At 62.0% G+C, this 55180-nt stretch carries 56 protein-coding genes and 1 other RNA gene (2 of these 57 running past the window's edge); 16 read left to right on the top strand and 41 right to left on the bottom strand.

Annotated features, from left to right (window positions below; translation table 11 throughout):
• The 11 genes from murG to rnpB all read right to left on the bottom strand — a co-directional run.
• Window positions 1–482, bottom strand: the start of a protein-coding gene (gene murG / locus CSQ93_RS21395) for an undecaprenyldiphospho-muramoylpentapeptide beta-N-acetylglucosaminyltransferase (RefSeq protein WP_099379772.1). Its footprint begins 613 nt before the window's first position; the window shows 482 of its 1095 coding nt (coding positions 1–482); the start codon lies at window positions 480–482; the stop codon falls past the left edge of the window.
• Entirely contained in the window at window positions 479–1690 is a 1212-nt protein-coding gene (ftsW, locus tag CSQ93_RS21390) for a putative lipid II flippase FtsW (protein WP_035824835.1), read from the bottom strand. Before ftsW ends, murG begins: the two co-directional genes overlap by 4 nt.
• Window positions 1690–3246: a UDP-N-acetylmuramoyl-L-alanine--D-glutamate ligase gene (gene murD / locus CSQ93_RS21385; protein WP_099379771.1), complete on the bottom strand. Its 1557-nt coding sequence runs from the start codon at window positions 3244–3246 to the stop codon at window positions 1690–1692. The genes ftsW and murD overlap by 1 nt, the downstream gene beginning before the upstream one ends.
• Window positions 3246–4421: a phospho-N-acetylmuramoyl-pentapeptide-transferase gene (gene mraY / locus CSQ93_RS21380; RefSeq protein WP_099379770.1), complete on the bottom strand. Its 1176-nt coding sequence runs from the start codon at window positions 4419–4421 to the stop codon at window positions 3246–3248. Before mraY ends, murD begins: the two co-directional genes overlap by 1 nt.
• 2 nt (window positions 4422–4423) lie before the next feature.
• Window positions 4424–5854: a UDP-N-acetylmuramoyl-tripeptide--D-alanyl-D-alanine ligase gene (locus CSQ93_RS21375; RefSeq protein WP_099379808.1), complete on the bottom strand. Its 1431-nt coding sequence runs from the start codon at window positions 5852–5854 to the stop codon at window positions 4424–4426.
• An 11-nt stretch (window positions 5855–5865) separates the two neighbouring features.
• Window positions 5866–7374 carry a UDP-N-acetylmuramoyl-L-alanyl-D-glutamate--2,6-diaminopimelate ligase gene (locus tag CSQ93_RS21370; protein WP_099379769.1) on the bottom strand — a complete coding sequence of 503 codons (1509 nt, stop codon included), beginning with the start codon at window positions 7372–7374 and terminating at the stop codon, window positions 5866–5868.
• Window positions 7375–7382: 8 nt separating this feature from the next.
• On the bottom strand, window positions 7383–9161 hold the full coding sequence (locus CSQ93_RS21365; RefSeq protein WP_034748891.1) for a peptidoglycan D,D-transpeptidase FtsI family protein: 1779 nt from the start codon (window positions 9159–9161) through the stop codon (window positions 7383–7385).
• Window positions 9161–9430 (bottom strand): cell division protein FtsL, encoded by a 270-nt coding sequence (ftsL, locus tag CSQ93_RS21360; protein ID WP_034748894.1) that lies wholly within the window; start codon window positions 9428–9430, stop codon window positions 9161–9163. The genes CSQ93_RS21365 and ftsL overlap by 1 nt, the downstream gene beginning before the upstream one ends.
• Entirely contained in the window at window positions 9427–10398 is a 972-nt protein-coding gene (rsmH, locus tag CSQ93_RS21355; RefSeq protein WP_099379768.1) for a 16S rRNA (cytosine(1402)-N(4))-methyltransferase RsmH, read from the bottom strand. Before rsmH ends, ftsL begins: the two co-directional genes overlap by 4 nt.
• A gap of 9 nt (window positions 10399–10407) precedes the next feature.
• Entirely contained in the window at window positions 10408–10836 is a 429-nt protein-coding gene (gene mraZ, locus CSQ93_RS21350; protein ID WP_034748899.1) for a division/cell wall cluster transcriptional repressor MraZ, read from the bottom strand.
• A gap of 662 nt (window positions 10837–11498) precedes the next feature.
• An RNA gene (gene rnpB, locus CSQ93_RS21345) (RNase P RNA component class A) lies at window positions 11499–11853 on the bottom strand.
• Window positions 11854–12051: 198 nt separating this feature from the next.
• Between rnpB and CSQ93_RS21340 the strand changes: the two genes are divergently transcribed.
• Window positions 12052–13755 (top strand): thiamine pyrophosphate-binding protein, encoded by a 1704-nt coding sequence (locus CSQ93_RS21340; protein WP_099379767.1) that lies wholly within the window; start codon window positions 12052–12054, stop codon window positions 13753–13755.
• A 73-nt stretch (window positions 13756–13828) separates the two neighbouring features.
• Here the strand turns inward: CSQ93_RS21340 and CSQ93_RS21335 are convergent, their stop codons facing one another.
• From CSQ93_RS21335 to CSQ93_RS21290, 10 genes are all read right to left on the bottom strand, one after another.
• Window positions 13829–14371 (bottom strand): hypothetical protein, encoded by a 543-nt coding sequence (locus CSQ93_RS21335; protein ID WP_099379766.1) that lies wholly within the window; start codon window positions 14369–14371, stop codon window positions 13829–13831.
• Window positions 14372–14522: 151 nt separating this feature from the next.
• The gene (locus CSQ93_RS21330) at window positions 14523–15608 is read right to left on the bottom strand and encodes a porin (RefSeq protein ID WP_099379765.1); all 1086 of its coding nucleotides are present in this window, start codon (window positions 15606–15608) and stop codon (window positions 14523–14525) included.
• Window positions 15609–16583: 975 nt separating this feature from the next.
• Window positions 16584–17021 carry a nuclear transport factor 2 family protein gene (locus CSQ93_RS21325; protein ID WP_099379764.1) on the bottom strand — a complete coding sequence of 146 codons (438 nt, stop codon included), beginning with the start codon at window positions 17019–17021 and terminating at the stop codon, window positions 16584–16586.
• Window positions 17018–17785, bottom strand: a complete 768-nt coding sequence (locus tag CSQ93_RS21320) for an SDR family NAD(P)-dependent oxidoreductase (RefSeq protein ID WP_099379763.1) — start codon at window positions 17783–17785, stop codon at window positions 17018–17020. The genes CSQ93_RS21325 and CSQ93_RS21320 overlap by 4 nt, the downstream gene beginning before the upstream one ends.
• Window positions 17782–18342, bottom strand: coding sequence for a DUF3833 domain-containing protein (locus tag CSQ93_RS21315; protein WP_233516283.1), 561 nt, complete (start codon window positions 18340–18342; stop codon window positions 17782–17784). The genes CSQ93_RS21320 and CSQ93_RS21315 overlap by 4 nt, the downstream gene beginning before the upstream one ends.
• On the bottom strand, window positions 18330–19610 hold the full coding sequence (locus CSQ93_RS21310; protein ID WP_099379762.1) for an MFS transporter: 1281 nt from the start codon (window positions 19608–19610) through the stop codon (window positions 18330–18332). The genes CSQ93_RS21315 and CSQ93_RS21310 overlap by 13 nt, the downstream gene beginning before the upstream one ends.
• Window positions 19607–20155, bottom strand: coding sequence for a chalcone isomerase family protein (locus CSQ93_RS21305; RefSeq protein ID WP_099379761.1), 549 nt, complete (start codon window positions 20153–20155; stop codon window positions 19607–19609). Before CSQ93_RS21305 ends, CSQ93_RS21310 begins: the two co-directional genes overlap by 4 nt.
• A gap of 2 nt (window positions 20156–20157) precedes the next feature.
• On the bottom strand, window positions 20158–21399 hold the full coding sequence (locus tag CSQ93_RS21300) for a class I SAM-dependent methyltransferase (protein WP_442778343.1): 1242 nt from the start codon (window positions 21397–21399) through the stop codon (window positions 20158–20160).
• Window positions 21396–22193: a DUF1365 domain-containing protein gene (locus CSQ93_RS21295; protein ID WP_099379760.1), complete on the bottom strand. Its 798-nt coding sequence runs from the start codon at window positions 22191–22193 to the stop codon at window positions 21396–21398. Before CSQ93_RS21295 ends, CSQ93_RS21300 begins: the two co-directional genes overlap by 4 nt.
• Entirely contained in the window at window positions 22183–23493 is a 1311-nt protein-coding gene (locus CSQ93_RS21290) for an NAD(P)/FAD-dependent oxidoreductase (protein ID WP_099379759.1), read from the bottom strand. Before CSQ93_RS21290 ends, CSQ93_RS21295 begins: the two co-directional genes overlap by 11 nt.
• A gap of 204 nt (window positions 23494–23697) precedes the next feature.
• Here CSQ93_RS21290 and CSQ93_RS21285 point away from each other — a divergent pair, with 204 nt between their 5' ends.
• The 5 genes from CSQ93_RS21285 to rpoH all read left to right on the top strand — a co-directional run bounded on the left by CSQ93_RS21285 (window position 23698) and on the right by rpoH (window position 28823).
• Window positions 23698–24639: a MerR family transcriptional regulator gene (locus CSQ93_RS21285; RefSeq protein WP_099379758.1), complete on the top strand. Its 942-nt coding sequence runs from the start codon at window positions 23698–23700 to the stop codon at window positions 24637–24639.
• Between the two features lie 164 nt (window positions 24640–24803).
• Window positions 24804–25862, top strand: a complete 1059-nt coding sequence (gene ftsY, locus CSQ93_RS21280; RefSeq protein ID WP_099379757.1) for a signal recognition particle-docking protein FtsY — start codon at window positions 24804–24806, stop codon at window positions 25860–25862.
• Between the two features lie 8 nt (window positions 25863–25870).
• Entirely contained in the window at window positions 25871–26608 is a 738-nt protein-coding gene (locus CSQ93_RS21275) for a cell division ATP-binding protein FtsE (RefSeq protein WP_099379756.1), read from the top strand.
• Window positions 26605–27525 carry a permease-like cell division protein FtsX gene (gene ftsX / locus CSQ93_RS21270; RefSeq protein ID WP_099379755.1) on the top strand — a complete coding sequence of 307 codons (921 nt, stop codon included), beginning with the start codon at window positions 26605–26607 and terminating at the stop codon, window positions 27523–27525. Before CSQ93_RS21275 ends, ftsX begins: the two co-directional genes overlap by 4 nt.
• Window positions 27526–27929: 404 nt before the next feature.
• Window positions 27930–28823 carry an RNA polymerase sigma factor RpoH gene (rpoH, locus tag CSQ93_RS21265; RefSeq protein WP_035824784.1) on the top strand — a complete coding sequence of 298 codons (894 nt, stop codon included), beginning with the start codon at window positions 27930–27932 and terminating at the stop codon, window positions 28821–28823.
• 89 nt (window positions 28824–28912) lie between these two features.
• Here rpoH and CSQ93_RS21260 read toward each other — a convergent pair whose 3' ends face one another.
• Entirely contained in the window at window positions 28913–29179 is a 267-nt protein-coding gene (locus CSQ93_RS21260; protein WP_071079406.1) for a hypothetical protein, read from the bottom strand.
• 179 nt (window positions 29180–29358) lie between these two features.
• On the opposite strand from CSQ93_RS21260, the gene CSQ93_RS21255 reads away from it, so the two are divergent.
• The gene (locus CSQ93_RS21255) at window positions 29359–29811 is read left to right on the top strand and encodes a hypothetical protein (RefSeq protein WP_099379754.1); all 453 of its coding nucleotides are present in this window, start codon (window positions 29359–29361) and stop codon (window positions 29809–29811) included.
• Here CSQ93_RS21255 and CSQ93_RS21250 read toward each other — a convergent pair.
• Window positions 29808–30155: an antibiotic biosynthesis monooxygenase family protein gene (locus tag CSQ93_RS21250; protein ID WP_099379753.1), complete on the bottom strand. Its 348-nt coding sequence runs from the start codon at window positions 30153–30155 to the stop codon at window positions 29808–29810. The two genes, CSQ93_RS21255 and CSQ93_RS21250, sit on opposite strands and share 4 nt — an antisense overlap.
• A complete protein-coding gene (locus tag CSQ93_RS21245) occupies window positions 30152–31267 on the bottom strand; it encodes a cytochrome P450 (protein ID WP_099379752.1) in 1116 nt (371 codons plus the stop codon). Before CSQ93_RS21245 ends, CSQ93_RS21250 begins: the two co-directional genes overlap by 4 nt.
• A gap of 76 nt (window positions 31268–31343) precedes the next feature.
• Between CSQ93_RS21245 and CSQ93_RS21240 the strand changes: the two genes are divergently transcribed.
• From CSQ93_RS21240 to CSQ93_RS21220, 5 genes are all read left to right on the top strand, one after another.
• The gene (locus CSQ93_RS21240; RefSeq protein WP_099379751.1) at window positions 31344–32048 is read left to right on the top strand and encodes an ArsR/SmtB family transcription factor; all 705 of its coding nucleotides are present in this window, start codon (window positions 31344–31346) and stop codon (window positions 32046–32048) included.
• Between the two features lie 134 nt (window positions 32049–32182).
• Window positions 32183–33037, top strand: coding sequence for a DUF3667 domain-containing protein (locus tag CSQ93_RS21235; RefSeq protein ID WP_233516287.1), 855 nt, complete (start codon window positions 32183–32185; stop codon window positions 33035–33037).
• An 89-nt stretch (window positions 33038–33126) separates the two neighbouring features.
• Window positions 33127–33852 carry an ABC transporter ATP-binding protein gene (locus CSQ93_RS21230; protein ID WP_099379749.1) on the top strand — a complete coding sequence of 242 codons (726 nt, stop codon included), beginning with the start codon at window positions 33127–33129 and terminating at the stop codon, window positions 33850–33852.
• Complete coding sequence (locus CSQ93_RS21225; RefSeq protein ID WP_099379748.1) at window positions 33849–36170, top strand: type II CAAX endopeptidase family protein; 2322 nt, start codon at window positions 33849–33851, stop codon at window positions 36168–36170. Before CSQ93_RS21230 ends, CSQ93_RS21225 begins: the two co-directional genes overlap by 4 nt.
• 72 nt (window positions 36171–36242) lie before the next feature.
• A complete protein-coding gene (locus CSQ93_RS21220; protein ID WP_099379747.1) occupies window positions 36243–37895 on the top strand; it encodes a patatin-like phospholipase family protein in 1653 nt (550 codons plus the stop codon).
• A gap of 70 nt (window positions 37896–37965) precedes the next feature.
• Here CSQ93_RS21220 and CSQ93_RS21215 read toward each other — a convergent pair whose 3' ends face one another.
• From CSQ93_RS21215 to CSQ93_RS21195, 5 genes are all read right to left on the bottom strand, one after another.
• Complete coding sequence (locus CSQ93_RS21215) at window positions 37966–38184, bottom strand: hypothetical protein (RefSeq protein WP_034784905.1); 219 nt, start codon at window positions 38182–38184, stop codon at window positions 37966–37968.
• Window positions 38185–38263: 79 nt separating this feature from the next.
• Window positions 38264–38845, bottom strand: coding sequence for a TerD family protein (locus CSQ93_RS21210; RefSeq protein ID WP_099379746.1), 582 nt, complete (start codon window positions 38843–38845; stop codon window positions 38264–38266).
• A gap of 33 nt (window positions 38846–38878) precedes the next feature.
• On the bottom strand, window positions 38879–39574 hold the full coding sequence (locus CSQ93_RS21205; protein WP_099379745.1) for a TIGR00266 family protein: 696 nt from the start codon (window positions 39572–39574) through the stop codon (window positions 38879–38881).
• Window positions 39575–39646: 72 nt separating this feature from the next.
• The gene (locus CSQ93_RS21200) at window positions 39647–40222 is read right to left on the bottom strand and encodes a TerD family protein (RefSeq protein WP_034784897.1); all 576 of its coding nucleotides are present in this window, start codon (window positions 40220–40222) and stop codon (window positions 39647–39649) included.
• 130 nt (window positions 40223–40352) lie between these two features.
• Window positions 40353–41432 carry a DUF475 domain-containing protein gene (locus CSQ93_RS21195; protein WP_099379744.1) on the bottom strand — a complete coding sequence of 360 codons (1080 nt, stop codon included), beginning with the start codon at window positions 41430–41432 and terminating at the stop codon, window positions 40353–40355.
• Window positions 41433–41549: 117 nt separating this feature from the next.
• Between CSQ93_RS21195 and nhaR the strand changes: the two genes are divergently transcribed.
• From nhaR to CSQ93_RS21180, 3 genes are all read left to right on the top strand, one after another.
• Window positions 41550–42464, top strand: coding sequence for a transcriptional activator NhaR (gene nhaR, locus CSQ93_RS21190; protein WP_099379743.1), 915 nt, complete (start codon window positions 41550–41552; stop codon window positions 42462–42464).
• A gap of 123 nt (window positions 42465–42587) precedes the next feature.
• Window positions 42588–43922 (top strand): MFS transporter, encoded by a 1335-nt coding sequence (locus CSQ93_RS21185; RefSeq protein WP_099379742.1) that lies wholly within the window; start codon window positions 42588–42590, stop codon window positions 43920–43922.
• Between the two features lie 131 nt (window positions 43923–44053).
• Window positions 44054–45394 carry a hemolysin family protein gene (locus tag CSQ93_RS21180; protein ID WP_099379741.1) on the top strand — a complete coding sequence of 447 codons (1341 nt, stop codon included), beginning with the start codon at window positions 44054–44056 and terminating at the stop codon, window positions 45392–45394.
• Here CSQ93_RS21180 and CSQ93_RS21175 read toward each other — a convergent pair.
• The 6 genes from CSQ93_RS21175 to CSQ93_RS21150 are packed head-to-tail and all read right to left on the bottom strand — an operon-like array spanning window position 45391 to window position 50572.
• Window positions 45391–46470, bottom strand: coding sequence for an AI-2E family transporter (locus CSQ93_RS21175; RefSeq protein ID WP_099379740.1), 1080 nt, complete (start codon window positions 46468–46470; stop codon window positions 45391–45393). The two genes, CSQ93_RS21180 and CSQ93_RS21175, sit on opposite strands and share 4 nt — an antisense overlap.
• A 43-nt stretch (window positions 46471–46513) precedes the next feature.
• Window positions 46514–47107, bottom strand: a complete 594-nt coding sequence (locus CSQ93_RS21170; protein WP_099379739.1) for an SCO family protein — start codon at window positions 47105–47107, stop codon at window positions 46514–46516.
• A complete protein-coding gene (gene cyoE / locus CSQ93_RS21165; RefSeq protein WP_099379738.1) occupies window positions 47104–48003 on the bottom strand; it encodes a heme o synthase in 900 nt (299 codons plus the stop codon). The genes CSQ93_RS21170 and cyoE overlap by 4 nt, the downstream gene beginning before the upstream one ends.
• Window positions 48004–49179, bottom strand: a complete 1176-nt coding sequence (locus CSQ93_RS21160) for a COX15/CtaA family protein (protein WP_099379805.1) — start codon at window positions 49177–49179, stop codon at window positions 48004–48006.
• Between the two features lie 18 nt (window positions 49180–49197).
• Window positions 49198–49827, bottom strand: coding sequence for an SCO family protein (locus CSQ93_RS21155; protein WP_099379737.1), 630 nt, complete (start codon window positions 49825–49827; stop codon window positions 49198–49200).
• Window positions 49808–50572: an SURF1 family protein gene (locus tag CSQ93_RS21150; RefSeq protein WP_099379736.1), complete on the bottom strand. Its 765-nt coding sequence runs from the start codon at window positions 50570–50572 to the stop codon at window positions 49808–49810. Before CSQ93_RS21150 ends, CSQ93_RS21155 begins: the two co-directional genes overlap by 20 nt.
• Window positions 50573–50608: 36 nt before the next feature.
• Between CSQ93_RS21150 and CSQ93_RS21145 the strand changes: the two genes are divergently transcribed.
• Complete coding sequence (locus CSQ93_RS21145) at window positions 50609–50809, top strand: twin transmembrane helix small protein (protein WP_034748996.1); 201 nt, start codon at window positions 50609–50611, stop codon at window positions 50807–50809.
• A 123-nt stretch (window positions 50810–50932) separates the two neighbouring features.
• On the opposite strand, the gene CSQ93_RS21140 is transcribed toward CSQ93_RS21145, so the two are convergent.
• The 6 genes in view from CSQ93_RS21140 to coxB are tightly spaced (at most 53 nt apart) and all read right to left on the bottom strand, a layout consistent with a single transcriptional unit that may run on beyond the window.
• Window positions 50933–51793, bottom strand: coding sequence for a cytochrome c oxidase subunit 3 (locus tag CSQ93_RS21140; protein ID WP_099379804.1), 861 nt, complete (start codon window positions 51791–51793; stop codon window positions 50933–50935).
• 40 nt (window positions 51794–51833) lie between these two features.
• Window positions 51834–52040, bottom strand: coding sequence for a DUF2970 domain-containing protein (locus CSQ93_RS21135; protein ID WP_034749002.1), 207 nt, complete (start codon window positions 52038–52040; stop codon window positions 51834–51836).
• A 9-nt stretch (window positions 52041–52049) separates the two neighbouring features.
• The gene (locus CSQ93_RS21130) at window positions 52050–52622 is read right to left on the bottom strand and encodes a cytochrome c oxidase assembly protein (protein WP_081344910.1); all 573 of its coding nucleotides are present in this window, start codon (window positions 52620–52622) and stop codon (window positions 52050–52052) included.
• Between the two features lies 1 nt (window position 52623).
• Complete coding sequence (locus tag CSQ93_RS29535) at window positions 52624–52740, bottom strand: cytochrome oxidase small assembly protein (RefSeq protein WP_216350353.1); 117 nt, start codon at window positions 52738–52740, stop codon at window positions 52624–52626.
• 53 nt (window positions 52741–52793) lie between these two features.
• A complete protein-coding gene (gene ctaD / locus CSQ93_RS21125) occupies window positions 52794–54392 on the bottom strand; it encodes a cytochrome c oxidase subunit I (protein WP_034749009.1) in 1599 nt (532 codons plus the stop codon).
• Window positions 54393–54405: 13 nt separating this feature from the next.
• Window positions 54406–55180, bottom strand: the 3' portion of a protein-coding gene (gene coxB, locus CSQ93_RS21120; RefSeq protein ID WP_099379735.1) for a cytochrome c oxidase subunit II. It continues 434 nt past the right edge of the window; the window shows 775 of its 1209 coding nt (coding positions 435–1209); the start codon falls outside the window, past its right edge — the gene reads right to left on this strand; it ends in the stop codon at window positions 54406–54408.

Raw genomic sequence — 55180 nt, 5'->3', positions numbered from 1 at the left:
GCGGCGCTGCCGAAATCGGCGGGAAAGCCGAAGCACACCTGCTGCGCCAGCGGCACCAGGGTCTTGTTCGACAACAGCAGCGCAGCGTCGGCATTGACCAGCACCAGCGGCACGCCCTTCAGGCGCGCCATCAGGCCGCCCGGCACGGTGACGTAGCCGCCCATGCCCATCACCACATCCGGCTTGCGGCTGGCGATGAAACGGCGGATGGCAAAAAAGCTGGCCAGCATCTTGAAGCCGCCCTTCACCGTGTGCGCCAGGCCTTTGCCGCGCATGCCGGAAAACGCAATGGCGTCCATGGGAATGCCGCTCTTCGGCACCAGGTCCTGCTCCATGCCATGGGTCGTGCCTAGCCAGCTCACTTCCCAGCCGCGCGCGCGCATCGTCTGCGCAATCGCCAGGCCCGGGAAAATATGGCCGCCGGTGCCGGCCGCCATGATCATCAGTCTTTTCGTCGTTTTCAAGTTCGTCACGTTGTTCATAGCCGGCCTCCCCGCATCAGGATCCGGTTTTCGTAGTCGATGCGCAGCAAAATCGCCAGGCCGATACAGTTAATCAGTACGCCCGTGCCGCCATAACTCATCAAGGGCAAGGTCAGGCCCTTGGTCGGCAGCAGGCCCAGGTTCACGCCCATGTTGATGAAGGTCTGCACGCCGATCCAGATGGCGATGCCCTTCGCCGTCAGTCCCGCGAAGGTCTGGTCGATGGCGATCGCCTGGCGGCCGATGTCGAACGCCCGCTTGATAATCCAGTAAAACATGCCGATCACGACCAGCACGCCCACCAAGCCCAGTTCCTCGCCGATCACGGCCAGCAAGAAGTCCGTATGCGCTTCGGGCAGGTAATGCAGCTTTTCCACGCTGCCACCCAGGCCCACGCCAAACAGTTCGCCGCGCCCGAAGGCGATCAGCGAGTGCGTCAGCTGGTAAGCCTTGTTCAGCGCATTGTCTTCCTGCCACGGATCGAGATACGCAAAAAACCGCTCGCGGCGGAATTTCGACAGGGCGATGATGGTGACGAAAATCGCCGTCAGCATGGCGCCGATGCCGCCGAACCAGATGGCATTGACGCCGCCCAGAAACAGGATGCCCATGGCGATGCAGACGATCACGCCGAAAGCACCGAGATCGGGCTCCATCAGCAGCAGCAGGCCGACGAAGCTGACGGCCAGCGCCATCGGCATGAAGCCCTTGGTCAGCTTGTGCATGTATTCCTGCTTGCGCACCGTGTAATCGGCCGCGTACAGCACCATCACCACTTTCATCAGCTCGGAAGGCTGCGGCCGCAGGCCCGGCAGGTTCAGCCAGCGGCGCCCGCCATTGACCGACACGCCCAGGCCCGGTATCAGCACCATCACCAGCAGCACCAGGGTGCCGATGAACAGCCACGGCGCCATCTTTTGCCAGGTGGCGACGGGGATGCGGAATACCAGCGCGCCGACAATGATCGAAATACCGATGAACAGCGCCTGGCGCACGACAAAATAATTGTTCGTGTAGGCGGCGAACTTGCGCGCATCGGACAGCGAAATCGACGCCGAATACACCATCACCATGCCCAGCAACATCAGCAGCAGGACGACCCACACCAGCGGCTTGTCGTAGTCCATCATCTTCGACTGCCGCGCGCGGCTATCCAGCGGCTTGGCAGCCGAGCCGGAACCAAAGCTGAAGGGCAGTTGAAAGGCCATCAGATATCCTGTCCGTTTTCCAGGGCGATGTCGCGCACGGCGTCGACAAATACCTGCGCGCGGTGCGCATAGTTCTTGAACATGTCCAGGCTGGCGCACGCGGGCGACAGGAGCACGGCGTCGCCGGCCAGCGCCAGGCTGCTGGCGCGCTTGACGGCTTCCGGCAAGGTGGCGCAGTCGACGATGTCCACGCCGGATGGTTCAAGCGCCGCACGCAAGGCTGGCGCATCGCGGCCGATCAGCACCACCGCGCGCACGTAGCGCGACACGGGTTCAGCCAGCGGAGAGAAATCCTGCCCCTTGCCGTCGCCGCCGGCGATCAGCACCAGACGCTGTTCCGCGCCGCCAAACGCCTTGCCCAGGCCAAACAGGGCTGCCACTGTCGCACCCACGTTCGTGCCCTTGCTGTCGTCGTAATACTCGACTTCATTGACGGCCGTGATCAGCTCCACGCGGTGCGGCTCGCCCTGGTATTCGCGCAAGCCATGCAGCAGCGGCGCGAATGGCAAGCCGATGGCGCGGCACAGGGCCAGCGCCGCCAGCGCATTCGAGGCATTGTGCTGGCCGCGGATTTTCAGCGCGTCGGCCGGCATCAGTTTTTTCGCCATCGTCGGCACCGGTTCGGGCGCCGGATCGTTCTTCCTGCGTTTCTTCTCGATCACTTCTTCGCTAGGCACGGCTTGCGCCAGCCAGAAGATGCCCCGTTCATTGACCAGGCCAAAGCTGTCGACTTCCGCCGGCTCGCCCGTGCCGAAGGTGATCGTCTCGGCCAGCGGATCAGCCATGTGCATCACAAGCGCATCGTCGCGGTTCAATATGCGCACGGTCTGCTCGCCGAAGATGCGCGCCTTGTCAGCGGCATACGCCGCCATGTCGCCATGCCAGTCCAGGTGGTCCTGCGACAGATTCAAGACCGTGGCCGCATCGGCCTGCAGGCTGAAGGTCGTGTGCAGCTGGAAGCTCGATAGCTCCAGGATCCACGCCTGCGGCAAGGTGCTGGCCACGGGTTCGGCGACTTCTTCGCCTTCAACCACAGGCTGCGGCGCCGGTTCGGCGTCCAGCACTTCGCGCAGCACGTCCAGCGCGGCCGGGCTGATATTGCCGGCTACGCGCGTGAGCAATCCCGCGCGTTCGCACAGCAAGCCTACCAGGCTGGTGACGGTCGTCTTGCCATTCGTGCCCGTGATGGCGATGACTTTCGGCGCATAGCCGCGTTCCGTTTTCAGCGCGGCCAGCGCCTGCGCGAACAGCTCGATCTCGCCCCATACGGGGATATTTTTTTCCAGAGCGGCAGGCGCGATTGCCGACAGTTCGCGGCCAGGTGCCAGGCCGGGGCTGACGGCGACGAAGTCGACGCCATCGAGCAGGTCGGCCGTGAAGGCGCCGGCGATGAACTGCGCCTGCGGCACGGCGGCCTGCAAGGCTGCCAGGCGCTCGGGCGCCTCGCGCGTGTCGGCTACCCGCACGGTCGCACCGCTGCGGGCCAGCCACAGGGCCATGGCCAGGCCTGACTCCCCGAGGCCCAGTACCAGTGCGGTTTTAGCGTCGTACATCATCAGCGCAGCTTCAAGGTGGTCAGGCCGAGCAGCACCAGCATCATGGTGATGATCCAGAAACGCACGACAACCTGCGTCTCCTTCCAGCCTTTTTGTTCAAAATGGTGATGCAATGGCGCCATCAGGAAGACGCGGCGACCAACGCCAAAGCGCTTCTTGGTGTACTTGAACCAGACGACTTGGATGATCACGGACAGCGTTTCAACGACAAAGATGCCGCCCATGATGAACAGGACGATTTCCTGGCGCACGATGACGGCGACGGTACCCAATGCGCCGCCCAGTGCCAGCGCGCCCACGTCGCCCATGAACACTTTCGCGGGGTGCGTGTTATACCAGAGGAAAGCCAGGCCGGAACCGGCCAGCGCGCCACAGAAGATCACCAGTTCGCCGGCGCCCGGGATATGCGGGATGAACAGGTAGCGCGCATACGTGGCGTTACCCGTCAGGTAGGCGAACAGGCCCAGGGCCGTGCCCACCATCACGGTCGGCATGATGGCCAGGCCATCGAGACCATCGGTGAAATTGACGGCGTTGCTGGTGCCGACGATGACGCAATAGGTCAGCGCAATAAAGCCCCATACGCCCAGCGGATAGCTGATGGTCTTGAAGAACGGGACGATCAGGTCGGCCTTCGGCGGCAAGTCCATGGCGAAGCCCGATTGCACCCAGGCGTAGATCAGATTCCACACCTGGCCGGCATTGGGCTCGGAGATGGAGACGGAAAACGCCAGGTAAAACGCGGCGGCAAGGCCGATCAGCGACTGCCAGAAGTATTTCTCGCGCGAGCGCATGCCTTCCGGATCCTGGTGCACCACCTTGCGGTAGTCGTCGGCCCAGCCGATGGCGCCAAAGCCCAGGGTGACGATCAATACGGGCCAGATGAAGCGGTTCGACAGGTCGGCCCACAGCAAGGTCGAAATGCCGATGGCGATGAGGATCAGCACACCGCCCATGGTGGGGGTGCCGTGTTTTTTCAGATGCGTTTGCGGGCCGTCCGTACGCACGGCCTGGCCGACCTTCATGCGCGTGAGCATGCGGATCACGGCGGGACCGGCGCACAGGCCGATCAGGATCGCCGTCAGGGTGGCGAAAACGGCGCGGAACGTGATGAAGTTAAAGACCCGCAGTGGGCCAATGTCGTCCTGGAAATAATGAGCGAGCCAGAGCAGCATGATTAGTGAGCTTCCTTGTTATTGTTGTTTGAACCAATCAAATGCTGCACGGCCCGTTCCATCTTCATGAAACGGGAGCCCTTGATTAATACTGTTGCATCCGAACGGCCGGACAAATGCGCATCGAGCGCCGCCAGCAAACCGTCGAACTGTTCGAAATACTCCACGACCGTGCCTGATTCCTGGCTCGCGGCTTCCTGCGCCGGATTGACCAGATGGCGCGCCAGGCCGCCCGTCGCCAGCACGTGTTCGATGCCTTTGGCGGCGGCGTAGGCGCCGATCTCTTCGTGGAACTGCTGCCCCTGCGTGCCGACTTCGCCCATCTCGCCCAGCACCAGGATGCGCGGTGCCGCTGCCTGCGCCAGCACATCGATGGCCGCGCGCGCCGAATCAGGATTGGCGTTATACGTGTCATCGATGATGGTGGCGCCATTGGCGGCACGTTTTTTCTGCAGGCGGCCATTCACGGGAGAAAACGCCTCCAGGCCCTGCTTGATCTGTTCTGGCGCGATGCCGGCGCCGACGGCGCATGCCACGGCCGCCAGCGCATTGCGCACATTGTGTTCGCCCGCCGCCTGCAAGCCGACAAAAAACTGGCGCAAGCTGCCGTCCGGTGCGCGCACGCTGACGAACAGGTCGCTGCCAAAATCCTCGGCCGCGCGGTGCGTGCAACTGACGTCCGCCTCTTTCGACAGGCCGAAGGTGATGACGGCGCGCGCGCCGGCAAGTTCGCGCCACACGGGCGTATATTCATCGCCATGCGGGAAGACGGCCACGCCGTCATGCGCCAGGGCTGCCAGCGCGGCGCCGTTCTCGCGTGCCACGGCTTCCACCGTATGCATGAATTCCTGGTGTTCGCGCTGCGCGTTGTTGACCATTGCCAGGGTCGGCGCGGAAATCGCGGCCAAACGGGCAATCTCGCCAGGATGGTTCATGCCCATCTCGATGACGGCCGCCTTGTGCGCGGCGCTCAGGCGGAACAGGGTCAATGGCACGCCGATTTCATTATTCAGGTTGCCGCGCGTGGCCAGCCGGCCCTCTTCGCCAAAGGCCGCCGCCAGGATGACCGAAATCATCTCCTTGACGGTGGTCTTGCCATTGCTGCCGGTGACGCCGATGACGGGTAAATTGAAACGGCCGCGCCAGTGGTTGGCGATGCGGCCCAGCGCCACCAGGGTATCGGCCACCACGATGGCCGGCACCTTGCCGCTGTCCCAGCCTTCAGGCAAGCGCTCGACCACCACGGCGGCGACGCCGCGCGCGGCCACTTGACCCAGGAAATCGTGGGCGTCGAAACTCTCGCCGCGCAAGGCGACGAAGAGCGAACCGGCTGGGGCGCTGCGGCTGTCGGTGGAGACGCCATCAAAGGATGCGTCGCCCGTCAACTGTGCGCCGTCCAGCGACGGCATCAGTTCTGCCAGGCTTGCGTGCATCAGGCGATCCATCAGTTCGTCCTCATCATCGTCAGGCGCGCGGACAGGGCCAGCTGCGCATGGTCGGCATCGGAGAACGGCAGTTTCTTGCCCTTGATTTCCTGGTACGGCTCATGGCCTTTGCCCGCCAACAGGATCACGTCCGGCTTGGCCGCGTGCTTGATGGCCGACAAAATGGCCCCGGCGCGGTCTTCGATGGCTTGCGGCTGCGGACCGTCGGCACGCATGCCGGCGACGATCTGCGCGATGATGGCGTGCGGGTCTTCGCTGCGCGGATTGTCGCTGGTGACCAGCACGTGATCGGCCAGCTGCGCGATGGCGCCCATCTGCGGACGCTTGCCCGGATCGCGGTCGCCGCCGCAGCCGAACACGCACCACAGCTGACCGCCCCGCTCCTGCGCCACCTGGCGCAAGGCGGCCAGGGTTTTTTCCAGCGCGTCCGGCGTATGCGCGTAATCAATGACGACCATCGGCGCTTCCTGGCCGCCCACCTGCTGCATGCGACCGGGGGCCGGTTGCAGCGATTCGATGCCGTCGATGGCGGCGCGCAGGCCGGTGCCGTGCGCCAGCAAGGCGCCCAGCACCGCCAGCGCGTTGCTGATATTGAAGTGGCCCACCAGCTGCGTCTTGACCAGCGCCACGCCGAGCGCGCATTCGAGGTGGAAGTCGGTGCCGGCATGGCGGCTGCGGAACTGGCTGGCGCGCAGCATCAGTACGCCCGGCAGGTCGGGCAAGGCGGCCGCATCCTGCAAGGTGTAGCCGATGACGGGATATTCGCCGGCCAGCTTGCCCTCCACGTGGCGCGCCAGGCGCAGGCCCATGGCGTCATCGAGGTTGATGACGGCCGTTTTCAGGCCAGGCCAGTCGAACAGTTTTACCTTGGCCGCCTCGTAGGCCGCCATGTCGCCATGGTAGTCGAGGTGGTCGCGCGTCAAATTGGTAAACATGGCGACATCGAAATGCATGCCCGCCGCGCGATCCTGGTCCAGGCCGATCGACGACACTTCGATGGCGACGGCCTTGGCGCCGGCGTCTCGCATTGCGGCCAGTTTGCGCGCCAGCAGCACGGCGTCCGGCGTGGTGTAGCCGGTCACGTCGAATTCGATGGCGCCGCGCGGCTTGCACAGGCCCACGCCCAGGGTCCCGATGACGGAAGAGGTTTCACCGAGGCGCGCCAGGGCTTGCGCCAGCCACAGCGCGCACGAGGTCTTGCCATTCGTGCCCGTCACGCCGGCGCTGAACATGGCGCTGTCGGGCATGTCGTAAAACGCATGCGCCACGGGGCCGGCCAGGCGTTTCAGGTCGCTGACCAGCAGGTGCGGCACGCCCCATGCGGCGTTCCACTCCACGGCGTCATGCACGATGGCGGCGGCGCCCTGCTCGATGGCGGCGTCGATGAAATGCGTGGCGCCCGCATAGGCGAAAAACACGTCGCCGCGCTGCACGCGGCGCGAATCGGACGTCAGCTGCCCGGATGGGGCGGCCGCTTTGATCCACAAACTGATGTCTTGTATGGTCATGAGTGACTTCACATGGCCTCCGGGCCGGCATTGGCCGGGACCACGATTTCGGTAACGGAGGAATCGGGCGGTACGTTCATCGCGCGCAGCGCATTGGTCGCAATCGCCGCGAAAGCGGGAGCGGCAACCTGGCCACCATAGTGGGCCGGGCCGGTCGGTTCATCGATCATCACCGCAATGATGAAGCGCGGCGCCGACATCGGCACCATGCCAACGAACGAGCCGATATATTTGCGCGGCATCGCATAGCGGCCGTTTTCCACTTTATAGGCGGTGCCCGTCTTGCCGCCCACGCGGTAGCCGGCGACCTGGGCGCGCTTGGCCGAGCCGTGCGCGCCGGAGACCACCAGTTCGAGCATGGCGCGCATTTCGGCGGCCGTCTTCGGCTTGATCACTTGCTGGCCCACGGGCAGTTCATTGACCTTCTGGAACGACAGGGGAATCGTGTCGCCATCGCGCGCGAACATCATGTAAGAGCGCGCCAGCTGGATCAGCGACACGGAAATACCGTTACCGTAGCTCATGGTCGCCTGCTCCACCGGGCGCCACGATTTATACGGACGCACCCTGCCGGCCACGGCGCCGGGGAAACCCCATTTCGGCTGCTGGCCGAAGCCCACCTTGGTAAACATTTCCCACATTTCCTGCGACGGCATGCCCAGCGCGATTTTCGAGGTGCCGATATTCGACGACATCTCGATGATTTCGGAGACATTGATCACGCCATGCGGCTTGGTATCGGTGATCGTGCGGTCGGCGATGGTATAACGGCCCGGCCCCGTGTCGATCAGGGTGCCCGGCTTGACCCGGCCCGTGTCGAGCGCCAGGGAGACGGTGATCGGCTTGAGGGTCGAACCAGGCTCGAAGGTATCGGTCATGACGCGGTTGCGCAGTTGCTGGCCCGTGAGCTTGCGGCGGTCGTTCGGGTCGTAGCTGGGGTAATTTGCCAGGGCCAGCACTTCGCCCGTGTGCACGTCGAGCACCACGGCGCCGCCGGCTTTGGCATTGAATTTTTCCACCGCTTCCTTCAGCTGCGTGAAGGCGATGTACTGGATCTTGCTGTCGACGGACAGGGTCAGGTCCTTGCCGTCGTGAGGTTCGTGGATGAAGCCAATGTCTTCGACGATGTGGCCCAGGCGGTCCTTGATCACGCGGCGGCTGCCGGTAGTGCCGACGAGGGTTTTCTGCTGCGCCAGTTCCATGCTTTCCTGGCCCACGTCTTCCACGTTGGTAAAGCCCACCACGTGGGTCATCACTTCGCCCTGCGGATAGAAGCGCTTGTATTCCTTGCGCTCGTCGATTCCGTCGATGCCGAGCTTAGAGATCTTGTCGGCCACGTCCATCTCGACCTGGCGTTTCAGGTAGACGAAGCTGCGGTCCGAATCTAGCTTCTTGCGCAATTCGTTGACGTTCATTTCCAGCAGGCCGGCCAGCGCATTGATTTTTTCCGGCGACGCCTGCAGCACGTCGTCAGGGATGGCCCAGATGGCTTTCACAGGGACGGACGAAGCGAGCACCTGGCCGTTGCGGTCGGTGATCTTGCCGCGCGTGGCAGGCAATTCCAAGGTGCGTTCATAGCGCGCCTTGCCCTGCTTTTGCAGGAACTGCGTCGACACGCCCTGCAGCCACAGGGCGCGCGCGCCCAGGCCGGCGAAAGCGAAGAACAGCAGGAACAGCACGACGCGCGAACGCCAGACGGGCAGACGCACCGCCAGTACGGGGTTCTTCGAGAATGGCACGCCTTTCGATGCCGCCACCCGGCCGTTGCTGTTACCGCCCAACTTCATTATTCGCCCTCCGTCAGGTATTGCGTACGCGCCGCCGTCAGCGGCGTCATGCTCAGATCGCGCCGTGCGATCGATTCGATGCGTTCATGCTTGCCCAAAGTGGACTGGTCCAGCTGCAGTTGCGCCCAGTCGATGTCGAGCTGGCGCGACAGCGCTTGCGCGCGTTCCAGGTCGATCAGCAGGTGGCGCGACTGGTACTGCGCATTCACCAGCGACAGGCCGCAGCACACCAGCAGGGCCGACAGCACGACACACAGCTTGCCAGTCATCGGGAGCCGCCACTGGCTGGAATGGGCAAGCGCTGCGCCACGCGCATCACGGCCGAACGCGAACGCGGGTTGCCCTCGATCTCGGCGTCGGACGGCTTCATCTTCGAAATCAGCTTCATTTCCGGCTGCGGCAAGTCGACCGCGCGGATCGGCAGGCGACGGTCAGGCTGCTCCACGTTCGCCTTCGAGGCGAAGAAGCGCTTGACCATGCGGTCTTCCAGCGAGTGAAAGCTGATCACGGCCATGCGCGCGCCGGGCGCCAGGCAGGCATACGCCTGGCTCAGGCCGATCTCGAGATCCTCGAGCTCTTTGTTAATGAAAATGCGTATGGCCTGAAAGGTGCGGGTAGCGGGGTCCTTACCCTTCTCGCGGGTCTTGACGGCGCCTGCCACGATGCCGGCAAGCTGTCGTGTGCTTGAAATTGGCTGGACTGCCCGGCCAGCAACAATCGCCTTTGCAATCTGAAAAGCAAACCGTTCTTCCCCATAATCGCGTATCACTTTCTCTAAATTCTGCTCGGTTTCCACCGCCAGCCATTCGGCTGCGGAGATGCCGCGCGTGGTATCCATGCGCATGTCCAGCGGTCCGTCGTTGCGGAAGCTGAAACCGCGCGCCGCGTCGTCGACTTGCGGCGACGAGATGCCCAGGTCGAGCAGGATGCCATCGACCTGCTGCACACCGCGTTCGGCCAGGCTGGCCGTCATGGTGGCAAAGCTGTCATGGACGATCTGGAAACGGGGGTCGGCGATCTGTTCGGCCGTGGCGATGGCTTGCAAGTCCTTGTCAAAGCCGATCAGGCGCGCGTCGGGCGCCAGGCGCGACAAAATCAATCGGCTATGGCCGCCGCGGCCAAACGTGCCATCGACGTAAACGCCGTGCGCGCGGTCGCCCGACAGGTCGAGCGCATCGACCGCTTCATCGAGCAGCACCGTGCGATGCTGAAATTCCGGCACCGTGAGTTGTGTCATTACGGAGCCTTAGAAAGAAAAATTGGAAAGTACATCGGGGGTGCCGGCATCGATCGCCTGCTGTTCTTTGTCAGCCAATTTGGCGGCATCCCATATTTCAAAGTGGCTGCCCATGCCGATCATCATGACTTCGCGCGCCAGTCCGACGGCGTTGCGCAATTCGGGCGAGATCAGCACGCGGCCGGCCGAGTCCAGCTCGACGTCGACGGCGTTGCCGAGGAAGATGCGCTGCCAGGCGCGCGCCGACATGGGCCAGGCGGCGATTTGCTGGCGGTGGCTTTCCCACACGGGACGGGGGAAAAACAGCAGGCAGCCATCGGGGTGTTTGGTCAGGGTCAAGCGGCCTTCGCATTGAATCGCCAGCGCGTCACGGTGCTTGGCAGGGATAGACATCCTGCCTTTGGCATCGAGATTGATTGCGGACGCGCCTTGAAACACGGAAGACCTTTTTTGAGCTTGGGTTGCGACGCTTGCGCATCACGATGAAAAGGGAAAATTTCCCACAAAAACACACTTTTTCACACAGTTGCCCACTTTAGAGGAAGCAAAGATAGTGGTCAAGCGGTTTCCGATTGGCAAAACAGGAATTTTATTAATGAAATTAAGGACTTAGCGCATATCGTTGAAGGAGTCTCAAATAAAAATATATCGATAAATTAGATACTTATGAAAGATAGTGAATGTGCTACCTCATCTGCACACATGTGTTTTCCTACCGTAAACATCGAAAAAAACGAAATCGAAAAATTGAATTTTTTACAGTTAGTTGACACATGACAATACTTTCGTCATCCAGACACAACAGCAATCAGCGGCCGAGAAAGACTTGGTTTAAAGCAAAAAATAATCGTCCAAGGCGCGTATCGCCCCTGTTTTCCGGGGCTGGCCTGACGCAGGAAAACTATTTTTGCAATGCAGCAATTAATTGTAGATAGGAAACTTTAACCATTTATTCATTTTTAGTTGTATATACAACTTTATCTTAAGTACTATATTTTTAGAAACAAAAAAAGCCCCTTTACGGGGGCTTTTGAGTGGCGCGCAGCAGGCAAAGGCGCCGCGGCCGGGATGCTCCCTGGCAGACCAGGAAGCAGGAATTCAAGTGAAGCAGGCCGGTAGGCCGGATTTTGTTACGGCGCCTTCCCTTGCAGGTCGGCGCTATGACAGTCATTCCTCTAGGCGCCAGATTACTCGGACGCTCAAGCTTTCTACCCGCACGCTCCGCGAGCAGCATCATCGCGTGCCTATTTGAAATTGCACCAGGTGGAGGTTACCGCGTTTCACCGTAACTTAATACGCTCGTCTCTGTGGCCCTATTCCTCGCCTTATACCATGGGCTAACTGCGCTTGCGGCTTTCAGCGGACGGCCGTTAACCGTCACCCCGCTCTATGGAGTCCGGACCTTCCTCCCGCCAGCGCATTGCTGCGCCGGCCAGCGACTGTCTGGCCTGCTTCACCCGCCATTGTACCGCGCCGCAGCAAGTTTCTGCAAAAACGCGGCGCGCCAGTCGGGGGATTGTGTAATTCGGTGTCGCCATTTCAAAAGCCGGGCCAAATCGGCTCACATAGAATGAGGCAAGCTGCTTGCATGCAGGCGCATGCGCACCGCTTGCCCCATTTCTTTGCCACCCACTAGAATATAAAGAGCCGAACATGACGCAACAACCCCGTACCGGCGGCCAGATCCTGGTCGATGCCCTGCAGATCCACGGTGTCGACACCGCCTTTGGCGTGCCTGGCGAAAGCTACCTCGACGTGCTCGACGCCCTGCACGATTCGGGCATCCGCTTCATCATCAACCGCCAGGAAGGCGGCGCCGCCTTCATGGCCGAAGCCTACGGCAAACTGACGGGCAAGCCGGGCATCTGCTTCGTCACGCGCGGACCGGGCGCCACCAACGCCTCGATCGGCGTGCATACGGCCTACCAGGATTCCACGCCGATGATCCTGTTCATCGGCCAGGTGGGCAATGATTTCGTCGACCGCGAAGCCTTCCAGGAAATCGACTACCGCCGCATGTACGGCCAGATGGCCAAGTGGGTGGCGCAGATTGACCGCGCCGAGCGCATTCCCGAGTACCTGGCGCGCGCCTTCCAGGTGGCCACCAGCGGGCGCCCCGGCCCCGTCGTGCTGGCCCTGCCGGAAGACATGCTTATTTCCATGGCGACTGTCGCCGACACGCGCGCCTACCAGCCCGTGCAGGCGGCGCCGTCCAGCGTCCAGCTGCAGCAGTTGCGCGGCATGCTGGCGACCGCCAAGCAGCCACTGGTCTTGCTGGGCGGCACCACCTGGACGCCGCAAGCGTGCGCCGACCTGCAGCAGTTCGCGGAAAGCAACCACCTGCCCGTCGCGTGCACCTTCCGTTTCCAGGACTTGCTCGACAATGCCCACCCGAACTACATCGGCGACGTCGGCATCGGCATCAACCCGAAACTGGCAGCGCGCGTGAAAAATGCCGATCTGGTCATCGCCATCGGCCCGCGCCTGGGTGAAATGACGACGGGTGGCTATACCCTGTTCGATTCGCCCGTGCCGCGCCAGCGCCTGGTGCACATCCACACGGATGCCGAGGAACTGGGCAGCGTCTACCAGGCCGAACTGATGATCAACAGCGGCATGCCCCAAGTGTGCGCCATGCTGGCCGCCATGGCGCCCGTCGATGCGTCCGCCTGGCAGCATACGCCAGCCGAAGCGAAGGCCGAGCTTGCAGCCTACCAGGAGCAGCCGCCCATCTTCCAGGATGGCCAGGCGCCGCTGGACCTGTGGCAAGTGACGCAAGAGATCATGACGCAAGTGCCGGCCGACACGATCCTGACGAACGGCGCCGGTAACTACGCCTCGTGGGCGCACCGTTTTTACCGCTACGGCGGCCTGCGCACGCAGCTGGCGCCGACAAATGGCGCCATGGGCTACGGCGTGCCGTCGGGCGTGGCGGCGAAGATCGTACATCCCGAGCGTACCGTGATCACCTTCGCCGGCGATGGCGAATACATGATGAATGGCCAGGAACTGGCCACCGCAGTGCAATACCAGGCGGGCGTGGTCATCATCGTCTTCAATAATCAGATGTTCGGCACCATCCGCATGCACCAGGAACGCGATTATCCGGGCCGCGTGTCGGGTACGACCCTGCACAACCCGGATTTCGCGGCGCTGGCGCAAGCGTATGGCGCGCACGGCGAAGTGGTGAATACGACAGAAGAGTTCGCCCCTGCCCTGCAACGGGCGCTGGCGCACGCCAAGGCGCACAATCTTCCGGCCCTGATCGAGCTGCGCTACGACGGCAATCTGATCACGCCGAACGCGACGCTTGCCACCATCCGCGCCACGGCGGAAAAGGCGCAGGCGGTCAAATAAGTCCCTTGCAACGCTGAAAATGACAAAGGCCCGGTCGATACCGGGCCTTTTTCTTTTTGTCAGCGGCAATCGCTCAGGCGGCGGGCGCTGGCGCGCTTTCTTCGGCAGGCACTGTCTCGGCCGGCGCTTGTGGCATCGGCGGGCATGGCGTGCAGTTTTTCAGGGGACGGCCGAAATCGCGCACGCGGCTCAGTTTCATGGGCATGCGCACGTTGCCGCCGCAATAATCGCCTTCCAGGGTCAGGGTCTGCCCATCCTTCGAAAACTTGCCGACGATGGTGCGTTCTTCGCTGTCGGCACCGGCGATGGTGAAGTCGAAGGCGCCCGTGGCGGCGTCCAGGTTGACGTCATTGGCCACGATGGGCCAGCTCAGGGCGCCGGCCGTGAATTCATAGATGACGGAGTCGGCCTCGGCAAAGCGGTGCAGGGTGACGCGCTGGCCGCCGATCTCGCCGCTATCCTTTTGCAGGCACAGGTCGGAGTAGACGGCCACGCCGTAGCGCTCCAGTCCGGCCGGCTTCTTGCCCTTGACGGCAGCGACAGCGGCGCCCGTGGCACCGGCAAGCAGCAGTGCGGCCAGCATGGCGGCCAGGCGCGGCGATGGGTATGAATACATGGCATTCCTTTACTTGAGTAACGGCGCCATTATAACTGGCGCCGCCAATGCAAAAACGCGCCGCCAGGACTAGCCTGGAGACGCGTTTTCTTGCTTATCAGCATCCCCGAAGGGATGCTGGCAGCGGTACTAAGCTTCGCTTGCGCGAATATTAGAACGAGTGACGAACACCAACGTTGAACGCTTGGTCGCCCGAACCAACATTGCTGTTGTTACCAACGGTGTAACCAGCGTTGTTTTTGTTCGAGATCTTGGCGTACGAAGCGTAGGTGCTGGTGCGCTTCGACAGAGCGTACGAGTAGCCCAGTGCGAACTGGTTCGCATCGGCGTTGATGCCCGATTTGTCGTTGACGTGGATAACCGAAGCCATCACGGTGCCAGCTGGACCAACTGGTACGGTTGCGCCGATCAGGGCGGTGGTGCTGTCGTTGGTCAGACCACCGGTCGATGCGGTGTTGAACAAGTTACCAGCGTTGGCGTTGTTACGGATCGAGCTGTTGTCGCCTTTGTTGACGCCGTATGCAGCATACGCTTTCACAACGGTGAAGTCGTAGTTAGCGGCTACCAGCCAGTTACGTGCGCTGCCAGCATCGCTGATTGCGGTTTCGTTGCTGGTGGTGTTGTAAGCAACACGTGCGTTTAAAGGACCGTTAGCGTAGCCAACCGATGCGCCCATTTGGCGACCGATTTTGCTGGATACCAGGCTCTCTTGGCCGTTGCTGGCGGTGCTGTAAGCAACGTCAGCATCGAAACCGCTGAAGTTAGGCGAGGTGTACAGCACGGTGTTGCTGGTACGGGTGGTGTTCGCTGGGAACAAGTTCTTGGCGGAACCGGAGTAACCAACTGCGAATGGATCAGCAACTTTCGACAGGGTGTTGTACCAAGGGGTGTATTGACGACCCAGGGTTACGGTACCAGCCGTTTTGCTGCTCAGGCCAACGTAGGCTTGACGACCGAACAGGCCTTCGTTTGCATTTTGCGCGCCGGTGTCAACGTTGAAACCCGATTCCAGAACGAACAGTGCCGACAGGCCGCTGCCCAGATCTTCGGTGCCTTTGAAGCCGATACGCGAAGCCGAAGCAACGCCGCTATCGATTTTGTTGACGGTGCCGGCTTTGCCGCCGCGCTCGCTGACGAAACCAGCGTCAACGGTACCGTAGATAACAACGCTCGATTGAGCTTGGGCTACGCCAGTGGCTGCTGCCAGGACTGCCAGGGTGATCAGAGTTTTTTTCATTGCGATTTCCTTTAATTTTGAAGCAAAAAGTAATACAGCCTATGCATCTCGAGCTGCGCTCTAACAGAGCGCTTTTTATGAGTGAGGGCAAGGTCTCCACCTGCCACATTGCTGTTCCGGTCAGGGGAACAATTCATATCGGTATCGGCACGCTATTGCACCGATAAGCTTGAAGGCTGCAGAGCGACCGTATTTTCATGCGCCGGTTCGGTGCTCAAAGGGCACCGGAAGCGGCACTATAACGACCGTTTCACATTCCATCAAGTTCCAACATGTTACTTCCGGTACCAGGCCGAGTGCTTTTTCAGGCATCCCGGTCATCGCCAACCGTACTACGCGATAGAGCCAGTGCCCCTTGCCAACCAATGCATTGGCCTGATTGACCATTCCATCATAGCGCATGCCTTGTCGACACCCGTTGTATTAGTGCAACAGTATCAGGCGCATGATTAAAACATCAACATGCTTTACCCATCATTTGTCCTGCATCATTTACGCGACAAAGCGCACAATTTGTCAGGCGATAATGGATAAACGGGACGAAGCATACACGGCATCGCCAATGTTTGCTGCCGCACGCCCGAAAACGGGAAATATTGCGCCCTGTTTTGGTGCGTTGCCGCATTATTCAGGGGCGTAGACGGGATTTTCGACGTCGGCGCGCGCGCCAGAAAAATAGGCAGAGTAGCAACACAATTACTGACTTTCCGGTAATTTAAATTGCTCACATAGAAATGTTTTTCATGTTTTCCAGCATGCGGGTCGGGTGCCGGCCTGGAACGGATGAGGACGACTCTTGCTTGCAAATTGCGCATCAGTTGAAACAATTTCTTACAATGTTGCCTTCTCAATATTTTGACATATTTGTGTCTGAAAAACGACACATTGACCGAAATCAAGTTTTTGCCACCTCAATTCCACACAATTTACTTTTTCTTTTTCGCATTTTTTGCTTAAAAGCATCAGAAAACACGCTTAGCGCTGGCTTGCGCGCCGGAGCATGCGCATGAAAGCACCGAGCAGCGGCAGTTTTTCATACAATTCTTCCGCCGCATCCCAATAATCGCGGTGCAATTCCACCCGTCCCTGCCCATCGAAACGCACATGTGTTGCTCCGCGGATACATTGTTCGCCAGATACCAGGCGTTTCATGCGAAAGCGAAACTCCCACGTGAGGAAAGCTTGCTGCCCCTGTCCCAGGCTTTCCAGCACGACAAACCGGGGCGCATCGACTTGCACGAACATGTGCTCGAAGATGGCCAGGATGGCGGCATGCCCCTCCACCTCGTTGAACGGGTCCTTGAAATGGGCGTCTGGCGCGTACACGGCGCCCAGCTGGGCCAGGCTTTCGATGCTCAGGTGCTCGTAAAACGCCACCAGGCGCGCCAGCGCACCTTCCATGCTTGCGCTCATAGGCCCGTCACCTTGCGGATCAGCCAAAAATAGGCGCGGTACGGCAACAGCCGCGCCAGGCGCATGGTATTGGTAAAGCGTTTCGGAAAGTGAATGTGGAACTGGCCCCGCTCGATACCGTCGAGCATGGCAGCGGCCGCGTCCCGCGCCGTCATCAAGGCCGGCATGGTGAAATCGTTGCCCGCGGTCAAGGGCGTAGCGACAAAACCCGGGTTGATCTGATACACGCCGATGCCTCGTGGATGCAAATCCAGGTACAAGGATTCCGTCATGTTGATCAGCGCCGCCTTGCTGGCGCCATACGCGAGCGCCTTGGGCAAGCCGCCATAGCCGGCCACCGAGCCGACGATGCCGATGCCGCCGCTGCCCTGGCGCAACAGCCACGGCAAAGCCTGCTCCAGGCAATTGAAGACGCCGCCCACATTCAGGGCCAGCAGACCCTGGGCCGCCGCGAGGTCGAAACTATCGGCGCGCATGGCCTGATAGCCGCCGGCGACCACCAATACCAGGTCGATATGCGTCCACTGCCCCTGCAATTGCGTGCAGACGGCCCGCAACTGCGCATGCTGGGTGATATCGAGCGGCAAGGCCTGCGCCAGCGGCTGCCCCTCGCACAGCTGTTCCAGGCTGGCGCGATGGCGGGCAGACAAGGCCACGCTGGCGCCCTGCTCCAGCAGCAAGGTGGCGCAAGCGGCGCCAATGCCGCTGGACGCGCCGATGATCCACACGCGCTTGCCAGCCCAGCTTGTGATCTTGCGATTCATGGGGCCGCCTGCGGACGCTTGTTGAACGATAAAGTGACGGCGCCCAGGCTGAAGCCGAACTTGCTCATGGCGGCGCGGTTGAGCATGACCTTGTCATCCATCAGGAACATCCAGTCCTCGAAGTCGACGTGGTAGACCGTGCCATCGACGGGCAAGGCCAGCACGTATTGCCAGCGCAGCGCATTGCCGGCCACTTCGCCGATGGCTTCTCCGATCACGTCGGGCGCCGTGCCGATGAAGCGCCCGGGCGCCGTCTTGCGCAAGGTCCACACGCGCCGTTGCTTGCTGCCGTCCGCATACGTGAAATCCTCGTCCAGGGTGCCAATATCGCCGACCCAGCTGGCCCGCATCACCACCGTGAAACGCTTGACCACCTTGCCGGAGCGGTCCTGGAAAATGCCGTGGGCATCAAGCGTACCGTTGAAGTACTGTTGCAAGTCCAGCTTGGGCAATTCCTGCGCGTAGGTGGCTGGCGTGGGCGGCGTGGAACAGGCGGCCAGCGCCAGCAACAAGGCCGCCAGCGGCAGGCAACGTTGGCAATAGGTCATGAAACGCATACGCGATTCTCCAGGTGGTCACTATATATATGTTGCAGGGGCGCGCGCCACAGCAATAACGCCGCCAGCAGTTTCAAAACACAGGGCAGCAAGGCGTAGGCGGCGGACAGGGCCGGCAAGCCGCCGCTGCCGCCCGGCACATAGCCGAGCCAGGCCAGCAGGGGCAAGGCGATGCCGGCCGCCAGCGCCAGGCTCATCTGCACGCCCCAGTTCCACCAGCCGAAATACGCCGCCTCATGCCGCCCGCCATGACCTGCCGCGCCGATCAGCCCTGCCAGCAGGGCCGGCGGCAAGGCCAGGTCGGCGCCCAAAGCCAGGCCCGACAGCAGGCAGATACTGGCAAAACCCCAGGCCGCGCCCGCACCCAGGCCGTACGCCCAGACAAACACGGTCGCGGCCAGCAGCATGGCGCCACCCCAGGCGCGCGCCTCGCCAAAGCGGCGCGCCAGGGCCACCCACACGGGCATCGAGGCGGCCGCCGCGCAAAAATAGACGATCAGGAACGGTCCTGCGTAATGGCCCAGGCGCAAGTAGTCGGCGGCAAAGAACAGGAACAGGGTGGCGGGAATGGCGGCCGCCACGCCATTGACGAGCAGAACGGCGAACAGCCAGCGAAACGCGCACTGGCGAAATGGCAGGCGCCAGGCGCCGGCGGGCAGCGCCTCCGTGCCTTGGCGTAAAACCGGACGCGGCGCGCGCGCCAGCAGCAGAGCGCCCGCCGCCAGCAGGCAGACGGCAAAGGCCAGCGACAGACCGTCATAGCCGAGCACGGACGTCAGCCCCGCAGCCAGGATCACGCCCAGCAAGCCGCAGCCTTCGCGCACGGCCGCCACGCGCGCCCGCTGCCCGCGCGCCTGGCTCAGGGCCGCGCCCCAGCTCTGGTGCGCGATGCCGGCCAGGCCATAGGCGGCGTAGACGAGCAGCAGGGCGGCCAGGAACCAGGCCAGGGTGGCCGCTTGCGGCATGGACGGCGGATGGAACAGGGCGCCAAAGCCCAGCAGCAGCAACGGCAGCGAGAACGCGACCAGCACGGCATAGCTGCGCCCGCCACGCGCCATCCAGGCGCCGAGGGCAGGATCGATGAAGGCGGCGGCGATGCGGGCCGCCAGCAGCACGGCGCCGATCTGCGCCAAATCAAGACTGCTGCGCTGCGCATAAAACGGCGCAACATATATATAGATGGGCAGCGCCAGCATGGCCAGCGGCAAGCCGAACAGGCCATAGCTGAACAAGGCAGGCAAGCTCAACGCGCTGGCCCCGGCGTTCATGGCAGTGGTGCCGCACTTTGCAGCAAGGCTGCGCGCAGCTTCGGCGCCGTGCTCGACGGCGACAGCCAGATGGCAAAGAAGGCGCGCGCGAAGTCGCCATCGTTCACGTCGGCCAGCGCCTTGCCATCGAGATAAAAGCGCACGCCGGGCGCGATGCCAGCACGGTAGGCGCCCGCGATGCGCTGGTCTTCCTTGACGTCAGGAAAGATACGCTGCATGGTAGCCAGCCACGCCAGCCGCTGTGCTTCCGTGCCGGCGCCGATTTTCTGCATCTGTTCATAACTGGCTTCGGCGATCTTCTTGCCGTCGAGCGAACGCGCGTAGCGCAGTTCCAGTACAAACGGCGCCGTTGCCGATGCCGCGCCCTGGTAGCCTTGCGGGCCCACCCACAGTTGCGCCCGATAAATACGCATGCCGAACCACGTGTAGTCGCCCTCACCCGCCAGGCGGGCTTCGGGCACGTCGGCAGCGACAAAGGCAGGCGGCGCGGCCGCAGCGCCCAACATGGTCAATGACAGCACAACAGTGGCAAGCAGGCGGCGCATGGTCAGTCCTTGATCAGGGTAAATTGCATCACATCTGTGTTGTGCGCCTGAAAGGCGGCCTCGCAATACGCGAGGTAAAATTCCCAGGTCAGCAGGAAACGGCCATCGAAACCCTGCTTTTCCAGCGCCGTGCGCTGGGCCAGGAAGCTGGCGCGCCACTGGCGCAAGGTTTCCGCGTAATCGAGGCCGAAGCTGAAGGCGTCTTCCACGCGCAAACCCTGCGCTTCGGCGGCGCGGCGAAACTCGGCCGGCGACGGCAACATGCCGCCCGGAAAAATGTACTGTTGAATGAAATCCGTGCTCTTGCTGTAGCGCTCGAACAAGTCATCGGCGATGACGATGGTCTGGATGCAGGCGCGTCCGCCCTGCTTCAGGTTGCGCGCCACGCATTCGAAATAGCCGGGCCAGTAGCTTTGCCCCACGGCTTCGAACATTTCGATCGAGGCGATGGCGTCGTACTGGCCGGCGCTGTCGCGGTAATCGCACAGCTGCAGATCGGCCTGTCCCGCCAGCCCCGCGTCGTGCAGGCGCTGGCGCGCATACGCCAGTTGTTCGGTCGACAAGGTCAGGCCCGTCACGTGCGCGCCGTAGCTGCGCGCCGCCGTTTCCGCAAAACCGCCCCAGCCGCAGCCGATTTCCAGCACGCGCTGGCCCGGCTGCAGCTGCAGCTGATCCGCAATACGGCGGTATTTCGCACCTTGCGCCTGCTCCAGGCTGGCGCCTTCGGTGAACAGCGCGCTCGAGTACGTCATCGATGGATCCAGCCACAGCTGATAAAAGGCGTTGCCGATGTCGTAATGGGCGTGGATATTCTTCTTGCTGCCGGCGCGCGAATTGCGATTGAGCAAATGCCGGACCTTGTAGACCAGGTTGCCCCACCAGTTGCCGTAAATCAGCGATTCGATGTGCGCGCGGTTGCGTATCATCAGCTCGATCAAGCCCGGCAAATTGTCCGTGCGCCAGTCGCCGGCGATAAACGTTTCCGCAAAGCCAATGTCACCCGAGCGCAGCACGGCCGCACACAGGCGCCAGTTATGCAAGTCCAGGGTGACGGGGTGGCTGCCGTCGCCGTACAGCAAGATGCTGCCGTCAGGCGTGCGCAGGCGCAGGGCGCCATATTGCAATTTTTCCAGCAGGCGCACAATCATGCGCCCGGCGGCGGGCATGTCCAGGTGCGCATGCCCATGCAAGGGAGGGGAACTGCTGCGCGCATGCAGGCCGGTCGGCAGGGAATCGGAGCTCATCGGGACACCTTTTCTTGAGGGGGGTGGGGTTTGCTGAAAAACGGCACGCGGCGCAACCACAGGCGCAAGGCTTGCCAATGAATGCGCGCCATCACGCCGAACGTCATCAGGGGATAGCGCAACAAGGCCCAGGCGATGGCGCCATCGCGCAGCGGCTGGGCCGTGCCGGACAAACTCGTCTGTAGCAGCGGACCGTCGAGGTCGTCGTAGTCGACTCTGGCCAGGTGGCGTTCGCCGTCCTGTTCGCTATTGCGCAGGAAACGGAAGCGGTACCGGCCCTCCACCTTGCAAAACGGCGACACGTGGAAAATTTTCTTGGCGACCAGTTCGCTGCCATAGGCGATGGCGCCGCCCTGTTCGAGCAGGTACAGATGGCGCTCGCCGAAGGTATTGCGCACATCGCAGACCACGGCGCGCAGCGCGCCATCCGGGCGGTGGCAAAACCAGAAACTGACGGGATTGAAGACATAGCCGAACATGCGCGGCATGGTTTGCAGCCAGATTTCGCCGCCCGCGTCCGACACGCCATGCTGGCGCAGCAAACCGTCGATCCAGTCCAGCAGCGGCGTCGTGCCATCGCCGTGGTCGCTGTCGCGGAAGGACAGCACATTGGCGCCGTTGCGCGAAATCAACCTGGCAGGAAAATCGTACGCGCCCAGGCTGCGCAAGGGCAGGCGCAGATAAAACATGCCATAACTAAAGGCATGCGCGCGCGGACGCAGCCGCGCATGGCGCACCAGTCCCAGGCACAGCTGGGGTTGCGGCTGCGACGGCTGCGTGGGATCACGCGGCATGGCCGAGCTCCGCCGCCGCCATGCTGTTCAGCGCTTCGGCCACGGCCAGGCCCGACTTCAAGCCGTCTTCATGGAAACCATAACCGGTCCACGCGCCCGCGAACCACGTGTGCTGCGCGCCCTGGAATCCGGCCAGGCGCGCCTGGGCGGCAATGGCCGCGCCATCGAACACGGGGTGGGCATACGAAAATTCGTCGATGATGCTGGCCGGAGCGGGCTCGTCGAGCGGATTGAGCGAAACGATGACGGGCGTGCTGAAGGGCAAGGGTTGCAGCTGGTTCAGCAAATAATGCACACACACTTGCGGCGCCTCGCCGTGCGCGGCCGGCCGGCCCTGGTAATTCCAGGCGGACCAGGCACGGCGGCGCTGCGGCAGACAAGACGCATCCGTATGCAGCACAGCGCGATTCGGCTGGTAGCGCACGGCTTCGAGCACGGCGCGCTCGTCGTCGCGGATATCTCCCAGCAGGGCCAGCGACTGGTCGCTGTGACAAGCGAGCACGACGTGATCGACATGCTCGACGCCGGCGGCCGTCTGCAGCTCGACCATGCGCGCGCCGCCGTGGGCCTGGCGGCGCACGGCCAGCACGGGGCACGCCAGGCGCTGCTGCGGGATGCCCGCCAGCAGTTTTTTCACGTACACGCGCGAGCCGCCGCGCACCGTGCGCCATTGCGGCCGGTCGCTCACTTGCAGCAAGCCATGGTTGTGGCAGAAACGGATGAAAGTAGCCAGCGGAAAAGCCAGCATCTGGCGCGCCGGGCATGACCAGATGCAGGCGGCCATCGGCAGCAGATACCAGTGCCGGAATTCGTCGCCATAGCCGTGCAGGTCGAGAAACTCGCCCAGCGACAGGGCCGGCGCCGGCACGCTGGCCGTGGCCAGGGCGCTGGCCTGGCGGTTGAAACGCAGAATATCGCGCAACATGCGCAGGAAGGCCGGGCGCAGCAGATTGCTGCGCTGGGCAAACACGGTATCCAGGTTGGCGCCCGCCCATTCCAGCACGCGGGCATCGGACGCCCCGCCCAAAGGCATCTTCACGGAAAACGACATGTCGCTGTCGGCCGCCTCGACGCCAAGTTCGTCAAACAGTTGCACCAGGTTCGGATACGTGGCGTGATTGAACACGAGAAAACCCGTGTCGACGCCATGCGTGACGCCATCGAGCGTCACATCCACCGTATGGCTGTGCCCGCCAAAGTAGTCGCCCGCCTCGTACAAGGTGACGTCCTGGCCGGCCTGCGCCAGACGATAGGCACACGACAGACCTGCGATTCCTGCTCCGACGACAGCAATTTTCATGAATACACCTGTATTTAGTTTGTCCTGGACAAATAGAGCCTCATGGATAATCGATGAAATCTTGATTTGTGTCAATGAGCGCCCTCAGCCGTTCAAAAACTTATACGCCGGCAATTTCTAATCGGATTCAGCTATTTGGTATGGGGCAGCGGAAGGCGTAAAATGCACTCCACGTTCTTTTGGCATGCGAGCAAGCCCCCTGGTATGGATACTGACCTGCAACCTACTTCCGCCTTCAGCATCAGCGATGTCGAACGCGACACCGGGCTGGCCAAGGAAACCTTGCGCGTGTGGGAGCGCCGCTACGACTTTCCCCAGCCACGGCGCGACGCCTTTGGCGAGCGCAGCTACCCGGCCGAGCAGGTACAAAAGTTGCGCATGGTCAAGCGCCTGCTGGATCTCGGATTTCGTCCGGGAAAAATCATGCAGCACAGCACCGCGCAACTGCAGCAGCTGGCCAGCGCCGGCAGCGCGGCGTCGTCCACGCCGCCCCCCCAGCTCGAACACTACCTGGCCCTGTGCCGTAGCCACCAGATGGCGGAACTGGGCGACGCCCTGCGCCAGGCGCTGGCCGTGCTGGGCCTGAAAGCGTTCACCATCGACGTGATCGCTCCCCTCACCGGCATGGTGGGCGAAGCGTGGGCTTGCGGCGAACTGGCCGTGTATGAAGAGCACCTGTATAGCGAAACCTTGCAAACGGTGATGCGCCACGCCATCTTTTCCCTGCCGCAAGCAAGCAGCCCATCCATGCGCTCGCCGCGCATCGTCCTCAGTACCTTGCCGCAGGAACGTCACGGCCTGGGGCTGCTGATGGCCGAGGCCCTGTGTGCGGCGGCCGGCGCCCATTGCATGTCGCTGGGCGTGGAAACACCGCTGACGGACATCGTCGCGGCCGCCCGCGCGCAGCGGGCCGATATCGTCGCGCTATCATTTTCCAGCGCCAGCAAGCAAAGGCAGACGCGCGACAGCCTGCAGCAACTGCATGCAAGCTTGCCTCCAAGCATGGAATTGTGGGCTGGCGGACGCAGTCCCGTGCTGACCAGGCAGCCGCCGCCCTTTTTGCATGTGCTGGACTTGCGGCAAGTCGACGAAAGCATCGCCGACTGGCGTCGCCGCCACCAGGCGCAGGCCCTGCAAACCCATTGATCCGGCTGGAAAGCGCGGCAACTGCGGCGATCTCCGTGGATAGCGACGCAATGTTGCCAATCGAACAGTAAAGCATGAAGGGCCGGGCGCGCTCTGGTAGAATAGCCCGTAACACAGTGTCCGGCGCCGCCGGGCCTTAGGTCAGCACCCGCCACCACACATCCATGTTTAGTTTCTTCAAGAAAAAACCCATCGCTCCCGAGGCTGCACCAGCCGAGCCCCTCGTCCTTCCCGCCGCCACGCCGCCTGCACCGCAGCCTGTCGCTACGCCCCTGAGCGGCGCGCCGGCCGAGCTCGTGCCCGTGATCGTGGCCGCCGAACCCGAGAAAAAATCGTGGATGACGCGCCTGAAGGCGGGCCTGTCGAAAACCTCGAACACCTTGTCCGTGCTGTTCGTCGGCGCGAAGATCGACGACGCCCTGTACGAAGAGCTGGAAGCGGCGCTGCTGATGTCCGACGCGGGCATCGACGCCACGGAATTCCTGCTCACGGAATTGAAGAAAAAGGTCAAGGAAGACAAGCTGCTCGACGCGGCCGCCGTCAAGGCCGCCCTGAAAGTACTGCTGATCGACCTGCTCTCGCCGCTGGAAAAGCGCTTCGAGCTGGGCCGCCACAAGCCGCTGGTGATGATGATTTCCGGCGTGAATGGCGCCGGCAAGACCACCACCATCGGCAAGCTGGCCAAGCACATGCAGTCGAACAACCAGTCCGTGCTGCTGGCTGCGGGCGACACCTTCCGCGCCGCCGCGCGCGAGCAACTGATGGTCTGGGGCGAGCGCAACAACGTCACCGTGATTTCGCAGGAATCGGGCGACCCGGCCGCCGTGGCCTACGACTCCGTGCAATCGGCGAAAGCGCGCGGCATCGACGTGGTGATGGTCGACACGGCGGGCCGCTTGCCGACGCAGTTGCACCTGATGGAAGAATTGAAGAAAATCAAGCGCGTGATCGGCAAGGGCATGGAGGGCGCGCCGCATGAAACCCTGCTCGTCATCGACGGCAACACGGGCCAGAATGCCCTCACGCAAGTGAAAGCGTTTGATGATGCCCTGCAATTGAGCGGCCTGGTGATCACCAAGCTGGACGGTACCGCCAAGGGCGGCGTGCTGGCGGCGATTGCCCGCGTACGCCCTGTGCCCGTGTATTTCATCGGCATCGGTGAGAAAATTGAAGACTTGCAGCCTTTCGTGGCTGCCGAATTTGTCGAAGCGCTGCTCGGATAAGCCTATACATGATTGAATTTCAGCACGTCTCCAAGCAATACTCCCCCGATGCCGTGGCGCTCAGCGACATTTCGCTCAGTATTGCCAAGGGCGAGCTGGTGTTTCTGGCCGGCCCGTCCGGCGCCGGCAAATCCACCTTGCTGAAAATGATCGCCGCCATGGAACGCCCCACGTCGGGCAAGCTGATCGTCAATGGCCAGGACATGGCGAAGATCAAGCCGGCCGGCGTGCCCTTCCTGCGCCGCAACATGGGCCTGATCTTCCAGCAGCAAAAGCTGCTCAACGACCGCTCCATCCTGGCCAACGTCATGCTGCCGCTGCTCGTCGTCGGCGCGCATAAAGTTGCCGCGGAACAGCGCGCCCGCGCCGCGCTCGACAAGGTGGGACTGCTGGACCGCGCCATGGCGCGCCCCCTGTCGCTGTCGGGCGGCGAGCAGCAGCGCGTATCGATCGCGCGCGCCATCGTCAACCGGCCGCAAATCATCCTGGCCGACGAACCGACGGCCAACCTGGACCGCGCCAGCGCCAACAAGGTGCTCGACGCCCTGAAAGCATTCCACTCCGTCGGCGTGACCTGCCTCATTTCCAGCCATGACGAACAGATGCTCGACGCAGCCGCCCGCGTGATCCACCTGAAAAACGGCCAGCTGGTGGCCATCGACAAGGCCACGCAGGCGCCCGTCTTCGCCCCGCCCGATCCCGATTTCGCGCCTGGCCTGGATCACGGCGAAGGAGAACAGGCATGAGAGGCTGGTTCCGTCAACACCGCTTCGCCCTCGGTTCGGCGCTGATTCACTTGCGCAAGTCGCCGGGCGGCTTTCTCTTGAACGTCGTCGTCGTCGCCATCGCCCTGTCGCTGCCATTCGCCGGCTTGACCATGCTCGACAATGTCCGCCCCATGTCGGAACAGATGTCCGTCGACCCGGAAATCAGCGTCTTCCTGAAGATCGACACGCCGCGCGAGCAAGCCGTGGCCCTGGCCGGTGCCATGCGCAAGATCGTCGGCGAGCAAAAGGCGAAGATCGTCTTCATCGCGCGCGAACAGGCGCTCGACACCCTGAAAAATAAAAATGGCCTGGCAGATGTACTGAGCACCCTGGGCGACAATCCCTTGCCCGACAGCTATGTGCTGAAACTTGACGCCTTCAGCAGCGCCAGCGAAGCGCAGGATGTCGATGCCGTGGCGGAACAGTTGCGCCACTTGCCAGGCGTGGAATCGGCGCAAGTCGATTCGGCCTGGGTCAAGCGCCTGGCGGCCCTGCTGGGCGTGCTGCGCCTGGTGCTGCTGTTGCTGGCCATTACCCTGGGCGTGGCCGTGATCGCTGTTGTCTTCAATACCATCCGCCTGCAAGTGATGCAGCAGCGCGATGAAATCAGCATCTCGAAATTGATCGGCGCCACGGACACCTTCATCCACCGCCCCTTCTATTACACGGGCGCCCTGCTGGGCCTGTGCGCTGGCGCGCTGGCCCTGGGCGCCGTGGCGCTGGCCATGCAACCGCTGAATACGGCGATTGCCGAGTTTGCCCGCCTGTACGCATCCGAATTCCAGCTGGTGCCGCTGGCGCCGCTGCCGATGGCCGGCTTGCTGGCCGTCAGCGCCGGCCTTGGCCTGATTGGCGCCTTCCTCTGCGTGCAGCGCCACCTGGCGCGCCTGAACTGACCTTCCTTTCCATGGCGGCGCTCCGGCGCCGCCATGCGCCCCCCCGCACTGCTATCATCTTGATATTAAGCAAGTATTCTTAAGGCTCGCTTCAGCCAGAGGCCGTAGACTAGCCCTGTTGTCGTGAAGCGCTATCGCGCGATGTACAGACATAGATATCAAGAATTCATTCGCCATAGTATTTAGGCTATCAGGACGATTAAATGTGCTGATTGGCACTCTCAAGCAGAGAGTGCTAATATAGGCACATACCAACAGCAGAACCGCCAAGGACGCCAGATGAAGATGGTGTCGCGATCTGCAAAGTGCAAGACCGAATACGCAAAACCGAACAGACAAACGGACCACGTCGCGTGACGTGGCCAACTGGAACAAAGCAAGACTACGAGGGAGAAAACATGACTATGATGTCCGCAACGTCCGCATTGGTTCCGACCAAAAGTAATGCGCTGGGCCTCGGGTTCACTGGCAATCTGGGTAATATCGACGCCTATATTTCGGCCGTGAACCGCCTGCCCATGTTGACCCACGACGAAGAAATTTCGCTGGCGACACGCCTGCGCGAAAAAAATGACCTGGCCGCCGCGCAAGAACTGGTGCTGTCGCACCTGCGCCTGGTGGTCTCGATTGCCCGCGGTTACCTGGGCTATGGCTTGCCGCACGCCGACCTGATTCAGGAAGGCAATATCGGCTTGATGAAAGCCGTGAAACGTTTCGATCCGGACCAGGGCGTGCGCCTGGTGTCGTACGCCATGCACTGGGTGAAAGCCGAGATGCATGAGTACATCCTGAAAAACTGGCGCCTGGTCAAGGTCGCGACGACGAAAGCACAGCGCAAGCTGTTCTTCAATCTGCGCAGCCACAAGACGGGCCTCGATGCGATGACGCCAAAGCAGATCGATGCGCTGGCCAAGCTGCTCGACGTGAAACGCGAAGAAGTGATCGAGATGGAAACGCGTTTGAGCGGCCGCGACATTGCGCTCGAATCGCCGACCGACGATGAAGATGACAAGTTTTCGCCGATTGCCTACCTGTCGTCGGAGCAAAGCGAACCGACCAAGGTGCTGGAAGCGGAACAAGTGACGCGTTTGCAATCGGAAGGCCTGGAAACGGCTTTGAGCAAGCTCGACGCCCGTTCGCGCCGCATCATCGAAGCGCGCTGGCTGGCCAACGACGACGGTTCCGGCGCCACCCTGCACGCGCTGGCAGAAGAGTTCGGCGTATCGGCCGAGCGCATCCGCCAGATCGAAGTGGCAGCGCTGAAAAAAATGAAGGGCGCGCTGGCCGCCTGGGTGTAATCGAAAGCAATGCCGCAATGCAAAAGGCGCCGCAAGGCGCCTTTTAGTTTTACCACTGATATTTATCAACAGATAAACATTGTCAGCCCTTACGCTGCAGCCAAGCCCTTGGTGATCAGCTCGGCGACCAATTCATTCAGATCCGCGTCGCGTTCCTTGGCCAGGGTCTGCAATTGCAAGACCAGATCGCTGTTCAATTTGACGGCGAATGGCACCAGGCCCAGGGCCTGATCGCGCTTGCGCTGCTCGCGGCGGTCGACGACCACCGCTTCCTTACCGAATGCACCGGCGCCGGGAACATTCATCTTTCCCATCAGTTTCTTGGCATCGCTTTTCGCCAGGGCAGTTTTTTTCATGGTTGTTTCCTGATTTTCAAAACAGCCATTCTACGCAGTAATCGGCGCGCCGCGTGGCCGGCGCATCAATTCATCGGCAGCACGCCAATAGTGCGCCGGAAAAATATCATTTTGTTACTATCATTTTTATCCTCCGCGTGAACAAGCACGCCGGGGACGCTCCACCTGAAAGGAAAACCATGTCTACTCTGAACCGCTCTTACCGTACCGTGCTGCTGCCCCTGCTCATCGCTTGCCTGGCCATGCTGGCTGGCTGCGGCGCGGCCGGCAGCGCCGGCGACGCGGAAAACACGCCGCGCAGCGTCACCCACGTGCTGTCGCCAGGCGAACAGGTGGCCATCACGGCCACCGACACTCTGAAACTGGAGCGCGTCAACGACAGCCGCTGCCGCAAGGGCGCCGTGTGCGTGTGGAAAGGCTACGTCAGCTACAGTTTCAGTTTGCTCAACAGCGCAGGCACGACCGACATCGTCTTGTCCGATTCCATGCCCGGCGCCGCCAGTTCCGTCACCGTCAACCACCTGACGTTTACTTTGCTCGACGTCGACCCGGCCACGCCGCCGGCCCTGAATGCGGCCGAGCCCACTTACCGAGTCAAAGTGAAAATCACGCAGGGCGCGCTGCCCCGCTAAACGCTGTGGCGCTGGAGGCTGTCGGCCGGCGCCTGTTGCCGGTCCAGCATGCCGTAATCGCGCACGACGGCGGCGATGCGCAGCCGGTAATCGTCAAACACGCCGTGCCGGCCGGCCGACTGCGCCGTGCGGTGCGCTTCCAGTTGCCGCCACTGCGCCAGCGCCGCCTCGTCGCGAAAGAAGGATAGCGACAGCAATTTGCCTGGCTCGCTCAGGCTGCTGAAGCGCTCGATGGAAATGAAACCGTCCACTTCGTCGAGCAAGGGCCGCAGCGCGGCCGCCAGGTCCAGATAGTGCTGGCGCCCTTCGGCGCTGGGCCAGACTTCGAAAATCACGGCAATCATGCGCTGGTTCCTTCCATAAACACGGGGATGCGGGCGTTCAGCGACGGCAGATATTCCCACCTCAGCGGCATGCCTTCCAATGCATCGGTCCACGCCTGCAGGCACGCCGTGGCGATGGTCAGCGCGATGGACTGGCCTGGACAACCGTGGCGGCCATGGCCAAAGCCGAACTGCGCATCGCAAGCGCTGGCCAGCACGACGACGATCATCTGCCCGGCCGGCACGCGCACGCCATGCAATTCCACGGCATCGGCCGTGTAGCGGCGCGTGTTGTGGATGGCGGGATCGCGCTGGCTGACTTCACGCAACATGGCCGGCCATCGCTGGGGTGCGGCGCGCAGTGACGGCAGCAAGTCAGGCTGCGCGCGCAAGGCCGCGATGGCATTGCCCAGCAAGCCGGCCGTGGCGTCGCAGGTCTGCGACAGCAAGCCCACGAGATTGGCCAGCATGCCGCTCCCCATGGCATCGGCCTCTGTCACGATACTGGCCAGCAGGCTGTCCGGCCTCGCGTTGCCCTCGCGCAGCAAAGCGGCAAACCCTTCCAGCAAGGCATCGGCCGCCACTTGCGCGCCAGCCAATTGGCCAGCATTGCTCAACGGCGACAAACAGGCGACAAAAGCACGCGTCCAGCCGGCCAGCGCCGGCCATTGCGCTGGCGCAAAGCCCAGCAAGTCGGCCATGGCGAACAGGGGCAGTTGAAAAATTGCATCGTTCAGCTGGTCGGCGCTGACGGGCACGCGGTCGCCGGCAAGACGTGCGACCTGTTCCTGCAGGCGCCCCAGGTCCACCTGGCCCAGCGCGCGCGCCAGCACTTGTTTCGGCACCGCATGCCGTTCGCCCTCATTCATGCGCACCAGCTCGGCAAAAATCGCGCCGCACGGCGTGCCCGCCAGGTTGTGCGGCACGGCCAGGTCCGGCGGCCGCACGCGGCAGGCGGGATGCGCCAGCACGGCTTGCACGCCGGCCGCGCCCGTCGCCAGCCAGCAGTCGAGCGACGCCTCGAAACGCAGCGGCGGGCCATCCGCCAGGCGGCGATAGTAGTCATACGGCGCCGCGTGGGTGACGGCTAAGAAAGGGTCGGCGGGGTCGGCAACAAAGTCGGTGGGCGGCATGCGCATTCCATTGCAGTGAGGTAGGGACACGAGTATGCTGGTCCTTTCACCACAACACTTCGCCCACGGACGAATCATGGATGACAGCCCTCAACAACGCACCGCCGACATGGGCTTGGCGCAACTGGCTGGCGCCATCGCCGAACCGGCCCGCGCACGCATGCTGTGCAGCCTGCTCGATGGCCATGCGCGCACGGCCACGGAATTGGCGACCTTGGCCGAGGTAGGCGCCTCGACGGCCAGCGCCCATCTGGCGCGCTTGCGCGAGGATGGCTTGCTGTCGATGCTGGCGCAAGGCAAGCATCGCTATTACCGCCTGGCCAACGCCGAGGTGGGACGGGCGCTGGAAGCGCTGCTGGTGGTGGCCGGCGTGGCGGCAACGCCCTTTACCCCCACCACGCCCGACCGCCTGCGCCATGCGCGCACCTGCTACGACCACATGGCCGGCAGTGTTGCCGTCACCCTGCACGACCAGTTGCACGCGCAAGGCTGGCTGCTGGACGATGGCGGCGAAGGTGAGTATTGCCTGTCGGAAGCGGGCACGGCCGGCATGGCGACCCTGGGCATCGACGTGCCGCAATTGCAGCGCCAGCGCCGCCGCTTCGCCTGTGCCTGCCTGGACTGGAGCGAGCGACGCGCTCACCTGGGCGGTGCGTTGGGGGCCGCCATCCTGCAACTGGCCCTGCGCCAGCGCTGGGCCGAGCGCGAACTCGACAGCCGCGCCCTGCGCCTCACGCCCGCTGGCGAACGGCGCCTGCTGGCCGCCTTTGCTGGCGCCTGAACGGCGCAGGCATTTTGTATCTCGAAAGCAACTACACAGAGAAAAAATGTGCTTTTACCATTCTTTTCCTTCATCATAGGCTGCGCCCTTGAGCGATCATTTTTTGGCCATGGAAAGAGTTCATCTTGAAAACAGTGTCATCCAGCACGAGTCCCGCCAGCACCTGCCATAACTGCAATACCGATGCGCCAGGCAACTTCTGCAGTGCCTGCGGCCAGGCAACGACCCTGCACGTACCGAGCGCGCGCGAATTCCTGCATGAATTTGTCGCCCATTATGTGGCGCTCGAAGGCAAGCTCTGGCGTACCCTGGCCCTGCTGCTGTTCCGTCCGGGTGCACTGAGCAATGAATACATCGCGGGGCGCCGCGTGCGTTACGTGGAGCCGCTGCGCGTCTACCTGACCTTCAGCATCCTGTTCTTTGCCATCCTCAAATTCAGCAGCCCCGACATGTTCCTCACCGTCCACGATCAGCCAGCCCAGGTGAGCGCCCACGGCCCCCGTCACATTCCGGAAAATACGACCTCGCCCATGCAGCTCAGCATTCTGGGCCAGACACCCACCCTGCCGCAGCAATGGCAAGACTTTGAGCAACTGCCCACGGCGGAGAAACAAAAACTCGTGGTGGACAGCTTTTACCATTACGCGCCGTACGCCATGTTTTGCCTGATGCCGCTGTTCGCCCTGTTCCTGAAAATTCTCTACCTGGGCAGCGGACGGCGCTATGGCGAACATTTCCTGTTCGCCCTGCATACGAATGCCTTCGCCTTCATCACGATGGCGCTGATGACCTTGATCCCCGTCAACATTGTCCGCCTCGTACTCGGCGCCTGGCTGCTGGCCTATCTGCCCTGGGCCATGTGGCGCGTGTATCGAAGCGGCAAACTCGCCACCGTCTGCCGCTGGCTGTTATTGATGGCAGCCTACGGCATCGCCATGAGCCTGGCGATCCTGGCCTGCATTGCCATCGGCGTGATGTTGCGACATTAAGTTAAGCCACTAAGTTACGCCACCCAGTAGCGCTCTGGCGGCGCTATATCCGGCTATCATCCTGCACGCTATCTTTTTTGGGATGCACGATGATTGCCTTCGAAGGTTTGTCCAAACAGTACGGCACGTTCGAGGCCGTCAAGCCGCTGACCTTGCAAGTGGGAAAAGGTGAAGTCTTCGGCTTCCTGGGCCCGAACGGGGCCGGCAAGACCACCACCATCCGCATGCTGATGGGCATCCTCGTGCCCAGCGCCGGCCGCGTGCTGGTCGATGGCCTCGATTGCCAGCGCGATGGCGCCGCCGTCAAGCGCAAGGTGGGCTACCTGCCCGACACCCCCATCTTTTACGACTATTTGCGGGGTCGTGAAATCCTGCAATTCGTGGCCGAAATGCATGGTTTTTCGCGCACGGAAGCGGCCGCCCGCGCCGCTCGCCTGCTGACGGAATTCGGCCTGGACGAGGCGAGCGAGGATTTCGCCGTCAATTACTCGCTGGGCATGAAGAAGAAACTGGGGCTGGCGTGCGCGCTGATCCACGATCCGGCCGTGCTGATCCTCGATGAACCGATCAACGGCCTCGACCCGCGAGCTTCGCGCGACGTGCAGGAACGCCTGCTGCGCCGCGCCGCCGCCGGCACCACGATCTTTGTGTCCACGCATTTGCTCGACATGGCGCAAAAGCTGTGCAGCCGGGTCGCCATCATCCACCGTGGCGCTCTGGTGGCCACAGGCAGCCTGGACGATATCCGCCAGCAACTGTCCAGCGATGGCAGCCTGGAAGAGCTCTTCTTGCAACTCACCGATGAAACCACATGACAGCGGCGCCGCCCACTGCCTGGCGCGCCGTCTGGCTGCTGACCCGCTTGCGCCTGCAGCGCCTGCTCAACGTGAGCGGCCGGGGCTTTTCCTTCAAGAAAAACAGTAATAGCCGCCCCGCCACGCCTGGCAAGCGCGGCGGACGCTGGCTGCTGGGCGCGCTGCTCTTGCTGCCCATGCTGTTGTCCTTCGGCAGCATCGCCCGCCACAGCGTACTGAACATGCATTGTTTGCTGGACCAGGTCGCCGCCTGCCAAGCGCGCGGCAGCCTGCATACGGGCAGCGGCCTGCTCGACCCCGTCATCGCGCAATGGATGGCGGAGCCCTTCAGCGCGGTGCTGATCGGTGGCCTGACCCTGCAGCTGGCGCTGTTGTGGCTGGTCAGCGTCCTGCTGCCGCTGGGCATGGGAGAATTGTCGAAACCGGACTGGGACCTGGAATGGCTGGTCACCCTGCCCGCCGAGAAAAGCACCTTGCTGTGGGCGCGCGTGCTCGAACGCACGCTCGTCAATCCGGCCGGTTTGCTGGCCCTGTGGCCCAGTACGACCGTGATCGCCTGGTACTCGGGCCAGGCCTGGCTTGCACCACTATCCGGCCTGCTCGCCAGCCTCGTCCTGCTGGCCCTGGCCGCCATGCTGCGCACCCTCGTCGACACGGGCTTGCGCCTGTCGCTCACGCCATCCCGGCTGGGCAACCTGCAGGCGGTGATTTCGCTGGCGGGCCTGTTTCCCATGTATCTGGGTATGTCCTTCGGCATGGGCATGGGAGGCTTCGCCTATGACTGGGCGGCCGCCATGCCCGCCTGGAGCCACTGGACGCCGCCGGGCCTGCTGGTGCGCGTGCTCAATGCCGATGGCGTGGCCGCCTTGCTGCCCGCTATCCTGCTGCTGGCACAAACGCTGTTGTTGATGCTGCTGGGCATGGCCGTGCTGCGCCGCCAGTTGCGCCACGGCGTCGTGGGCGCGGGCCAACGCGAAGCGGCGCGCAAGCCGGCAGCGGCGCCATCGCCCACGCAGCGGTGGCGCCCGCGCCTCGGCACGGCGATCCAGCGGCGCGAGCTGACGTTACTCTTGCGCGACCGCAATTTTCTCGTGCAAACCCTGCTGATGCCACTGCTGATCCTCGGCGGCCAGGCCGTGGTGACGGGCCAGGCGCGCGACCTGCACGCGCTGCTGGATCATCCCGTCCTGCTGGCCTCCACCGGCTTTTTCCTCGGCACCTATGTGCTCATGATGTCGGCTTTCCAGACCCTCAACAAGGAAGGCGGCGCGCTGTGGCTGCTGTACACGTTCCCCGTCTCCATCGAACAGGCGCTGCGGCAAAAGGCGCAGCTGTGGGCCGTGCTGGCCCTGCTGTATCCATTGATCCTGTTCGGCGTGGCGCTGGCCTGGCTGCCCGCCTGGTCGTGGCAGACGGCGGGCCTGATGCTGCTGGCCCTGGCCGGCATCCCCTTGTATGCGCTGATCGCCGTGGCGCTGGGCGTGTTTGCCAGTGATCCGCTGGCCACGGAAACCACGGCAAAGCTGCGCCCCACGTATACGTACCTGTATTTGCTGCTCACCGGCCTGTACATTGCCGCCCTGGCCGCCGGCAGCCTGGTGCAGCAACTGGTGTTTGTCGTGCTCACGGGCGCGCTGGCCGTGGCCCTGTGGCAAAAGGCGCGCGATGCGCTACCCTACCTGCTCGACCCCGCCGCTTCGCCGCCAGCGAGAGTAACGGCGGCGGACGGCCTGATCGCCGTCATGCTGTTTTTCATCTTGCAGACACTGGCCTTGATCCTGCTCAAAGGTAGCAATGCGACGCCGCTGGCGCAGCTGGCCATCGCCTTCGGCGCGGCCGGCGCGCTCACGTATGCGCCGCTGCGCCTCGTCTACTGGCGCGCCGGGACGGCCGGCGTACCGCGTATCGGACAGGGCCGCCAGCCGTGGCGCCGGGGAATCGCGGGCGCCTGTGCCGCGGCGCTGTTCGGCATCGGTTACGCGGCCCTGTTGCAGCCAAGCGCTTCAACATTGATGCAGATCAATAGCGACGGACTGTGGCTGCTGGCCCTGGGCATGCTGGCCGCGCCCCTGTGCGAGGAATTCCTCTTCCGCGGCTTGCTGCAGGGCGGTTTGCGCCGTTCTCTGCCGGCCTGGCAGGCGATCGGCATCGCTGCCGCGCTGTTTGCCCTCGTGCATCCACCGGCCGCCATGCTGCCCGTCTTCGCGCTGGGCCTGTGCACGGGCCATGCCTACGAGCGCAGCGGCGCGCTGCTGGCCCCCATGCTCGCGCACGTGCTCTACAACGCTGCCATGCTCGGCTACCAGCTGAATAGGTGATTGTTGCCGGGTTTGCTAGAATCGCACACGTTTCCGTCCGTATCCCAACCCCTGACTACGCACAGATCACGCATGAATCCACGCTTGTTTGTCCCATGTATCCTCGTTGCCCTGCTGAGCGGCTGCACGGTACTCGCCCTGCGCCCCAACAGCGGCGTCGAAAACCGCACATTTACCGTGCAGGAAACCCCGCGCCTGCGCATCGACGCGCCCAAGGCGCGCATCCAGAACCCCATGCCCAACGACCATTTCATCGGCATCGCCCTGTCCGGCGGGGGCAGCCGCGCCGCGAATTTCTCGGCCGCTTCGCTGGAACAGCTGGAACAGTTCGGCCTCGTCAGCGGCGCCTCGGCCATTTCCGGCGTGTCGGGCGGCGCCATCGCGGGCGGCTACTATGCGCTGCATGGCAGGCAGACGGACTGGCCCTTGCTGCGCAGCAAGCTGAAAACGGATTTCTTTGGCCAGACCATCTTGAAACCGGCCAACCTGACGACGATGTTGTTGACGAACAAGACACGCACCTCGTTCCTGTCTGACGTGCTGGACGATGTGCTGTACGACAAGAAAACCTACCAGGACTTGCCGCACGACGGCCCCATCTTCCTGGCCAACGCGACGGACGCCACCGATGGCGGCAAGCGCGTGGTGTTTTCCTACGAGTATTTCTACAGCACCCTGCATTCACCGATCCAGGATATCCGCCTGGCGACGGCCGTAGCCACCTCGGCCGCCTTTCCCGGCGTGTTCGATTCCGTCACCTTCGAGCGTTTCCGTCCGAAAAACAGTTTCGTGCCGGAACTCGGTTCCGAGTCGCGCGAATCGCCGTCGTATGTCCACCTGTTTGACGGCGGTGCGGCCGACAATCTGGGCGTGGAAACCCTGTGGGACGTGGCCCTGACGCAGCTGTACGGCAACGACATGGCCGTCGTGCCACCGCGCCTGAACAGCAAGCCCTTCATCCTCCTTTCCATCGATGCCAACGCGCCCAATTCCAGCGCCGTGTTCGAAAAGATGTCGGACGAGCGCCAGCCGCTGGACCGCATCTTCAACAAGAATATCTACGACGCCGTCGACGCCCTGTTTTCGCGCCAGCGCAAGGAAAACCTCGTCAAGATGGGCTTCGGGCAAGCCCGCTTCGATACCATCACGCATGAAAGCTTTGGCGACCTGAGCCAAAAATTCGTCAAGGGCAAGCGCACCTCGGCCTTTGCCATCCCCGTGCTGTGCCGCCCCCACCTGGGCCTGTACCGCTGCGAAGTCGATGCGGCCGATCCCTTGCCGGGCCAGATCCGCACGCGGCTGGAAGGCTTTGCCTGGCATATCTCCATCGACCAGATCGCCTCGCTGGCGCTGCGCCTGGCCAGCGAAGACGTGCACGTCGACAGTGCCCGCAAGGAAGAGCGCGCCGCCCTCGTCAAGCTGCAACGCCTGGCCACGCAAACGAAAACCCATCTGAAGCTGACGGGCCCGGAAAATTGCAGCCCGGAAGTCTTGCAATCGGCCCTGTACAGCGCCGCGCGCGTGCTGATCCTCGACGACGAGGAGTCGCGCTTCGCCCTGTGCGACTACATGCTGGCGGGCCAGCTGATCAATGACGACACCGTCTGCAAGCAGCGCTATGTCCACGCCGTGCCCCGCTTTGCCATCGAAAGCGAAGATTTGCAGTACCGCAACCTGAGTTCGGACGGCAATTCCGTGAACGTGCCGATACGCTGCAAGAAGTGAGCGCCCACAAAAAAGCCCGCACGATCGCTCGTGCAGGCTTTAGCGCAAGGATTCCAAGCGCCCGGTTGATCTAGATCAACCGACTACGCCTGCGCATGTAGCTGCGGCTTAACGCCCCTTCCAGTTCCTGCTCCGTTTTATGCTGGTTTACCGTGTACAGGGCCCACAGGGCCGCCGGCGCCCAGCCGATCACAGTGCACTGCAAGATCAAGGCGGCGGCACCGGCCAGCGGGCGCCCCAGCATGAAAAACGTGAGACACGGAAGTAGCAAGGCTATCAGCAATCGCATCACGACATACTCTCCTAAATATAGAGCAGCGGACAAGGGCCGGTATCCGGTCCGTCCCCCGCCCGCTGCGTACTGCTCCTTATAGATGCACGGAGATTTGCGGCATCAAGTCGTCAAACGTGCGACCGTTGCCGTTTTCTCCGATGGCGTGCATCTTCCATTCGCCGTTATGGCGGTACAGCTTGGCCATGATCTGTGCCGTGTGGGAACCTTGCACAGACAGGTTGAAACGCGCGACTTCCTGGTTATTGCTGGCATTCAAGATGCGGCAATAAGCGTTTTCCACCTGCGAGAAGTTCTGGCCAGTAAAGCTGTTGACGGTGAAGACGAGGCTTTTCACGTTCGCCGGCACTTTCGACAGATCGACATTGATCTGTTCGTCGTCGCCATCGCCCGCGCCCGTGCGGTTGTCGCCCGTGTGATTGACGCTGCCGTCCTTGCTTTTCAGCTGGCGGAACCAGACGATATCGGACGTGCTCTTGTTCTCATCGAACATGACGCACGACGCATCCAGGTCGACGGCTTCCGTCTTCGAACCGAAACCGAGGAAACCCTTGGTCTTGGCCGCATCCCAGCCCAGGCCCATGGTGATACGGGTCAGGGTGGTACCAGCTTCTTTGTCCAGAGAAATCTTCTGGCCTTTGCTCAAATTGACAGACATACGCATAGCTCCTGTTAAGTTTTTACTGCTTGATTACGCCGGCTTGCTTTGGGTCCAGGCGAGGAAGGCCGCGCGGTTGCGCGAGCACACGAGGATTTTTCCCGTGCCTGAAAACTTCAGCACCATGCCTTCGCCGCTGGTCTGGCTATTGATCAAATTGCCCAGAAAGCCGCCGCTGCTGCCGGTCGTCATGGAAATTTCGTATTGCAGGCGGTTATCCCAGCACACGACATGCGAGTTATCGATCACCACGTCCTTGCCAGGCGTCACTTCCAGTATCGACATCGCGCCAAAACCGGACACCGCCAACTGGCCGCTGCCTGCCGTCTCGGTGATGAAAAAACCACCGCTCTGGGCAAACAGCGCATTGCCAAGGCTTTGCGTGCGCACCTTCAATTCCACGCCGGCACTGGCTGCCACGAAGGCGCCGTCGCTGATCATGTATTGCTGGGCGCCAACCTCGAGCACCCGCATCGCGCCGGGCAAGGTGGGTGACAGCAGACAATCGCCGTCGCCCCGCATGGCCTCGATATGCTGCTGAAAGAACGATTCCCCGTTGGCAAAGGTGCGCATCAGCGCGGCGCCTATGCCGCCCGTCATCTTGCCTTTCAGCTCAAGATTGGTTTCCATCATCACCATCGCATTGGATTCGCAATAAATCTTCTCGCCCTTGGCAAGCGACACATGCAGGAACGGGTCGACGTCCCCGGTAATAGTAAACACTGGCATCTGACTGTTCCTTCCTCAACTCGGTAATGATGGGGGCGGCCCGCACCGCGAACCGCCTTGACTGTTTACAACTTATACGCCGACGCCGAACGAGGCAGCCAAAGGACCTAAACCGCCCTTGTAGCCCTGGCCGATGGCCTTGAATTTCCAATCGGCGCCATTGCGGTAGATTTCACCGAAGACCATGGCCGTTTCCGCCGAACCGTCTTCCGACAGGTCGAAGCGGGCGATTTCCGTGTTGCCGTTGGCATTCACGCAGCGTACGTACGCCTTCGATACCATACCAAAGTTTTGCTTGCGCGCTTCGGCATCGTGTATCGTCACGCAGACGGCGATCTTGTCGATCTCGGCCGGCACCGTGGCCAGGTCGACGATGACGGTTTCATCATCGCCATCGCCGGCGCCGGTGGTGTTGTCGCCCGAGTGGGTGACGGAGCCGTCGCTCGACTTCAGGTTGTTATAGAAAATCATGTCGACGTCGGCGCGAACCTTGCCGTCGGCCTTCAACAGGAAGACGGAACCGTCGATATCGAACGCGGCGCCATCGGTGGCGCGGGCATCCCAGCCCAGGCCGATGATCATCTTCGAAATGCCAGGGGCTTCCTTGCTCAGGTTGACGTTGCCGCCTTTTTGCAGACTGATTGCCATGATGTATTTCTCCTATGTGGGTTGTGTATGACCAAACACCTGGCGCCCTCCACCGGCCTGACTCCCCAGGCCGGCGGCGACGCTTGCTACAACTTGCCGACAAACGGGTGTAGCGTTTGTCGCGCATTCTTTACACTGCTGTTGCCTTGACCGCTTCCAGCGCTTCCGTCTGGCCTTCTTCGAGGGCCATCCTGCGCTTGTAGCGGATCGACGACCACAGCGAGGCGAGAATGAAGGCCACCCCAATCAGACCCGTGAAGATCTCGGGAATGTGGAACTTCATGCTGACCAACATGATCACAGCCAGGATACCGATCGCATAGTGCGCGCCGTGCTCCAGATAAACGAACTCGTCGAGCGTACCCTTGCGCACCAGGAACACCGTCATCGACCGCACGAACATCGCGCCGATTGCCAGGCCCAGCATGATGATCACGACATCCTTGGTGATGGCAAACGCGCCGATCACGCCGTCAAAGCTGAACGAGGCATCGAGCACTTCCAGGTACAGGAAGCCGCCAATACCGCCGCGCTTGACGATGTCGCCCACGTTGCCGTCGCCGTTATCGCCTTCCAGCAAGCCACTGACCACATCGACGCCCACGTAGGTCAAGATACCCCACAGGCCGGCCGTCAGCACCACCAGTTTCTGGCCTTCTTCGATCATCGACAGACTGGCCATCAGCGTACCCAGCGCAATCATCACGGAAATCGACGAGATTTTGCCCAGTGCGCCCAGTTTTTCTTCAATACGGCCCAGCCAGTGCGTTTCTTTTTCCGAGTCCAGCAGGAAGTTCAGGAACACCAGCAGCAGGAAGATGCCGCCGAAGGCCGCCACTTCCGCATGGTGATTCGTCAGGTGCATCGAGTACTGCTCCGGATTGCTCAGTGCCAGATTCCACACTTCCATCAGTCCCAGGTCAGCCGCTTGCGCCACGATAACCAGCGGGAACACCAGACGCATGCCGAAGACGGCGATGATGATGCCGACGCCCAGGAACAGGCCCTGCCAGAACTTGTCCCAGTTCTTCAGCACCGAGGCGTTGACCACCGCGTTGTCAAACGACAGCGAGACTTCCATCACGCCCAGGATCACCGCGATACCAAGCGCTGCCAGCATCGTCTGCACGCCACCGTGCGTGTAACCCCACCAGGCGGAAATGCCCAGGCAGATAAATGTCACTAGAAATGACACTCTGAAATGTTTCATCGATAGTTCCCCTTTATCCAAATTCAATGGAACGTAGTATAAGGACATGTGACATATTTAAAAATAGAAGATAATGGAAGTATTACTTCGTAAAAACAGAAGATAGAGGATGCAGCGATGAAAACTACGGGTTTCAATTACCGCCATTTGTACTTCTTTTGGGTCGTCGCCAAGGAAGGCGGCGTGACGCGCGCGGCCGAACGGCTGGGACTGGCCGTGCAAACCATCAGCACCCAGCTGGCCCTGCTGGAAAAGGAACTGGGCAAGTCCCTGCTGCAGCCACAGGGACGGCGTCTGGTGCCGACGGAAGCGGGCCGCCTGGCGCTCGGTTATGCGGACCAGATTTTCTTGCTGGGCGAACAGATGCAGGAAGCGCTGGCCGACACGGACGCGGAAAAGATGCGCCTGACGGTGGGCATTTCCGATTCCTTGCCGAAACTGATGGCCTACCGCATGCTCGACGCCACGCGCAGCCTGGACAAGCCCGTCAAGCTGGTCTGCCTGGAAGATGAATTCGAATCGTTGCTGGCCGACCTGGCCCTGCACAAGCTGGACCTGGTGCTGACAGACCGGGCCGTGCCAGCCGGCGCCAGCCTGCGCGTCTCCAGCCACCTGTGGGGCGAGAGCGCCATGAAGCTGTTCGGCATTCCCGCGCTGGCGGAACAATACCGCGAGAATTTCCCGCACAGCCTGCACGGCGCGCCGTTTCTGCTCCCCGCGCGCAACAATGCCTTGCGCGGGCGCATCGACGAATGGATGGTGCAGCAAGGCGTGCGGCCCGACGTGGTCGGTGAATTCGAGGACAACGCCATGCTCAACGCCTTCGGCCGCAAGGGCCTGGGCCTGTTCTTCGCCTCGGCCAGCCTGGCGGCCGACATCGAGGAACAATTCGGCGCCGTGCTGGTCGGTGACGCCTCTTCCCTGCGCGAGCAGTTTTACGTCATTTCCAACGAGCGCAAGATCATGCACCCGGCGCTCGACGTGATCCTGGCGGCCATCCAGGCCTCCCCGAAGATTCACAAGGAAATCTGATAAATCCATTCGAAAATAACGTTTGAATAATCAATCAAAAGCGATTGTAATGAAGCCTGAGACAAACACGCGCCTGTCCCTCGCTGGAAGGGCGCGATCACCATAAAAAACAGGAGCGGCACCATGTCCACGGCAGGCAAGACGATCGATATTCCCGATCTCATCAATAACAACAAGATCGGCTCCTTCCAGATCGGCATGCTGATCCTGTGCGGGCTGTGCGTCATCATGGATGGCTTCGACGTGCAGGCCATGGGTTATGTGGCACCGGCCATCATTGCCGACTGGCATGTCAGCAAGGCCAACCTGGGCCCCGTGTTTGGCGCGGGCCTGCTGGGCATGCTGGTCGGCTCGCTCGTCTTCAGCATCACGGCCGACAAGTTCGGCCGCCGTCCCGTGCTGATCGGCTCGACCATCTTCTTTTCGCTGTGCATGCTGGTCACGCCGCTGGCAACGAATATCGAGCAATTGCAGCTGATCCGTTTCATCACGGGTCTGGGCCTCGGTGCCGTAATGCCGAACGCCATGGCGCTGGCCGGCGAATACAGCCCCCTGCGCAAGAAAGTCACCCTGATGATGCTGGTCTCGTGCGGCTTTACCCTGGGCGCCGTGCTGGGCGGATTATTATCGGCCGCGCTGATTCCCGCCTTCGGCTGGCAATCCGTGTTTTACGTGGGCGGCGTGGTGCCCCTGGTCATCGGCGTGCTGATGTTCTTCCTGCTGCCGGAATCGATGCAGTTCCTGGTGCTCAAGAAACGCAAGCTCGATAAAGTCGCCAAATGGCTGAAACGCATCGACCCGACGGTGACCATCACGGCCGACACGCAATACGTCGTGCATGAGAAGGAACACAAGGGCGCGCCCGTGCTGCAATTGTTTACGGGCGGCCGCGCCAAGATGACGATTTTGTTGTGGGTCATCAATTTCATGAACTTGCTGAACTTGTATTTCCTGTCGAACTGGTTGCCGACGATCGCCAGGGAAGCGGGCTTGTCGACGGCGAACGCCGTGCTGGCCGGCACGGCCCTGCAAGTGGGCGGCACCATCGGCACCCTCGTCATGGGCCAGTTGATCGACCGCTCCAGCTTCCGCCGCATCCTGCTGCCGTGCTTTTTGGTTGCCGCAGTCGCCATTGCCCTGATCGGCCGTCCTGACGTGTCGCTGGCCTTCCTGTTCATCACGATCTTCATCGCCGGCTTTTGCGTGGTGGGCGGCCAGCCTGCCGTCAACGCCCTAGCGGCCAGCTACTATCCGACCACCCTGCGCTCGACGGGCATCGGCTGGAGCCTGGGCATCGGGCGCATCGGCTCCATCATCGGCCCCGTGCTCGGTGGCGAGCTGATCCGCCTGAACTGGCCCAACAGCACGATTTTCCTCGTCGTCGCCATCCCCGCCATCGTCTCGGCCGTCATGGTCTTTGCTATGCGCGGCGGGCCGCAAACGGCGGCCAAGGGCTGAAAATAGCTGAAAAAACGTGAAAAACCTACCGCGCCCGCCCGCCTGCACGGGCGGCGGGCGCGGCTAAATTAGGCTATGGCGCCCTTCGTCGTTTAAGATGACGTTTTTACAGCCCATCTTTTTGCGCCCCCATGCACAATGTCTTGCTAGTCCTGCTCGCCCTCTTCCTGGTCGCGCTGAACGGTTTTTTTGTTGCCGCCGAATTTGGCATCGTCACCTTGCGGCGCACACGCATCCGCGCCATCGCCAAGACACAGGGACTACGGGGCCGCATCCTGGCCAAGGTGCATGGCCAGCTGGACGCCTACCTGTCCGCCTGCCAGCTGGGCATCACCCTGGCGTCGCTGGGCCTGGGCTGGGTCGGCGAACCGGCGTTTGCCGGCTTGCTGGAACCTCTATTCGGCGCCATCGGCGTCTCGTCGCAAGAGCTGATCCACGGCGTCTCGTTCGTCGTCGCCTTCAGCGTGATTTCCTTCCTGCATATCGTCGTGGGCGAACTGGCGCCCAAATCGATGGCCATCCGCAACCCGGAAGCCGTCGGCCTGTGGAGCGCGATTCCCCTGTACGGCTTTTACTGGGCCATGTACCCGGCCATCTACCTGCTCAACGCCAGCGCCAACTGGGTGCTGCGCATGGCGGGCCTGTCCGGCAAGGGCGGCCACGATGCCCATTACTCATCGGAAGAATTGAAACTGATTCTGCGCACCAGCCAGCCGGGCGAAAAGTTTACGCGCGACGAGCGCAACATCCTGGCCCAGTCGCTGGATTTCGAACAGATGACGGTGTCGGACCTGATGCGCCCGATCAATGAAGTGATCGCCCTGCACGCGTCAAACACCCTGGAAGAAAACCTCGACACGGTGCTGCGCAACCGCTTCAGCCGCTATCCGTATTTCGACATGAATGAAGACGACGTGCTGGGCGTGGTGCACCTGAAAGACCTGTTCTTTGCCCAGCAGGCGGGCAAACCGATCACCTCGCTCACGCCCTTCCTGCGTCCCGTGGACATCATTTCCGCGCGCACGCCGGCGCTGGAACTGTTCCGCCGCTTCCGCGACGGCGCGCCCCACTTCGCCCTGATCGGCGAGAAGGGTAAGCGCCCGCTGGGTTTCATTACGCTGGATAACTTGCTCGGCGCCATGGTCGGTGAAATCCGCGACGAATTCCGCCGCAATGAAAACGACTGGCTCAAGCAAAGCGACGGCACCCTGATCGGCAAGGCCAGCCTGCCCATCTTCTCGCTCGAACGCATCCTCGGCATCGATATCGAAAACGAGGAGCTGGGCCTGGATGACGTGGAATCGGTGGGCGGCTTGATCATGGTCAAGCTCGGTGACATTCCGAAGCAGGGCCAGCGCATCACCTTCGTCGACTTCGACATCGTCGTCAAGAAGATGAACGGACCCCGCATCGTGCTGATCAAGGTGATCCCGAAGCAGGAACGGGACCTGGATGCGGACTTGCGCGATTAATCTTTTTTCAAGGTCAGCGTATCTTTGCCCTGTGGCACGGTGGTTTCGCCCACCGTCCACGTTTGCAGCAAGCTGTACAGCACCGCCAGCAGGGTCGGCCCGATAAAGATGCCGACAAAGCCGAAGGCCAGCACGCCGCCCAGCACGCCCAGCAGCACCAGCAGAAAGGGCAGGCTGCTGCCGCGGCTGATCAGCATGGGTTTGACGACGTTATCCACGCCGCTGATCAGCAGCGCGCCCCACACCAGCATGAAGATGCCCCAGCCCGTCTGCCCGTCGGTAAACAGCCAGATGGCGGCGCCGCCCCAGATCAGGGGCGGGCCCACGGGGATCAGCGAAAAGATGAAGGTGGCCACGCCCAGCAGCGCCACGGCCGGCACGCCGGCGATCAAAAAGCCCACCACGGCCACCAGCGCCTGCGCCAGCGCCGTGCCCAGCAAGCCGTACATGACGCCGCGCACGGTGCGGCTGATGGTCAGGCCCACGCCAGGCGCGCTGTCGCCGATGATGCGGCCGGCGCCCGTCATCAAGGCGCGGCTCAGCTGCTGGCCGTCGCGGTAGAGGAAGAAGCTGACGAACACGGCCAGGCTGGTCTGCGCCAGGCCCGTGCCCAGCAGGATGCCGCCGGAAGCGAGGAAGTGGCGCGCCGGTTCCAGCATGGTTTTACCCAAATTCAATAATTCCTCGCGGTCGGCGAGCAGGCGCTCCACATAGCCAGCGATGGTTTCGCCCACCACGGGAATGCTGGCCAGCCAGGCCGGCGGATGCAGGCCGCCCGATTCCAGCGCCGCGCGCAGCTGTTCATAGATGCGCGACACATTGTCGGCCAGGTTGTAGGTGACGAGAGCCAGCGGCAGCACGATGACCAGGATCAAGGACACGGTCATGATGGCGGCCGCCCAGTTGCGCCGGCCTTTCAGGCGCTCGAGCAGCAGCAGGTACAGGGGCCAGCTGGAAATGCCCACGCAGGCGGCAAACAGCATGGCCGCGAGGAAGGGCCGCAAGACGAAAAAGCAGCCGATCAACAGGAAGATGATGGCTGCCAGGCGGGCGTGCGGCTCGAAACGTTTATCCATGTACTGCGTATCCTGAAGATGGCGCCTTGAAGGCGCGACCGGGTCAGGATAGCAGAAGTTTAAGATCGTGCGCGATGGCGGCAGGCTTTTCGCCATGGCGCACGAACAGGCGGATCTTGCCTGCGCGGTCGAAGACATAGGTGCCGGCCGTGTGGTCGACCGTGTAGCTTGCGTCCGTCTCGCCCTCGACCTTGGCGTAATACACCTTGAATTCCTTGGCCACCTTGGCTGTCGCGGCCGCGTCGCCATACAGGCCCACGAAACGCTTGTCGAAGGCGGGCACGTACTGCGCCAGCAAGGCTTGCGTGTCGCGCTCGGGGTCGACGGTGACGAACAGCACTTGCACCTGCTCCGCCTGCGGCCCCATTTCCTGCATCACCTGGGCCATGTCGGCCATGGTGGTGGGACAGACGTCCGGGCATTGCGTGTAGCCGAAGAACATCAGCACCAGCTTGCCCTTGTAGTCGGCCAGGGTGCGCGGGTGGCCCGTGTGGTCCGTCAGCGCGAACTCGCGCGCGTAGCCGAGGCCCGTCACGTCCGTATTCTTGAAGGCCAGCTTGGTCGCGGCAGGCTTGCCGCAGCCGGCCAGGACGGCGACCAGCGCGGCCGCCAACAACAGAGTCAGGGTTTTTTTCATGTGCCGAGGGGAATGTAGTGGTCGACCAGCAATGCCGCGAACAGCAAGGCCAGGTAGATGATGGAAAACGTAAAGGCTTTGCGCGCGATCAAGTCCGTGTAGTGGCGGTACATCTTCCACGCGTAGTACAGGAAGCCGGCGTTGAGCACCACGGCCGAAGCCAGGTAGATCAGGCCGCTCATGCGCACGGCGTACGGCAGCAAGGTGGTGGCGGCCAGCGCGATCGAGTACAGCCAGACGTGAAATTGCGTGAATTTCAAGCCGTGCGTGACGGGCAGCATGGGCAAGCCCGAGCGCGCGTAATCATCGCGGCGGTACATGGCCAGGGCCCAAAAATGCGGCGGCGTCCACACAAAAATGATCAGGACCAGCAGCCACGCCTGCATCGGCACGTCGTTGGCGACGGCGGCCCAGCCCAGCGCGGGCGGCATGGCGCCGGACAGACCGCCGATGACGATGTTTTGCGGCGTAGCGGGTTTGAGCACCATGGTGTAGATCAGGGCGTAGCCGACAAAGGTGACAAAGGTCAGCCACATGGTCAGCGGATTGACGAGGTGGTACAGAATCGCCATGCCCAGGCCGCCGATCACCAGCGCGAACACCACCGTCTGCTTGACGGAGATGTCGCCCATGGCCATCGGGCGGCGCGCCGTGCGGGCCATACGCGCATCGATTTCGCGCTCGGCCAGGCAATTGACGGCAAACGCAGCACCGGCCAGCAGCCAGATGCCGATGGTGCCGAACACCACCGCATGCCAGTCCGGCAACTCCTCGCTGGCCAGGAACATGCCGATGACGGCGCAAAACACGGCCAGTTGCGTCACGCGGGGCTTGGTCAGCGCCCAATACTGGGCGATGCGGGGGGATGGTTTACGGCTGATGGTCTGAGTAGTCATTTATGCGATACGGGAAGGACTGGCTGGTGCCGAGGGCACTGGCGCGGAGGCGCAAGCGCGCTTAACATTGCGCGCAACATCGAGTTGGAATTTAGCCTTGTAGTTTAACATGGTCAGCAATAACACGAGCAGCGCCGCCCCGCCGTTATGCATGACGGCAATCGACAAGGGCCAGCTCAGGTAGATGGTCGCCAGGCCCGTGGCCGCTTGCAGGGTCAGCACCAGCGCCACCCAGCGTGCCGTGCCGCGCAAGGACGGCAGCTTCCACGCGCGAAACACGGTATAGCCGACGCCGGCTGCCACGATGAAGGCGAAATTGCGGTGCACCCAGTGGATGGCCGTCAGCGCGGAAAACGGCAAATAGTGGCCGGCGGCCGTCTTGCCCAGTTCGCGCCACAGATGGAAACCATGCTCGAAATCCATCTCCGGAATCACCTTGCCGCCGCACAGGGGGAAATCCGTGCAGGCCAGGGTGGCGTAGTTGGTGCTCACCCAGCCGCCCAGCGCGATCTGCACGGTCAACAGCACCAGCGAAAAAATGGCCAGCGCACGCACGGGGCGCAGCACGGACTCTTCCGCATCGGCGCGCAGCACGGGTTGGACGGCATGGTCCTGGCGCCCGCCCAGCCACGTCAGCATGGCCAGCAAGCCCATGCCCAGCAACAAATGGATGGTGACGATCACCGGTTGCAACTTCAAGGTAACGGTCCAGGCGCCGAACGCACCCTGCAGGCAGACGAACAGGAACAGCGCCGTCGGCAGCGTGGGCGCGAATTCCGCGCGTTTGCTTTTACGCCACTGGCGCCACGCCTGCACCATCATCGCCACGATCAAGACGCCAATGGCCATGGCCAGGTAGCGGTGCGTCATTTCGATCCACGCTTTCACCACCGTCACCGGGCCCGTCGGCATCAGGGTTTCCGCCGCCACGATGTGTTCGTGCGCGAGGAAGGGATTGGCAGAACCATAACAACCTGGCCAGTCAGGACAGCCCAGGCCGGAATCGGACAGGCGCGTAAATCCGCCAAACATGATCAGGTCGACCGTCAGGAAGACGGCGATCCACACGAGCTTGCGGTATTTATTGGCGTCCGCGGACACCCAGACCATGGTCAGCGGCAGCAGCGCCACCAGCAAACCAGTCAGACCCAGCTGGGCCAGCGCGGAGAGATGCATCGTCGGCATGCAGACTCCTCAACCGATCGCCGAAGCTTTGAGCAGCTTGGCGATGTCTTTCTTGATCTTGTTCGGGTCCGCATCCTTCGGGAAGCGCATCATCAGATTGCCCAGCGGATCGATCAGGTAGAAATGGTCGCTGGTCTTGCCACCCGGCTCCACGGGCAGCCAGGCTTTCAAGGCATCGTTATTCACGCGCAGCATGCTGGTGCCATCGAATTCGCGCATCACCAGGGTGTCAAGCGGCTGGGCGTCCGTCACCAGCCAGACCCGTTCCAGGCGTTCGCGCTCCTTGCCCTGCATGAGGCGCAGTTGTTGCATGTCAAACAATTGCTTCTTGCATGCTTCCTGGCAGTCGGATGGCCCCGTTTGCAGCAGCACCCACTTGCCCTTGAACTGGGCCAGCGGTGACGCCTTGCCATCGAGTTCCGTCACCTGCAGCTGGGCTTCCGGTATCGGATGCAAACGGGGATCGATCAGGGCGCCGTAATTGTTGCGGCCCGTGGGCTTGATGATGTAATACGTGAAATACGAAGCGATGATGGGAAAGGCGCACACGGCCACGACGGCCAGCAATTTCCACCGTCCCGTATTCTGTGCCTGTTTATTGCTGCTGTCTTGCGTTGCGTCAGGGTTGTTTGTTTGCACGTCGAAATCCTGTAAAGACAAAAAATAAAAAAGCCATCAGTGCCAGTGCGTACCACTGGAAGGCATAGCCGCGGTGCTTGTCGACGCCCAGGTCGGGCGCCGGCCAGTCGCGCACGGGAAGCTGGCTGGATGCTGGCACCGCTGCTGAATCGACTGGATTGACTGGATTGACTGTTTGTTCGAGGATGAAAGGTTGCAAGGCCAGGCCGCTGGCCTGGGCCAGCTGGCCAATATCGGCATTCTGCACGATGGCGTGCGGTGCCAGGGGCGGCGCCGTGCCCAGCTCCATCACATGGCCCGCGTTCAGGCGCGCGATGCCGGAAATCGTCACTGTGCCAGCCGGTGTAACGTAGTCGGGAATGCGCGTGCGCTCGGCATTGTTGCGCGGCAGCCAGCCCTGCGCCACCAGCACGTGCATGGGGGAGCCATCGATCTGAAATGGCGTGAGCACGTGGAAACCTGCCTGGCCCTTGTAAGGACGGTTATCCAGGTACACCGTCCAGGCGGGCACAAAGCGGCCCGTCACGGTGACGCGGCGATACTCGATCGCCTGCGCGTCGGCCGGCAGCATGGGGGCGGCGCTCAATGCCAGCGGCGCGGCCTGGTTGCCAGCTTCCAGCCGGGCGGCACGGGCGACTTTCTCGTCGCCACGGCGCTGCTGCCATTGCGCCAGCGACACGCCCAGGGCCACCAGTAGCAGCATTACAACAAATGGAATCCATCTAAAATGGAAGCGGATACGCATTACAATGAAACCTCCTCAAGCCTGGCGCTACCATCCATGAAAATCCTCGTTGCCATTGCCTTCATCCTGATCCTGGGCAGCCTGGGCTCGGCCCTGTTCTTCCTCATGCGCGACAAGGGCAAGAGCAACCGCACCGTGCAGGCGCTGGCCCTGCGCGTGGGCTTGTCGATCACCCTGTTTTTACTGATCCTGCTGGCGCACAAGCTGGGCTATATCCAGCCGACGGGAATTCATTAGGGCCCGACATTGCCTGATTGGCAAATTCTTCACACTAAGAAAAAAGCCGTACCCAGGATCTCCCGGTACGGCTTTTTTTATGGTGCCGGCGCGCCCTTCAACCACGCGCGCCCTGCCCCGCCATTATAACCAATACACGACCACGTACAGGCCCAGCCAGACGACGTCGACAAAGTGCCAGTACCAGGCGGCGCCTTCGAAGCCGAAGTGGTGATCGGGCGTGAAGTGGCCTTTCAGCACGCGGTACAGGATGACGGACAGCATGATGGCGCCCAGGGTCACGTGGAAGCCGTGGAAGCCCGTCAGCATGAAGAAGGTGGCGCCGTAGATGCCGGACGTCAATTTCAAGTTCAGTTCGCTGTAGGCGTGCACGTATTCATACACCTGGAAGCCCATGAAGATGGCGCCCAGCAAAATCGTGGCGAACAGGAACAGGGCAGTCATGCCGCGGTGACCGGCGCGCAGCGCGTGGTGCGAGATGGTCAAGGTGACGCCCGACAGCAGCAGCAAGGCCGTATTGATGGTCGGAATCCAGAACGGTGTCATGGTGGTAAATTCCTGCACCGTGCCGGCCGGGCCCGTATTGCCCCAGTGGGCGGCGAAATCGGGCCAGATCACCTTGTGGTCCAGGTCGGCCAGCCACGGCATGGAGATGCTGCGCGCATAGAACAGGGCGCCGAAGAAAGCGGCGAAGAACATGACTTCCGAAAAGATAAACCAGCTCATGCTCCAGCGGAAGGAGTGGTCGATGCGCTCGCTGTACAGGCCCTGCTCCGATTCGCTGATGGCGTCGCCGAACCAGAAATACAGCACCAGCAGGATGCCGGCGATGCCCAGGTAATTCACGTACGGGCCCCAGGAGACGTCGTTGACCCAGGCCGAGGCGCCGATCATGGTCAGCAGCAGGCTGGCGCCGCCCAGCATGGGCCAGCGCGACGGGCCGGGCACGAAATAATAAGGTACGGCGGCGTGGTTGGAACTCATCATCATCTCCTCAAAAACTTATAGGGTGGTTTTTTATAATTTATAAAACGACGAATTTAACAATTGAAATCAGGATGCCGATCAGGCAAGCCACCACCAGGAAGCCGGCGATGACGATGTGCACGGGGTTAAGCTTGGCCGAATCCGTGTCGAAATCGCTCTTGCGGCGCAGACCCGTGAATGACCACACGACGGCGCGCAGCGAATACAGGAACGACGCTTTTTCAGGCTGCTTGGATTCGCCCATGACACTCTCCTATTGGACGGCCGGCGTCTGAGCCTGGCTCAGACCGGCAATCTCGAAAAACGTGTACGACAGGGTGATGGTTTTCACCTCTTTCGGCAGGGCCGGATCGAGGAAGAACACCACCGGCATCTGCCGCGCCTCGTGGGGTTTCAAGGTCTGCTGCTTGAAGCAGAAGCACTCGACCTTCTTGAAATGCGGCGTGGCGCTCTGCGGCGCGTAGCTGGGAATGGCTTGCGCATTGACGACGCGGTTTTGCGTGTTGACCACTTCATACATGACGGTCACCAGTTCGCCCGGATGCACCTGCATGCTCGACACGGTCGGACGGAAGCGCCATGGCCCCTGCGCATTGCCGTCGAACTCGACGGTGATGCTGCGCGTCGTGTCAACCTGCGTATTGTTGTCGTAAGCTACCGTGCCATCTTTTTGCGTCAGCACGTTGATGCCCATCACTTCGCAAATCTGCTTGTAGACGGGAATCAGGGCATAACCAAAGCCAAACATCAGGACGGCAATGACGATCAGCTTGCCCAGCATCTTGCGGTTCAGGCCGCGTGTTTCCTGTTGGTGGGGCGTCGTCACGTCAGAGCCACATGCGCTTGACGAACACGGACAGGAAGAAGAAGGCCGCCAGGGCCCCCAATATCAGCCCGGTACGCAGGTTGTTCGGTTTTTTACGCTCAGTTTTCACTTCGGTCATGACAGGCACTTTATTCAAGACGGGCCGCGCAACACGCCGGCCCGGGATACCCATTATTTCACTGTCGGCGGCGTTTCAAACGTGTGGAAAGGCGCCGGGCTCGGCACGGTCCATTCCAGGCCTTCCGCACCTTCCCATGGTTTCGCTGGCGCAGCCTTGCCGCCGCGGATGGTCGGCAAGACCACGAAGAACAGGAAGTACACCTGCATCAGGCCAAAACCGAAGCCGCCGATCGAGGCGATCATGTTGAAGTCGGTGAACTGCGCCGGATAGTCGGCGTAGCGGCGCGGCATGCCGGCCAGGCCCAGGAAGTGCATCGGGAAGAAGGTCACGTTGAACGTGATCAGCGACAGCCAGAAGTGGATCTTGCCGCGCGTCTCGTTGTACATGTGGCCCGTCCATTTCGGCGACCAGTAGTAGAAGCCGGCGAACAGGGCAAACAGCGAACCGGCCACCAGCACGTAGTGGAAATGCGCCACCACATAATAGGTATCCTGCAACTGGATGTCGATCGGCGTGACGGCCAGGATCAGGCCCGTGAAGCCGCCCATGGTAAACACGAAGATGAAGCCCACCGAGAACAGCATCGGCGTCTCGAACGTCATGGAACCCTTCCACATCGTGGCGATCCAGTTGAACACTTTCACGCCCGTCGGCACGGCGATCAGCATGGTCGCGTACATGAAGAACAGCTGGCTGGTCACCGGCATGCCGGTGGTAAACATGTGGTGCGCCCAGACGATGAAGGACAGGATCGCGATCGACGCCGTGGCGTACACCATCGAGGCATAGCCGAACAAGGGCTTACGGGCAAACGCAGGCAGTATCTGCGAGACGATGCCGAATGCCGGCAAGATCATGATGTAGACCTCGGGATGGCCGAAGAACCAGAAGATGTGCTGGTACATGACGGGGTCGCCGCCGCCTGCCGCGTTAAAGAAGGACGTGCCGAAATGGCGGTCCGTCAGGGTCATGGTAATGGCGCCGGCCAGCACGGGCATGACGGCGATCAACAGATACGCGGTAATCAGCCAGGTCCAGCAGAACATCGGCATTTTCATCAGGGTCATGCCAGGGGCGCGCATGTTCAGGATGGTAACGATGATATTGATCGAACCCATGATGGACGAGGCGCCCATCAGATGCATGGCAAAAATGGCCATGTCCATGCCAGGGCCCATCTGCGTCGACAGCGGCGCATACAGGGTCCAGCCGGCAGCCGTGGCGCCGCCCGGCACCAGGAAGGACGTGGCCAGCAGCAGCGCGGCCGGCGGCAGCAGCCAGAACGAGAAGTTGTTCATGCGGGCAAAGGCCATGTCGGAGGCGCCCACTTGCAGCGGGATCATCCAGTTGGCGTAGCCGACGAAGGCCGGCATGATGGCGCCAAACACCATCACCAGGCCGTGCATGGTGGTCAGTTGATTGAAAAATTCGGGGTGGAAGAATTGCAAGCCTGGGTGAAACAGTTCCGTACGGATCATCAGGGCCAGTACGCCGCCCGACAGCAACATGATGAACGAGAACCACAGGTACAAGGTACCGATATCTTTATGATTGGTGGCAAACAGCCAGCGGCGGTAGCCAGTCGGGTGGTCGTGGGCATGGTCGTGATCGTGACCGGCGTGGTCCAAGGTGCTCGTGCTAGTACTCATATGCGGCTCCTAATTACTTGCGTGCAGCCACGACTTCGGCTGGTTGAACGATGTTCTCTGCGGCCTTGTTCGACCAGGTATTGCGCGTGTAAGTGATCACTGCGGCAATTTCCGTGTCGGACAGCTGTTTCCAGGCTGGCATTTCAGCGGGATACTTGCCGCTCTTTTGCCCGTTCAGCAAGACGTGGATCTGATCCGCTTTCGGACCGTTCACCACGGCCGAGCCGTCCAGCGGCGCGAACGCACCGGGCACGCCCTTGCCGGTCGCCTGGTGGCAAACCACGCAGTTGGCCGCATACACTTTCTCGCCCTTGACCTTCAATTCGTCGATGGTCCACACCTTGCTTGGATCATCGGCCAATGCCGCCATTTCCTTTTGTTTTACATCAACCCAGGCCTTGTAGTCATCGGCCGAGACAACCTTGACGACGATGGGCATGAACGCGTGCTCCTTACCGCACAGCTCGGCGCAATTGCCGCGGAAGGTGCCAATATGGTCAGCCTTGAACCACGTGTCGCGCACGAAACCGGGAATTGCATCCTGCTTGACGCCAAAGGCGGGCACGGACCAGGCGTGGATGACGTCGTTGGCCGTCAGCACCACGCGGATCTTCTTGTTGACCGGCACGACGACTTCATTGTCGACTTCAATCAGGTAGTTTTCGCCCCGTTTTTCCGTCGGCGGCACGCCAGGCGCACCCACTTGCGAGCGCGGCGTGGCCAGGTTGGAAAGGAAGGAAATGCCTTCGCCCTCGCCTTTCAGGTAGTCATAGCCCCATTTCCACTGC

Source organism: Janthinobacterium sp. BJB426, assembly GCF_002735705.1.
In the GTDB taxonomy this organism is placed as follows: Bacteria; Pseudomonadota; Gammaproteobacteria; order Burkholderiales; family Burkholderiaceae_D; genus Janthinobacterium.
Note: the sequence above shows the minus strand (reverse complement) of the source record. Positions and strands in the feature narration are given on the sequence as shown.

Excerpts from the sequence above, each read along its gene's own strand:
- CSQ93_RS21170 (WP_099379739.1), bottom strand. The coding sequence starts at position 47,107 with ATGAAAAAAACCCTGACTCTGTTGTTGGCGGCCGCGCTGGTCGCCGTC.
- CSQ93_RS21315 (WP_233516283.1), bottom strand. The coding sequence starts at position 18,342 with ATGCGTTTCATGACCTATTGCCAACGTTGCCTGCCGCTGGCGGCCTTG.
- CSQ93_RS21325 (WP_099379764.1), bottom strand. The coding sequence starts at position 17,021 with ATGAGCGCAAGCATGGAAGGTGCGCTGGCGCGCCTGGTGGCGTTTTAC.
- CSQ93_RS21140 (WP_099379804.1), bottom strand. The coding sequence starts at position 51,793 with ATGAGTTCCAACCACGCCGCCGTACCTTATTATTTCGTGCCCGGCCCG.
- CSQ93_RS21285 (WP_099379758.1), top strand. The coding sequence starts at position 23,698 with ATGGATACTGACCTGCAACCTACTTCCGCCTTCAGCATCAGCGATGTC.
- CSQ93_RS21365 (WP_034748891.1), bottom strand. The coding sequence starts at position 9,161 with ATGAAGTTGGGCGGTAACAGCAACGGCCGGGTGGCGGCATCGAAAGGC.
- CSQ93_RS21335 (WP_099379766.1), bottom strand. The coding sequence starts at position 14,371 with ATGTATTCATACCCATCGCCGCGCCTGGCCGCCATGCTGGCCGCACTG.
- rpoH (WP_035824784.1), top strand. The coding sequence starts at position 27,930 with ATGATGTCCGCAACGTCCGCATTGGTTCCGACCAAAAGTAATGCGCTG.
- murD (WP_099379771.1), bottom strand. The coding sequence starts at position 3,246 with ATGATGTACGACGCTAAAACCGCACTGGTACTGGGCCTCGGGGAGTCA.
- CSQ93_RS21225 (WP_099379748.1), top strand. The coding sequence starts at position 33,849 with ATGACAGCGGCGCCGCCCACTGCCTGGCGCGCCGTCTGGCTGCTGACC.
- cyoE (WP_099379738.1), bottom strand. The coding sequence starts at position 48,003 with ATGACTACTCAGACCATCAGCCGTAAACCATCCCCCCGCATCGCCCAG.
- CSQ93_RS21255 (WP_099379754.1), top strand. The coding sequence starts at position 29,359 with ATGTCTACTCTGAACCGCTCTTACCGTACCGTGCTGCTGCCCCTGCTC.
- CSQ93_RS21275 (WP_099379756.1), top strand. The coding sequence starts at position 25,871 with ATGATTGAATTTCAGCACGTCTCCAAGCAATACTCCCCCGATGCCGTG.
- CSQ93_RS21375 (WP_099379808.1), bottom strand. The coding sequence starts at position 5,854 with ATGCACGCAAGCCTGGCAGAACTGATGCCGTCGCTGGACGGCGCACAG.
- CSQ93_RS21260 (WP_071079406.1), bottom strand. The coding sequence starts at position 29,179 with ATGAAAAAAACTGCCCTGGCGAAAAGCGATGCCAAGAAACTGATGGGA.
- ctaD (WP_034749009.1), bottom strand. The coding sequence starts at position 54,392 with ATGAGTACTAGCACGAGCACCTTGGACCACGCCGGTCACGATCACGAC.
- ftsY (WP_099379757.1), top strand. The coding sequence starts at position 24,804 with ATGTTTAGTTTCTTCAAGAAAAAACCCATCGCTCCCGAGGCTGCACCA.
- CSQ93_RS21305 (WP_099379761.1), bottom strand. The coding sequence starts at position 20,155 with ATGCGCCGCCTGCTTGCCACTGTTGTGCTGTCATTGACCATGTTGGGC.
- CSQ93_RS21300 (WP_442778343.1), bottom strand. The coding sequence starts at position 21,399 with ATGAGCTCCGATTCCCTGCCGACCGGCCTGCATGCGCGCAGCAGTTCC.
- ftsW (WP_035824835.1), bottom strand. The coding sequence starts at position 1,690 with ATGGCCTTTCAACTGCCCTTCAGCTTTGGTTCCGGCTCGGCTGCCAAG.
- CSQ93_RS21245 (WP_099379752.1), bottom strand. The coding sequence starts at position 31,267 with ATGCCGCCCACCGACTTTGTTGCCGACCCCGCCGACCCTTTCTTAGCC.
- ftsL (WP_034748894.1), bottom strand. The coding sequence starts at position 9,430 with ATGACTGGCAAGCTGTGTGTCGTGCTGTCGGCCCTGCTGGTGTGCTGC.
- CSQ93_RS21340 (WP_099379767.1), top strand. The coding sequence starts at position 12,052 with ATGACGCAACAACCCCGTACCGGCGGCCAGATCCTGGTCGATGCCCTG.
- CSQ93_RS21145 (WP_034748996.1), top strand. The coding sequence starts at position 50,609 with ATGAAAATCCTCGTTGCCATTGCCTTCATCCTGATCCTGGGCAGCCTG.
- CSQ93_RS21240 (WP_099379751.1), top strand. The coding sequence starts at position 31,344 with ATGGATGACAGCCCTCAACAACGCACCGCCGACATGGGCTTGGCGCAA.
- CSQ93_RS21180 (WP_099379741.1), top strand. The coding sequence starts at position 44,054 with ATGCACAATGTCTTGCTAGTCCTGCTCGCCCTCTTCCTGGTCGCGCTG.
- CSQ93_RS21370 (WP_099379769.1), bottom strand. The coding sequence starts at position 7,374 with ATGACCATACAAGACATCAGTTTGTGGATCAAAGCGGCCGCCCCATCC.
- mraY (WP_099379770.1), bottom strand. The coding sequence starts at position 4,421 with ATGCTGCTCTGGCTCGCTCATTATTTCCAGGACGACATTGGCCCACTG.
- rsmH (WP_099379768.1), bottom strand. The coding sequence starts at position 10,398 with ATGACACAACTCACGGTGCCGGAATTTCAGCATCGCACGGTGCTGCTC.
- CSQ93_RS21295 (WP_099379760.1), bottom strand. The coding sequence starts at position 22,193 with ATGCCGCGTGATCCCACGCAGCCGTCGCAGCCGCAACCCCAGCTGTGC.
- CSQ93_RS21290 (WP_099379759.1), bottom strand. The coding sequence starts at position 23,493 with ATGAAAATTGCTGTCGTCGGAGCAGGAATCGCAGGTCTGTCGTGTGCC.
- nhaR (WP_099379743.1), top strand. The coding sequence starts at position 41,550 with ATGAAAACTACGGGTTTCAATTACCGCCATTTGTACTTCTTTTGGGTC.
- CSQ93_RS21310 (WP_099379762.1), bottom strand. The coding sequence starts at position 19,610 with ATGAACGCCGGGGCCAGCGCGTTGAGCTTGCCTGCCTTGTTCAGCTAT.
- CSQ93_RS21230 (WP_099379749.1), top strand. The coding sequence starts at position 33,127 with ATGATTGCCTTCGAAGGTTTGTCCAAACAGTACGGCACGTTCGAGGCC.
- CSQ93_RS21135 (WP_034749002.1), bottom strand. The coding sequence starts at position 52,040 with ATGGGCGAATCCAAGCAGCCTGAAAAAGCGTCGTTCCTGTATTCGCTG.
- CSQ93_RS21200 (WP_034784897.1), bottom strand. The coding sequence starts at position 40,222 with ATGGCAATCAGTCTGCAAAAAGGCGGCAACGTCAACCTGAGCAAGGAA.
- CSQ93_RS21205 (WP_099379745.1), bottom strand. The coding sequence starts at position 39,574 with ATGCCAGTGTTTACTATTACCGGGGACGTCGACCCGTTCCTGCATGTG.
- CSQ93_RS21150 (WP_099379736.1), bottom strand. The coding sequence starts at position 50,572 with ATGCGTATCCGCTTCCATTTTAGATGGATTCCATTTGTTGTAATGCTG.
- CSQ93_RS21215 (WP_034784905.1), bottom strand. The coding sequence starts at position 38,184 with ATGCGATTGCTGATAGCCTTGCTACTTCCGTGTCTCACGTTTTTCATG.
- CSQ93_RS21330 (WP_099379765.1), bottom strand. The coding sequence starts at position 15,608 with ATGAAAAAAACTCTGATCACCCTGGCAGTCCTGGCAGCAGCCACTGGC.
- CSQ93_RS21320 (WP_099379763.1), bottom strand. The coding sequence starts at position 17,785 with ATGAATCGCAAGATCACAAGCTGGGCTGGCAAGCGCGTGTGGATCATC.
- CSQ93_RS21210 (WP_099379746.1), bottom strand. The coding sequence starts at position 38,845 with ATGTCTGTCAATTTGAGCAAAGGCCAGAAGATTTCTCTGGACAAAGAA.
- CSQ93_RS21160 (WP_099379805.1), bottom strand. The coding sequence starts at position 49,179 with ATGCATCTCTCCGCGCTGGCCCAGCTGGGTCTGACTGGTTTGCTGGTG.
- CSQ93_RS21185 (WP_099379742.1), top strand. The coding sequence starts at position 42,588 with ATGTCCACGGCAGGCAAGACGATCGATATTCCCGATCTCATCAATAAC.
- CSQ93_RS29535 (WP_216350353.1), bottom strand. The coding sequence starts at position 52,740 with ATGACCGAAGTGAAAACTGAGCGTAAAAAACCGAACAACCTGCGTACC.
- CSQ93_RS21250 (WP_099379753.1), bottom strand. The coding sequence starts at position 30,155 with ATGATTGCCGTGATTTTCGAAGTCTGGCCCAGCGCCGAAGGGCGCCAG.
- ftsX (WP_099379755.1), top strand. The coding sequence starts at position 26,605 with ATGAGAGGCTGGTTCCGTCAACACCGCTTCGCCCTCGGTTCGGCGCTG.
- CSQ93_RS21175 (WP_099379740.1), bottom strand. The coding sequence starts at position 46,470 with ATGGATAAACGTTTCGAGCCGCACGCCCGCCTGGCAGCCATCATCTTC.
- CSQ93_RS21220 (WP_099379747.1), top strand. The coding sequence starts at position 36,243 with ATGAATCCACGCTTGTTTGTCCCATGTATCCTCGTTGCCCTGCTGAGC.
- CSQ93_RS21195 (WP_099379744.1), bottom strand. The coding sequence starts at position 41,432 with ATGAAACATTTCAGAGTGTCATTTCTAGTGACATTTATCTGCCTGGGC.